General features: G+C 41.1%; 52 protein-coding genes and 1 pseudogene (2 of these 53 running past the window's edge). 24 read left to right on the top strand and 29 right to left on the bottom strand.

Features of this window, described 5'->3' with window-relative positions:
* The 8 genes from ACSSWA_RS09715 to ACSSWA_RS09680 form a co-directional block, all read right to left on the bottom strand.
* Window positions 1-478, bottom strand: partial view of a TolB family protein gene (locus ACSSWA_RS09715; RefSeq protein WP_437356371.1) — the start only. It extends 563 nt beyond the left edge of the window; the window shows 478 of its 1,041 coding nt (coding positions 1-478); it begins with the start codon at window positions 476-478; its stop codon lies off the left edge, out of view.
* Window positions 479-533: 55 nt separating this feature from the next.
* A complete protein-coding gene (locus ACSSWA_RS09710) occupies window positions 534-1,676 on the bottom strand; it encodes an ABC transporter permease (RefSeq protein WP_437356370.1) in 1,143 nt (380 codons plus the stop codon).
* Complete coding sequence (locus ACSSWA_RS09705) at window positions 1,673-2,815, bottom strand: ABC transporter permease (protein ID WP_437356369.1); 1,143 nt, start codon at window positions 2,813-2,815, stop codon at window positions 1,673-1,675. Before ACSSWA_RS09705 ends, ACSSWA_RS09710 begins: the two co-directional genes overlap by 4 nt.
* Window positions 2,799-3,743, bottom strand: a complete 945-nt coding sequence (locus ACSSWA_RS09700; protein WP_437356368.1) for an ATP-binding cassette domain-containing protein — start codon at window positions 3,741-3,743, stop codon at window positions 2,799-2,801. Before ACSSWA_RS09700 ends, ACSSWA_RS09705 begins: the two co-directional genes overlap by 17 nt.
* Window positions 3,740-4,660 (bottom strand): ABC transporter ATP-binding protein, encoded by a 921-nt coding sequence (locus tag ACSSWA_RS09695; protein WP_437356367.1) that lies wholly within the window; start codon window positions 4,658-4,660, stop codon window positions 3,740-3,742. Before ACSSWA_RS09695 ends, ACSSWA_RS09700 begins: the two co-directional genes overlap by 4 nt.
* Complete coding sequence (locus ACSSWA_RS09690) at window positions 4,661-5,623, bottom strand: HlyD family secretion protein (protein ID WP_437356366.1); 963 nt, start codon at window positions 5,621-5,623, stop codon at window positions 4,661-4,663.
* A complete protein-coding gene (locus tag ACSSWA_RS09685; RefSeq protein WP_437356365.1) occupies window positions 5,571-6,239 on the bottom strand; it encodes a TetR/AcrR family transcriptional regulator in 669 nt (222 codons plus the stop codon). The genes ACSSWA_RS09690 and ACSSWA_RS09685 overlap by 53 nt, the downstream gene beginning before the upstream one ends.
* A gap of 120 nt (window positions 6,240-6,359) precedes the next feature.
* Window positions 6,360-7,502: an aminopeptidase C gene (locus ACSSWA_RS09680; RefSeq protein ID WP_437356364.1), complete on the bottom strand. Its 1,143-nt coding sequence runs from the start codon at window positions 7,500-7,502 to the stop codon at window positions 6,360-6,362.
* 260 nt (window positions 7,503-7,762) lie between these two features.
* On the opposite strand from ACSSWA_RS09680, the gene ACSSWA_RS09675 reads away from it, so the two are divergent.
* A complete protein-coding gene (locus tag ACSSWA_RS09675; protein WP_437356363.1) occupies window positions 7,763-7,897 on the top strand; it encodes a hypothetical protein in 135 nt (44 codons plus the stop codon).
* A 316-nt stretch (window positions 7,898-8,213) separates the two neighbouring features.
* Here the strand turns inward: ACSSWA_RS09675 and ACSSWA_RS09670 are convergent, their stop codons facing one another.
* The gene (locus tag ACSSWA_RS09670) at window positions 8,214-9,233 is read right to left on the bottom strand and encodes a hypothetical protein (protein WP_437356362.1); all 1,020 of its coding nucleotides are present in this window, start codon (window positions 9,231-9,233) and stop codon (window positions 8,214-8,216) included.
* 626 nt (window positions 9,234-9,859) lie between these two features.
* Here ACSSWA_RS09670 and ACSSWA_RS09665 point away from each other — a divergent pair.
* The 6 genes from ACSSWA_RS09665 to ACSSWA_RS09640 all read left to right on the top strand — a co-directional run bounded on the left by ACSSWA_RS09665 (window position 9,860) and on the right by ACSSWA_RS09640 (window position 14,890).
* Complete coding sequence (locus ACSSWA_RS09665; protein WP_437356361.1) at window positions 9,860-10,915, top strand: alpha/beta hydrolase family protein; 1,056 nt, start codon at window positions 9,860-9,862, stop codon at window positions 10,913-10,915.
* Window positions 10,916-11,069: 154 nt separating this feature from the next.
* Window positions 11,070-11,819: an AAA family ATPase gene (locus tag ACSSWA_RS09660; protein ID WP_437356360.1), complete on the top strand. Its 750-nt coding sequence runs from the start codon at window positions 11,070-11,072 to the stop codon at window positions 11,817-11,819.
* Between the two features lie 65 nt (window positions 11,820-11,884).
* Complete coding sequence (locus tag ACSSWA_RS09655; protein ID WP_437356359.1) at window positions 11,885-12,349, top strand: YbhB/YbcL family Raf kinase inhibitor-like protein; 465 nt, start codon at window positions 11,885-11,887, stop codon at window positions 12,347-12,349.
* A gap of 90 nt (window positions 12,350-12,439) precedes the next feature.
* Window positions 12,440-13,930: a serine hydrolase gene (locus ACSSWA_RS09650; protein ID WP_437356358.1), complete on the top strand. Its 1,491-nt coding sequence runs from the start codon at window positions 12,440-12,442 to the stop codon at window positions 13,928-13,930.
* 42 nt (window positions 13,931-13,972) lie between these two features.
* Complete coding sequence (locus ACSSWA_RS09645) at window positions 13,973-14,632, top strand: fumarylacetoacetate hydrolase family protein (protein ID WP_437356357.1); 660 nt, start codon at window positions 13,973-13,975, stop codon at window positions 14,630-14,632.
* 12 nt (window positions 14,633-14,644) lie between these two features.
* The gene (locus ACSSWA_RS09640; protein WP_437356356.1) at window positions 14,645-14,890 is read left to right on the top strand and encodes an FmdB family zinc ribbon protein; all 246 of its coding nucleotides are present in this window, start codon (window positions 14,645-14,647) and stop codon (window positions 14,888-14,890) included.
* A 41-nt stretch (window positions 14,891-14,931) separates the two neighbouring features.
* Here ACSSWA_RS09640 and ACSSWA_RS09635 read toward each other — a convergent pair whose 3' ends face one another.
* The 8 genes from ACSSWA_RS09635 to ACSSWA_RS09600 form a co-directional block, all read right to left on the bottom strand.
* Complete coding sequence (locus tag ACSSWA_RS09635) at window positions 14,932-15,696, bottom strand: cytidylyltransferase domain-containing protein (protein WP_437356355.1); 765 nt, start codon at window positions 15,694-15,696, stop codon at window positions 14,932-14,934.
* Between the two features lie 233 nt (window positions 15,697-15,929).
* Window positions 15,930-16,151 (bottom strand): nucleotidyltransferase domain-containing protein, encoded by a 222-nt coding sequence (locus ACSSWA_RS09630; RefSeq protein ID WP_437356354.1) that lies wholly within the window; start codon window positions 16,149-16,151, stop codon window positions 15,930-15,932.
* Window positions 16,152-16,211: 60 nt separating this feature from the next.
* Window positions 16,212-17,246: a pseudaminic acid synthase gene (gene pseI, locus ACSSWA_RS09625; RefSeq protein WP_437356353.1), complete on the bottom strand. Its 1,035-nt coding sequence runs from the start codon at window positions 17,244-17,246 to the stop codon at window positions 16,212-16,214.
* Between the two features lie 4 nt (window positions 17,247-17,250).
* Complete coding sequence (locus tag ACSSWA_RS09620; protein WP_437356352.1) at window positions 17,251-18,714, bottom strand: GNAT family N-acetyltransferase; 1,464 nt, start codon at window positions 18,712-18,714, stop codon at window positions 17,251-17,253.
* Window positions 18,711-19,892: a UDP-4-amino-4,6-dideoxy-N-acetyl-beta-L-altrosamine transaminase gene (gene pseC, locus ACSSWA_RS09615; RefSeq protein ID WP_437356351.1), complete on the bottom strand. Its 1,182-nt coding sequence runs from the start codon at window positions 19,890-19,892 to the stop codon at window positions 18,711-18,713. The genes ACSSWA_RS09620 and pseC overlap by 4 nt, the downstream gene beginning before the upstream one ends.
* A gap of 11 nt (window positions 19,893-19,903) precedes the next feature.
* Complete coding sequence (gene pseB / locus ACSSWA_RS09610; RefSeq protein ID WP_437356350.1) at window positions 19,904-20,935, bottom strand: UDP-N-acetylglucosamine 4,6-dehydratase (inverting); 1,032 nt, start codon at window positions 20,933-20,935, stop codon at window positions 19,904-19,906.
* Between the two features lie 49 nt (window positions 20,936-20,984).
* A complete protein-coding gene (locus tag ACSSWA_RS09605; protein WP_437356349.1) occupies window positions 20,985-21,452 on the bottom strand; it encodes a hypothetical protein in 468 nt (155 codons plus the stop codon).
* Window positions 21,449-22,675 carry a T9SS type A sorting domain-containing protein gene (locus ACSSWA_RS09600; protein WP_437356348.1) on the bottom strand — a complete coding sequence of 409 codons (1,227 nt, stop codon included), beginning with the start codon at window positions 22,673-22,675 and terminating at the stop codon, window positions 21,449-21,451. Before ACSSWA_RS09600 ends, ACSSWA_RS09605 begins: the two co-directional genes overlap by 4 nt.
* A 53-nt stretch (window positions 22,676-22,728) precedes the next feature.
* Between ACSSWA_RS09600 and ACSSWA_RS09595 the strand changes: the two genes are divergently transcribed.
* The 13 genes and pseudogenes from ACSSWA_RS09595 (at window position 22,729) to ACSSWA_RS09535 (ending at window position 37,486) form a co-directional block, all read left to right on the top strand.
* A complete protein-coding gene (locus tag ACSSWA_RS09595; RefSeq protein WP_437356347.1) occupies window positions 22,729-23,310 on the top strand; it encodes an SCO family protein in 582 nt (193 codons plus the stop codon).
* 15 nt (window positions 23,311-23,325) lie between these two features.
* Complete coding sequence (locus ACSSWA_RS09590) at window positions 23,326-23,745, top strand: copper chaperone PCu(A)C (protein ID WP_437356346.1); 420 nt, start codon at window positions 23,326-23,328, stop codon at window positions 23,743-23,745.
* Window positions 23,746-23,888: 143 nt separating this feature from the next.
* Window positions 23,889-24,944 carry an NAD-dependent epimerase/dehydratase family protein gene (locus ACSSWA_RS09585; protein WP_437356345.1) on the top strand — a complete coding sequence of 352 codons (1,056 nt, stop codon included), beginning with the start codon at window positions 23,889-23,891 and terminating at the stop codon, window positions 24,942-24,944.
* 9 nt (window positions 24,945-24,953) lie between these two features.
* Window positions 24,954-26,237 (top strand): glycosyltransferase, encoded by a 1,284-nt coding sequence (locus ACSSWA_RS09580; RefSeq protein ID WP_437356344.1) that lies wholly within the window; start codon window positions 24,954-24,956, stop codon window positions 26,235-26,237.
* Between the two features lie 28 nt (window positions 26,238-26,265).
* On the top strand, window positions 26,266-28,779 hold the full coding sequence (locus ACSSWA_RS09575; RefSeq protein WP_437356343.1) for a YfhO family protein: 2,514 nt from the start codon (window positions 26,266-26,268) through the stop codon (window positions 28,777-28,779).
* A gap of 1 nt (window position 28,780) precedes the next feature.
* Window positions 28,781-30,253 carry an oligosaccharide flippase family protein gene (locus tag ACSSWA_RS09570; protein ID WP_437356342.1) on the top strand — a complete coding sequence of 491 codons (1,473 nt, stop codon included), beginning with the start codon at window positions 28,781-28,783 and terminating at the stop codon, window positions 30,251-30,253.
* Window positions 30,250-31,170 carry a glycosyltransferase gene (locus ACSSWA_RS09565; RefSeq protein ID WP_437356341.1) on the top strand — a complete coding sequence of 307 codons (921 nt, stop codon included), beginning with the start codon at window positions 30,250-30,252 and terminating at the stop codon, window positions 31,168-31,170. The genes ACSSWA_RS09570 and ACSSWA_RS09565 overlap by 4 nt, the downstream gene beginning before the upstream one ends.
* Window positions 31,167-32,033: a 6-hydroxymethylpterin diphosphokinase MptE-like protein gene (locus ACSSWA_RS09560; protein WP_437356340.1), complete on the top strand. Its 867-nt coding sequence runs from the start codon at window positions 31,167-31,169 to the stop codon at window positions 32,031-32,033. Before ACSSWA_RS09565 ends, ACSSWA_RS09560 begins: the two co-directional genes overlap by 4 nt.
* A 53-nt stretch (window positions 32,034-32,086) precedes the next feature.
* Entirely contained in the window at window positions 32,087-34,270 is a 2,184-nt protein-coding gene (locus tag ACSSWA_RS09555) for an InlB B-repeat-containing protein (protein WP_437356339.1), read from the top strand.
* Window positions 34,271-34,314: 44 nt separating this feature from the next.
* Complete coding sequence (locus ACSSWA_RS09550; RefSeq protein ID WP_422880839.1) at window positions 34,315-35,022, top strand: class I SAM-dependent methyltransferase; 708 nt, start codon at window positions 34,315-34,317, stop codon at window positions 35,020-35,022.
* Between the two features lie 3 nt (window positions 35,023-35,025).
* Window positions 35,026-36,399 (top strand): annotated as a pseudogene (gene rlmD, locus ACSSWA_RS09545) (23S rRNA (uracil(1939)-C(5))-methyltransferase RlmD); the annotation flags it as partial.
* Between the two features lie 86 nt (window positions 36,400-36,485).
* Complete coding sequence (locus tag ACSSWA_RS09540) at window positions 36,486-36,866, top strand: VOC family protein (protein ID WP_437356338.1); 381 nt, start codon at window positions 36,486-36,488, stop codon at window positions 36,864-36,866.
* A gap of 62 nt (window positions 36,867-36,928) precedes the next feature.
* A complete protein-coding gene (locus ACSSWA_RS09535; RefSeq protein ID WP_437356337.1) occupies window positions 36,929-37,486 on the top strand; it encodes a hypothetical protein in 558 nt (185 codons plus the stop codon).
* Here ACSSWA_RS09535 and ACSSWA_RS09530 read toward each other — a convergent pair.
* Genes ACSSWA_RS09530 through rpmH form a run of 5 tightly spaced genes read right to left on the bottom strand, consistent with a single transcriptional unit; the run spans window position 37,480 to window position 42,883 of the window.
* The gene (locus ACSSWA_RS09530; protein WP_437356336.1) at window positions 37,480-40,164 is read right to left on the bottom strand and encodes a BamA/TamA family outer membrane protein; all 2,685 of its coding nucleotides are present in this window, start codon (window positions 40,162-40,164) and stop codon (window positions 37,480-37,482) included. The genes ACSSWA_RS09535 and ACSSWA_RS09530 overlap by 7 nt on opposite strands.
* A gap of 18 nt (window positions 40,165-40,182) precedes the next feature.
* Window positions 40,183-42,063: a membrane protein insertase YidC gene (gene yidC, locus ACSSWA_RS09525; RefSeq protein WP_437356335.1), complete on the bottom strand. Its 1,881-nt coding sequence runs from the start codon at window positions 42,061-42,063 to the stop codon at window positions 40,183-40,185.
* A gap of 16 nt (window positions 42,064-42,079) precedes the next feature.
* Entirely contained in the window at window positions 42,080-42,289 is a 210-nt protein-coding gene (gene yidD, locus ACSSWA_RS09520) for a membrane protein insertion efficiency factor YidD (protein ID WP_437356334.1), read from the bottom strand.
* Complete coding sequence (rnpA, locus tag ACSSWA_RS09515; protein WP_437356333.1) at window positions 42,286-42,693, bottom strand: ribonuclease P protein component; 408 nt, start codon at window positions 42,691-42,693, stop codon at window positions 42,286-42,288. Before rnpA ends, yidD begins: the two co-directional genes overlap by 4 nt.
* 43 nt (window positions 42,694-42,736) lie before the next feature.
* Window positions 42,737-42,883 carry a 50S ribosomal protein L34 gene (gene rpmH, locus ACSSWA_RS09510; protein WP_014855813.1) on the bottom strand — a complete coding sequence of 49 codons (147 nt, stop codon included), beginning with the start codon at window positions 42,881-42,883 and terminating at the stop codon, window positions 42,737-42,739.
* Between the two features lie 395 nt (window positions 42,884-43,278).
* On the opposite strand from rpmH, the gene ACSSWA_RS09505 reads away from it, so the two are divergent.
* Together ACSSWA_RS09505 and ACSSWA_RS09500 are read left to right on the top strand one after the other, a co-directional pair.
* Window positions 43,279-45,912, top strand: a complete 2,634-nt coding sequence (locus ACSSWA_RS09505; protein ID WP_437356332.1) for a DUF5916 domain-containing protein — start codon at window positions 43,279-43,281, stop codon at window positions 45,910-45,912.
* Window positions 45,912-47,126 carry a lipase family protein gene (locus tag ACSSWA_RS09500; protein ID WP_437356331.1) on the top strand — a complete coding sequence of 405 codons (1,215 nt, stop codon included), beginning with the start codon at window positions 45,912-45,914 and terminating at the stop codon, window positions 47,124-47,126. The genes ACSSWA_RS09505 and ACSSWA_RS09500 overlap by 1 nt, the downstream gene beginning before the upstream one ends.
* On the opposite strand, the gene thrC is transcribed toward ACSSWA_RS09500, so the two are convergent.
* From thrC to ACSSWA_RS09465, 7 genes are all read right to left on the bottom strand, one after another.
* Window positions 47,123-48,430, bottom strand: a complete 1,308-nt coding sequence (gene thrC, locus ACSSWA_RS09495) for a threonine synthase (RefSeq protein ID WP_437356330.1) — start codon at window positions 48,428-48,430, stop codon at window positions 47,123-47,125. The two genes, ACSSWA_RS09500 and thrC, sit on opposite strands and share 4 nt — an antisense overlap.
* Window positions 48,427-49,362 (bottom strand): homoserine kinase, encoded by a 936-nt coding sequence (locus ACSSWA_RS09490; protein ID WP_437356329.1) that lies wholly within the window; start codon window positions 49,360-49,362, stop codon window positions 48,427-48,429. Before ACSSWA_RS09490 ends, thrC begins: the two co-directional genes overlap by 4 nt.
* Window positions 49,352-50,401: an aspartate-semialdehyde dehydrogenase gene (gene asd / locus ACSSWA_RS09485; protein ID WP_437356328.1), complete on the bottom strand. Its 1,050-nt coding sequence runs from the start codon at window positions 50,399-50,401 to the stop codon at window positions 49,352-49,354. Before asd ends, ACSSWA_RS09490 begins: the two co-directional genes overlap by 11 nt.
* Window positions 50,402-50,405: 4 nt before the next feature.
* Window positions 50,406-51,803: an aspartate kinase gene (locus tag ACSSWA_RS09480; RefSeq protein WP_437356327.1), complete on the bottom strand. Its 1,398-nt coding sequence runs from the start codon at window positions 51,801-51,803 to the stop codon at window positions 50,406-50,408.
* Between the two features lie 254 nt (window positions 51,804-52,057).
* A complete protein-coding gene (locus tag ACSSWA_RS09475) occupies window positions 52,058-54,061 on the bottom strand; it encodes a thioredoxin domain-containing protein (protein ID WP_437356406.1) in 2,004 nt (667 codons plus the stop codon).
* A 79-nt stretch (window positions 54,062-54,140) separates the two neighbouring features.
* Complete coding sequence (locus tag ACSSWA_RS09470; RefSeq protein ID WP_014855805.1) at window positions 54,141-54,572, bottom strand: FKBP-type peptidyl-prolyl cis-trans isomerase; 432 nt, start codon at window positions 54,570-54,572, stop codon at window positions 54,141-54,143.
* 212 nt (window positions 54,573-54,784) lie between these two features.
* Window positions 54,785-56,269 (bottom strand): B12-binding domain-containing radical SAM protein, encoded by a 1,485-nt coding sequence (locus ACSSWA_RS09465; RefSeq protein ID WP_437356326.1) that lies wholly within the window; start codon window positions 56,267-56,269, stop codon window positions 54,785-54,787.
* A 175-nt stretch (window positions 56,270-56,444) separates the two neighbouring features.
* On the opposite strand from ACSSWA_RS09465, the gene ACSSWA_RS09460 reads away from it, so the two are divergent.
* Together ACSSWA_RS09460 and ACSSWA_RS09455 are read left to right on the top strand one after the other, a co-directional pair.
* Window positions 56,445-57,398: a sensor histidine kinase gene (locus ACSSWA_RS09460; RefSeq protein WP_437356325.1), complete on the top strand. Its 954-nt coding sequence runs from the start codon at window positions 56,445-56,447 to the stop codon at window positions 57,396-57,398.
* 8 nt (window positions 57,399-57,406) lie between these two features.
* Window positions 57,407-57,671, top strand: the 5' portion of a protein-coding gene (locus ACSSWA_RS09455; RefSeq protein ID WP_437356324.1) for a response regulator transcription factor. The gene runs 455 nt beyond the window's last position; the window shows 265 of its 720 coding nt (coding positions 1-265); its start codon is at window positions 57,407-57,409; its stop codon lies beyond the right edge, outside the window.

Genomic DNA, 57,671 nt, shown 5'->3' with positions numbered 1-57,671 from the left:
GTTTTCCATCAGGCAAATCCAATACAACTTTGTTAGAGCCGTTACTGTTGACAATCCCGATACTTTCTCCGGTAAGAAACGCAATTTTACTCCCGTCCCTCGAATAAACGGGCTTGCGTCCTTCGCTCAATATTGTTTGGGTTTTCGCGGCAAGGTCGTATAAAATTATATTCGAGTTTGACTCGCTGACGTAAGCCGTAAATGCAATTTTAGATCCGTCCGGCGAATAAACCGGATCGAAATCCCACGTTTGATTAAACGTCAATCTCTTTTGGGAAATGCTGTCGAGTCCCGTGTTAAACAGTTCGGTTTTGTCGCCCAATTCCAGGCTCGTTTCTCCGCCGCTGTTTCTGTCGGAGACAAAAACCACTTCGTATTTTTTTATAATTTCGATTTCCGGTTCAAACGGATTTTCTTTATTGCAGGACATAACTGCAATCAGCGAAAACATCAATAACAAATAGCCTGTCTTTTTCATTTAATCTCCCATTAAACGATTGACAACTTATGTTTATAACGCAATAATGTCAAATTTATTCGAGTCTTTTACGGAATCTTTTGGATGCAAGAAAAAGTATTGTAATTCCCATTGCAGCCAGTATCAGAGTTTCCCGCCACAGTTCTGCAATGCCTATCCCTTTGAGAATAACTCCGCGTATTATGGTAATAAAATATTTAAGGGGAATGATATATGTGATATACTGAATTATCTTTGGCATATTTTCAATGGGAAAGACGAAACCCGACAGATAAATCATCGGCATCATCGCGCCGAAAACCGTTACCATCATTGCCTGTTGCTGAGTTTTTGAAATTGTAGAAATGAAAAGTCCTATGCCCAATGTGGAAAGAATGAAGAGCAACGAGGCAAACAGGAAAAAAAGGATGCTGCCCCTTATCGGAATTCCGAACCAAAAGACCATGACGGAATTTACAAGCAGAACCATAACAAAACCGAGTATTGTAAACGGCAGTATTTTTCCGAGAATCATTTGCCACGGTTTAATCGGAGTTACGATCAACTGTTCCAGCGTTCCGAATTCTTTTTCTTTTACTATGGCAAGCGAAGTCAGCAGAGTTGTAACAATCATTAACAGCAAAGCCGTAATACCCGGCACCATAAACACGCGCGTTTTTAACTCCGGATTGTACCAGATTCTGGTTTCGGCATTAACCGATTTTAACGGCGCTCTAATACCTTTCCTTTCGATTTTTTCCAGAAAGATATTTTTTGCATAATCGGCAGTAATCGCCTGAATATACCCGAAAGCTATAGAGCCTTTGTTTCCGTCAGAACCGTCAAGAAGAATCTGAACTTCAGCGCCCGAATTGTTTTCAATATCTTTTTCAAAATCTCTCGGAATAATCAATCCCATCACGGCATTACCGCTCATAATTGCATTTTCTGCATCATCGTAATTTTCAACAACACCTTTTATTGTAAAGTAACCCGAATTTACAATCTTTTCCACGTACTTACGGCTCGAAGAAGACCTGTCTCTGTCAAGCAGATAAAAATCGACATTATTCACATCAAAAGTAGCGGCATATCCGAGAATTATCGTCTGCAGAACGGGAGCCACAAGAACAATTGCAAACATTTTCGGATCCCGCTTAAGCTGTTGAAATTCCTTTTTAATAAAATGGATTACCGTAGCGAATCCTTTTCCGTTCAACCGTTTAATTCCTTCAGTTGTTTTTTATAATAAATTTTCGATGCCGCAAATACGACTATAATCGTAAAAATCGCCATGTACAAAAGTTGTTCCCAGAAAACTTCTACTCCCGCTCCTTTCAGTAAAATCGAACGAAGACAAACAATATAAAATTTCGTAGGAGTAACATTTGAAAAAACCCGAATAATATAAGGCATACTTTCAATCGGAAACACAAAACCCGACAGGAGCATCGACGGCAAAAGCGACACCAACGTGCCTACCTGAAACGCCACTTGCAGCGTATCGGCAATAACCGATACCAGAATTCCGATACCGATAGACGCTGCGAGAAAGAACAAAGTGCTAACCAGCAGCCAGAAATAACTTCCTTTAATCGCAATTCCGAAAAAGAGATATCCTGCCGTCAGTATTACGCCCGCGTTTATAAATGCAATAATGATGTACGGAATTGCTTTGCCTGTTAAAAGTTCGGGAATGTTTATCGAAGACACGTTCAATTGTTCAATTGTGCCGCGCTCTTTTTCTCTTACAATCGACAACGAAATTGTAACGACGGCGATTATTATCAATATCATGCCGATTAATCCGGGAATAAGAAACCGCGTAGAGTTCAAATCGGGATTGAACCAGAAACGGGGCTCGAGCGTAATTGGCGAGGATAATTTAATTCCTCTCGAAGAAAGAAATTCATAATTGAGCTTATTGGAATATCCCGCAGCGGCGGCGTTGACGTAATTCATAATTATTGTGGCAGTGTTGCCGTCGACTCCGTCTATAAGAAACTGAATTCCGGCGCTTTCGTTTCTGTTAATCCTTTTTGAAAAATTCCTCGGTATAACGGCAATGCATTGCGCTTTTTTTCTGTCGAGATAATCTTTAATTTCAGCGTCCGATTTAAGATGCGTAACCAGATCGAAATAATCCGTGCTCAAAAGAGAATTAACGAAAGCGCGGCTTTCAGCCGAATTATCCTTGTCCAGCACAGCCAGTTGTATATGCCGCACGTCGAAATTAATCGCATATCCGAATACGACGAGCAGGAAAACCGGGAAAAGGAAAATTACTCCCATCATTCGTACGTCGCGCAGCAATTGCCGCGTTTCTTTTATGGCTATGGCTCTAATTCTGTTGAACATATTTATTACCGCGTTCCAGCAAATGAATGAATACGTCTTCCAAAGTAGGAACAATGCGCGTTATATTGTCGACTTTAATTTCTTTTTGATTGCAGTATTTTTCTATCGCACGGGCATCACGAAATTGTTTTTCAGTAATGACGTGAATTTTCTTACCGAAGATCGAAACGTCGATTACAAACTCCCCATTCCGCAATATTTCCATCAACTCGACAGGCGCTTCGGTTTCGATTTCAAAAACATTGCCGTCGAGATAATCGGTTTTGAGTTTTTGAGGATTTCCTTCCGCAATCAACTTACCCGCATTGATAAGAATAATATCGTTGCAATATTCGGCTTCTTCCAGGTAATGAGTGGTAACGAGCACGGTAGTTCCTTCGTCGGAAAACCGGTTAATCAGATCCCAAAAATTTCTTCTCGAAATCGGATCGACGCCGCTGGTCGGTTCGTCGAGAAACAAAATTTCTGGTTTATGAATTACGGCTATTCCCAGCGCAAGGCGTTGTTTAATACCTCCGGGCAAATCTCCCGTAAGAACATTTTCTTTTCCCCTAAGATCAGAAATTTCGAGCGCCCATTTTTTCCGTTCTTCGAGACGCTTTCCTTCCAATCCGTACACACCGCCGAAGAAGTCGATATTTTCCCCGATGGTCAGATCGTTATACAACGAAAAACGCTGAGACATATAGCCGATACTTTGTTTCACTTTATCGGGCTGTTCGACTATACTGTAACCTCCTACAATAGCATCGCCCGAAGTAGGTTCGAGCAAGCCGCACAACATTCTTATGGTAGTCGACTTACCTGCTCCGTTTGCGCCGAGAAATCCGAACACTTCTCCTTTTTCGACCTTGAATGAAACGTTGTCAACTGCGGTAAAATCGCCGAATTTTTTCGTTAAATTTTCCACTACTATGCTGTAATTCATCTGTCCGTCTTCCGTTGCTTAATCAAGTTCATAAACACATTTTCTATCGAAGGCTCCGTCACTCTTTTATCCGCTACCTCAATATTTCCCGAATCCAGTATTTTCAGGATGCCGTCGGTTTCCTCGTTGTTTCTTATTAATATGTTGATTCTGTCGCCGAAGAGTTGGATGTCGTTGTCTATTTCGGAAGCCAATAAATCGTAAGCTTTTTTTACCGGTTTGCACACTATTTCCAGGCTCATCATACCTATCGATCGTTTTATATTGTCAGGAGTGTCGCAAGCTATAATTTCGCCGTTGTTAAACATTGCAACCCGGCTGCATCTTTCCGCTTCGTCGAGATAAGGAGTAGCCATAACAACGGTGATGTTTTCTTTAATCAAATCGGCGAGTATTTTCCAGAAATCTCGCCTCGAGACGGGATCAACGCCTGTTGTCGGTTCGTCGAGAAACAATATTTCGGGTTTATGAATCAAGCTGCACGCAAGAGCGAGCTTTTGTTTCATGCCTCCGGATAGTTTTTCAGCAAGTCGATTTCTGAAAGGTTTTAATCTCGTGAATTCGAGCAGTTCGTCCCTTCTTACTTTGTAATCAGTTACGTTGTGAATTTCGGCGAAGAATTCGATATTTTCGTCGACGGTGAGATCGCCGTAGAGACTGAATTTTTGCGAGAGGTAACCGATCCTGTTTTGAACCGCGCTTCTTTCTTTTGTAATATCCTTGTCGAATAACCTCACGGTTCCCCCGTTAGGATTGAGAAGTCCGCACATAATCCTGATGGCGGTGGTTTTACCTGCGCCGTCGGGACCCACAAATCCGAACATTTCACCTTTTTTTACGCTCAAAGAAATGCCACGGAGCGCTTCTATTTCTCCGTAATTACGGCGAAGGTTGTTTATTTCAATAATTCCGTTCATTCAAAGCGAGCCCAGTTGAATCGTTGCATCTGCGGGAATTCCCGTTTTAAGAACGAAATCCGGATTCGGAATTTCGATTTTTACTTCGAAGACAAGTTTTGTCCTTTCGTCTCTTGTCTGAATGTTTTTGGGAGTAAATTCCGCTTCTGGAGAAATATAGATTATCTTGCCTTCGAACGTTCTGTCGGGATAAGCGTCTACAGCCACGTCGACTTTTTGCCCGAGTTTAATTTTAGGCAAATCGGTTTCGGGTATATAAACGGACATTTTAACTCTGCTCAAATCTGATATTTTAAATAGCGCCGAGAGCATCGTTACCGTTTCGCCTTTTTCGATAAATTTTTTTACAACGAATCCGTCAATCGGCGAAACTACAAAACAGTCGTTCAAACTCTTTTTCAAAAGATTAACCGACGCCTTTGCTTTTTCAACATTAGCCTCGGCTTGTTTAATTTCTTCGGGTCTTGCAATGTTTTTGAGTTTTCTCAAATTTTCTTTGGCGGAGTTATATTGAGCGGACATAATTTGATACCGCGTTTCTGCGTCGTCGAGCTGTTTTTTATTTACGGCTCCGGTTTCGAATAAATTTTTAATTCTTTCGAAATCCGTTCTGGCGGAATTGAAATTTGCTTCCGCTTGTTTGAGAACTTCTTCGGCTTGTTTTATATCTTCTTTCCTCGCTCCGTTTAGCAACAAAGCCAATTGAGCTTCCGCCATTTTCAAAGCCGCCTCGGCTTGATTCAATTGCAGTTTATACGAAGAGGTATCTATTACGCAGAGCGTATCGCCTTTTTTGACCCGGTCGCCTTCGTCTTTAAGTAAGCCGATAATTTGCCCGCTTACCTGAGAGCTTATCAGAGCTTCGGTCGATTCGATAGTTCCCGATTCGACAATACTGTTATTTCCGTTATCATTGCAGCCATATAAAAAGACTGCCAACAGAAGAATAAAAATCTTTTTCATTTTCTTCCGACCGTTTGTTTTTGGTTATTTTATTATAAACTTCTTTTCCTTTATCCGTAAGGATGCCGTTGATGAATAAGCCGAAGGTATAATCGACCGCTTCTTTCAACGAAAAGCTGTTTTCAAGAATAAAGTCGGGATTGATAACCGATTTAACAGAACTCAAAAAGACGGCTAATATTATCTGAGGAGGAATGTCGACAATGTAACCTTCGTCAATGCCTTGCAAGAAAACTTTGTAAATATGTTTATTGATAATTTTAGTGCGCATGTCGTCGATTTCTTTCCAGATTTCGGGCTTGTAGACGCGGATGTCATTTATCCAATTCGCACTCATCCTGTTTGCAGCCATCGATTTAAGCGTGTCCATCAGCAGGACAATTTTCTCGATAGAATGGAGTTCGTCGTTCAGAATTTTTCCGATATTCTTCTTAACGTTTTTTTTCAAATTTTGCACAGCGGCTTGCAGGAGTTCGTCTTTGGAGCCGTAATATTTATAGATGGTCTTTTTGCTCATCCTCAGTTCTGCGGCAATCATATCCATGGAGACCTTGCTGAATCCTTCGCGCAAGAATTTTTCCTGCGCCGTTTTTAATATTCTTTCTCTTTCGCTCATAACGTTTTTTGTTTGCCGCACGCAATATAAGCATGGGAAACTAATAAGTCAAGAATTAGTTTCCCAAGTTTCCGCAAGTACATAATGTTCATCTTTTATAAAAACGGATAGTCTGCTTCTTTAAAAACCCAATTTATTTCTGATATCTCCGGGAACCGCGTCTTTGTGCACCATTATTGCAATCACTTTCAACTTTGCATAGGCTTCCGACATATACCAATAGCCGTCATACTTTTTATCTTTGGTTCCCCACGAATTTTTTGTATAGTAGTATTTGTTTCCGTTCTCGTCTTTAGCGAGTCCTACTATATGCATTAGATGGTCGTCGGTTGTAGTTTGATTGTCGAAAGTTTCCTGCCTCATGTCCTGAGTAACCGTTTCTTCGATTAAATTTTCCTCAGCGTTCTCTTCCTCTTCGTTGTCGGATTCCTCGGCTGGCAGAGTGGCGATACCTTTTTTCCTGTCGAAAGTTTTTTCGCTGACGTCGCCGTCCCATGCAATCGAGTATCCGTTTTCGAGCGCGTAATCCATAATGCGCATCAAATCGTCTATCGGAACGTTATAATACAAATCTTTGCTCCAATTGTCGGGTATTTCGAGATCGAACTTGCCGTAGAACGGGTGATGAGAAAACGACGTCAATTCCACATAATCATCGGGATTAAATCCGAGCGAATCGACGAAACTCAAAGGCGTATATTTTTTCCCGTTATATTCAAATTCAGCCGGCGGTTCTCCCAGATAGATATCGAGCGTAGATTCTACCAACTGCTTCCAGGCAGGAGTTATCTTGCCGCCTTTTTTCTTAACTACAGTACTCACAATCGATTTAAGCACTGCGTCCATTTCGGCGTGATTATGTTCTTTCTCGCCCTCTTTCAAACCCGAATAAACTTCTTCGGGAACCATTCCATGGCGCCGGATCACGTTCATTACGTCGTGCGCCTGTCCGCCCATTCCGAAATTTGTCAAGCCGTTATATCTGATATAATTTTCGGCTTTTAAGGGATAAGTAAATCTTACGTTCCACATTGGCGAAAGAATATGAACTCCCTTGCCCATTCTTATCAATTCGGTCTCGATAAACGAAGTTGTGGCAAACGACCAGCATGTGCCGGTTTTGGCCTGATTTTTTACCGGCGTTGTTTCCACTTTATAAATCATTTCAAAGCGTTTTTCGTCTTTGTCTTTTTTCTGAGCCGCCGCAACAAACGGAATGACGGCTGCGATAATAATTATTTGTAAAAGTTTTCTGGCGCTCATGTTGAACCCGTATTTATTAATTGATGAATTTGATTTGTTTTTAAAATAGCGAGAAATGTAATTATTAACGAGGATTTTTTTATTACTGGGTTTATAAAATTCGCGCTGAAGTTCGGACGTCTGCCTGGCGGTGGCAGGTTCTTGGTGCGGGCGTTACGGCGTTTTTAGTTTGTTGTTTTTGTACAAAGGAAAAATTACTTTAGCCGCATTTATCTTTCAAAGACAAAAGAAAACTTCCCTTCTCTTTTCACAGGGACACAATGATAAAACTATCCGGCAATTTTGAGGAATTACACGACGGCGGCATGTCGAAAAATCCGCACGACAGATTTTTGAGATTCTTCACCCGCCGATGGCGGGTTCAGAAAGACAGCGTGGAATATCATCTTCATTAATGTTGGCTGATTCGGAAAGACTGTGTCCTTTGCGCTCTTCGCGCTCTCAGCGGTTAATTAGAGTTTGCTTCGTCGTTCGCTTTGCTCACTCCTCGCAAAGACGAAGCATTATTATTTATCTTATTCTTCATTTTACCCTCCTAATATACTAAGCTATTATATTAATTTGTTTTCATCGCTATTCTTTTAAGATAGCAAGCATTCAACAAAGAGCAAAATATTGATGATCATATTTGCCTGGATACGTTGTTTTAATAATTTTAGCAAATAGATTTTTTAAAATCTTTCATAATGACTCTATTTACATAACGCCTCCCTATTTTAGTTTTCCGTGATATATCAAATTATAAGGATACTCCCGTATTAAGAAAAAAGCATCTTTATCTAATATTACAGAACCAGAAACTATTGCGCCAGTTTTATTAAAGTGTATTATATATTCATATGTACTACCATCATAATGTACCAAGCCATCAGTCATGAGAAGGAATAGATCTTTTTCAGATCTTCCCCAGAGTCGTTGTAAAAATTTGGAGTTGTTGATCTCAAGTATTGTATTAAATTTACCGTTTTTTATTTTTGCTATTCTATTTCCCAGTATGAAATAAACGTCTTTATTTATCAAACTTATGTTCGCGGTTTCGCCACGTATATTAAGACTAGTGTATAATTTTTTTATTCCACTCTTACTATATTCACAAATAATTGTACTATCGGGATGTATAGATCCTCCTATTTTTAAAACCTGAAAGTATATATTTCCATTATCCTGATTCTTATATAAATTAGCAATAAGACCTGTAATAAAGCCAGTATTCAGCATATTCCATTCACCTCTGTAATAATGAGCTATTACACTATTATTAAATAATTTCATACTATCCGGGTATGCTCCAAAAGCATAAAAGTCATTCTCGGATATCCCCCAGATATTATTAATCCCAATATCTGTTCGTCTGTCTTTCTCCAGCTGATAAAATAAAAACCATCCAGAACCGTTATATTGCCATATCTGTCCACGTATATTTCCCGTAAACACTTTGCTATTAATAAAACCCCAGAGAGCGGTTAAACCTGCATTACCATCAACTCCAAAGACACTCCATGATTTCCCGTCAAAGTGTGCAATAGATTTTGCATGCTCACCACTGCTTATTGTCCATATATTATTAGGTGAGGTACCCCATATTCTTATCATAGGAGCATACGGGTAGTTTAGTGTATCCACCTCCCATACATAGTCCCGTCTTCCCGGTTCGGGTTCGGTTATTCCTTCTCCGCAGGAATTTACAAGTAGTATTACTACAATAAGAAATGATTTTATCAGGTTTTTCATCGGATTGCCCCCGTTTTACCCTCGTATTAAACTAATTAATTTTACTTTGACAAGATAATAACAATTAGAAAAAAAAAATCAACTCTCTCATTTAAATTTTATGTTTTTTTATTCTTCGTCATTTGGTCTGCAGTTTATCCGGCATTTCGGTTCTCAAGAATTGAGATTCTTCACCCGCCGTTGGCGGGTTCAGAAAGACAGCGTGGAATATTATCTTCATTAATGCTGGCTGATTCGGATAGATTGTGTCTTTGAGCTCTTCGCGCGATCTACGGCTTAAATTGAGTTTGCTTCGTCGTTCGCTTTGCTCGCTCCTCGCAAAGACGAGGGCGTTCCCCGTTCAGGCGTGCGGACGTTATGAGTGCTGAGGTTCAAAGTTCTTCGTTAAAAAAAGCGCATTTTATACGTCAAAACTATCGGCAATTGTCTATCAAAAAAAAGAATTTCTGATCACTAATCCCTGATCCCTAACCCCCAATCCCTAATTACACAACAACCTTGAACTCCCAAACCAAGAACGTTGAACCCCAAAACTACGAACCCCAAAACGTGAGAACGAAAACCCTCCTTCATTATTTTGAATTAATTCTTTAATTTGTTACCGATAATTATTAAAAGGGGCAGTCATGAAAATCTTACTTATGATTTTAATTTCGTTTACAACATTATTCGCTCAGGACGTCAAAGAAGAGCTGAGAGCTCTTAAAAACAGCAGCGAACTTCTGGACCACCGCCTTGACGTATTAGAAAAAAAGATCGACGATGTTATATGGTTTCAACGCGTGGGCGATGTAGCGTTTATCGACAAAGTTTTCCTGACGGGACCTCCTCTTTGGAAAGAAAAAAATCCCACCGGACAGGGAGCCGGCAATCCTGTTAAATTCTGGTCTTATATTTTCATCCCCAAAGGAATTGATTATTCCAAAAAGTATCCGGTAATTGTATTTCCGCACGGGGGAGTACATGCAAACTTCAGCACTTACTACACGCATATTATCAGAGAATTGATTTATCAAAAATATATAGTAGTGGCGGCGGAATATCGCGGAAGCACAGGATACGGAAAATCCTTTTATGAAAAAATCGATTACGGCGGTCTTGAAATCGAAGACGTTAACGCCAGCAGACAATTCGTTCTCGATAACTACGACTTCGCCGACGAAAACCGCGTCGGCATTATCGGCTGGAGTCACGGCGGACTGATTGCGTTGATGAATTCATTCGAGCATCCGGAAAATTACAAAGTCTGTTTTGCCGGCGTTCCCGTAAGCGATTTGATCGCCCGGATGGGATACAAAGACGACAGCTACAGAGCTCTCTATTCGGCGGATTATCATATCGGTCAAACAGCGGACGAAAACGTTAACGAGTACAGACGCAGATCGCCCGCATGGAACGCCGATAAATTAAAAATACCGCTATTGATTCATACAAATACAAACGACGAAGACGTTAACGTTCTGGAAGTGGAACATCTTATTAAATCGTTAAAAGCCGCCGGCAAAAAATTCGAATACGAAATTTTCAAAGATATGCCCGGAGGACATTCTTTCGATCGACTCGATACAAAAGAAGCGCGGCGCATCAGAATAAAGATTTACGGCTTCCTCGATAAATATCTCGATCCGCCGGTCAAAATAAAAAGTTTAGAGGACATCAACAAAGCCGCGTATTTACCGTAAATTTTCCGTATGCCGCTTTATTGATATTTATAAAATATTCGGGATAAAGTGTGCGTTTATCCTTTGATATTTCTATTCACTTTGACCTGACTTTTTATTAGATTTTAGGCGAACTCTCCTCATCCTGATTGCCAACAAAACAAGGGGGTGGACAATGAAGGTTCTCGGGGCATACGAAAAAGCTCGCATCTATATTGAAAAGCATTACAGGGATTCTGAAGAGGCGCGAATTCATCACCGAAAATTAAATCCCGGCCCGGTAATCACAATTTCGAGGGAAACCGGAGTCGGAGCCGCCGTAATCTGCGAAAAGCTCGTGGAATATTTCAACAAAAGGGCAATCGAGGGTTACGACGATTGGGCGTATTTCGACAAAGCTTTGATCGAAAGAATAATGGAAGACCATCAGCTTCCGGATCATTTCAGAAAATATTTACACGAAGAAAAACCTCCGAAAATAGAAACGTGGTTCGGCGAGCTGCTCGGCGTTACGCCTTCGAAAATTCTTTTGCTCAGAAAAATATCCCAGACAATATTAAAATTAGCCGACTTCGGCAATGTAATTATCGTGGGCAGAGGCGCAAACATCATTACGGCCAAAAGAAAAAATGCGTTTCACATTCGACTGGTCGCTCCTTTGTCTTACAGAATTGAAAACGCCTGCCGGCTCTATAATCTCGACTACAAAAAGGCGGCTGATTTTATCCGGGAAGAAGACGACGCGCGCAAACAGTACATCTGGAAATTTTTTCACAAAAACATTGAAGATCCGCTCCTCTACCACGCGGTAATAAATACAAACTTATTGGAAGCCGACGAAATTGCGGAGATGATCGGTCAATGCATTGTGCGTAAATTCCCCAATTTCTTTTCCAAGGAAAAAATTTTATCTCTCTCGGCATAATGAAAAAATTATTAACGATATTTTTCTTAATTGTTTTCGGCAATTATTGCAATACGGAGGTGGCAATGAAATTCGAATTGATTTCGCCGGCATTCGAAAACGAAGGCATGATACCCGTCCGTTTTACCTGCGACGGAGAAAACGTTTCGCCCCCTTTGAAATGGAACAATATACCCGAAGGAGCCCGGTCGCTCGCCTTGATAAACGACGACCCCGACGCTCCGATTGGAGACTGGGTACACTGGATATTGTATAATATTCTTCCCGGCATCGATTCCCTTCCCGAAGGAGCTTCGAACAAAAAACAGATTCCTTCGAATTCCGTCGAGGGTTTGAACGACTGGGGACTAAATTCATACGGAGGTCCGTGTCCTCCCTCGGGAATTCACCGATACTATTTCAAACTCTACGCGCTCGATACGGTTTTTACCGCCGACAATAAGATGACAAAGAAAAAGCTTCTCGCATTGATGAAAGGACATATTTTAGGCGAAGCCGTACTGATGGGAAAATACAAGCGCGCCCGATAATATTAACTGTTAATTTATACTTTCCCTTTTTCTAAATAGATACGCTATTATTATATTTCATTTACAAATGAACAATTAATCGGCGCTAAAATGAAGACAAAACGCTTCCTGATAATTTTCTTTTTTCTGACCGCGCAATTATTAAACGCTCAATCGGACAAGCTTAAGCGGCTCGACGAATATATTCAAAATGCAATGAAAGACTGGAAAATGCCGGGTTTTGCGGTTTCGATTGTAAAAGACGATTCCGTAATTTTTGCAAAGGGATACGGCGTAAGGGAATTTGGCAAAGACGAGCGGGTCGACGCAAATACGCTCTTTGTAATAGCTTCGTGCTCGAAAGCTTTTACGACGGCAGCTCTTGCAATTCTGGTTGACCGGGGTAAAATAAATTGGGACGACAGGGTAATCGAATATCTTCCCGATTTTCAAATGTACGACCCGTGGGTTACAAATGAAATTACAATACGCGACCTGGTAACGCACCGGAGCGGACTTGCCACTTTCAGCGGCGATTTCCTTTGGCTCGGTTCGAACTACGACCGGAAGGAAGTAATACGCCGCGCCCGGTATCTAAAACCGGTTTCGAGCTTTCGTTCCAAATACGGATACCAAAACATTATGTTTATTACGGCTGCGGAAATTATTAAAGCCGTTACCGATACTTCGTGGGGAGACTTTATTAAAAAGCATTTTCTCGTTCCTTTGAAAATGACAAACACAAATACTTCGTACGAAGAATTGGCTGCGTCAAAAAACAAAGCAAAAGCGCATTATATAAAAGACGGCGAGATAAAGATTTATACGGACATTCAAAAGGATAATGCCGGGGGCGCGCTCGGCGTCAATTCGTCCGTAAACGATCTTGCTCAATGGATTCGCCTTCAATTAAACAGAGGGAAAATCGACAGCGTCGTTGTTTTTACAGAAAAGCAATCAAAAGAAATGTGGTCGAATCAGACTGCATTCGGCGAAATGAATTACGGTTTGGGCTGGTTTATAAGATACCGCAACGGGAAACGAATGCTCTATCACGGAGGCGGAATGCCCGGCATGATTTCAACCGTGGCTTTAATACCGGAAGAAAATTTCGGCTTTGCCATATTGAGCAATATGGAAACGGGAATGGTATCGGCTGTACGCGATTATATTGTAGATTTGTTTACGGGCGTCGAACCGCAGGATTATAATAAAATCATGTTAGAAAAATGGGACGAGCGCCTTCAAAAGTACGAAGACGAACTCAAAAGACGGGAAGAAGTCAGGGTTAAAAACACGTCGCCCTCTCTACCGTTAGAAAAATACTGCGGTAAATACGAAGATAAAATGTACGGCGAAGCGGAAGTAAGCCTCAAAGACGGCAAACTCTTTTTGCAATTTATTCCCACCCCGACATTCAGAGGCGTTCTGAATCATTATCATTACGACACTTTCTTTATCGACTGGGAAGACGAATTTTTGACGCGGGGATGGATAAAGTTCGATATGGACTTCGAAGGAAACGTTAAGCAGTTCAGCGTGGAAGTTCCCAATTCGCCCGATTTTATTTTTACGGAATTATTGTTTGAAAAGAAAAATTAATATGCTGAAACCAATTTCATCAATAATCATCTAACTGGAGCTATGAAATATTTAAAAATCAAAAACAGTAACGGCGAGATTCCGATAGGCAAGATAGTCTGCGTCGGCAGAAACTATGCCGCCCATGCATTGGAACTCGGAAACGAAGTGCCTGAATTTCCGGTTATTTTCCTGAAAACGGCTTCGAATGTGATTTATTCGGGCGATAAAGTAATCCACCCGGATTATTCCAATAACCTGCATCACGAAGTTGAGCTTGTTTTATTAATAGGGAATGCAGTCAAAAACGCCGACGACTCATCCGCCGAAGACGCTATTGCGGGATATGCCGTAGGGCTCGACATGACCTTGAGAGACCTTCAAAAAGAGTTTATGGAAAAAGGCGACCCGTGGACTCTTTCGAAGTGCTTCGATACTTCCGCGGTTCTGTCCGAATTCGTATTGAAGAAAGATTACAAACTGAAAGGCGACGAAACGATAAAACTCTCGGTCAACGGCGAATTAAGACAAAACTCTTCGATCAAAAACATGATGTTCGACCCAGTAAAAATAGTAAAATATATTTCGTCTAAAATGACTCTCGAAAAAGGCGACCTTATCTTTACAGGCACACCGGAAGGAGTGGGAAGAGTTGTACCGGGAGATAAAATTCACGCCGAGCTTGAAAATATCGGAATAATAGATACGGAAATAATCAAATAAGGAGAATCATCCATGCCCGTTTACGAATACAGATGCAACGATTGCGGTAAAAAGTATGAAATCTTTCATAAGTCGATAACCAATCCGGGCGAAGTAGAATGCCCCGATTGCAAATCCAAAAATTATAAAAAGCTGCTCTCTTCATTCAGCGCCTCGACGGAGAGCGATTCGTTCGACTCTTCGGCAGGATGTTCGGACGGCAGCTGCGGCGTACCTTCCTTCGGCGGCTGCACTACAGGAACTTGCGGACTTAATTGATATTAAAGGCTTCGCCGTTTTTTCCCGCGAAGCCTTTCGATTTATTCTCCCAAACTTTTTTGTTTTACCTTTTGATTTATTTTAATCAGCTCCGGCTTTTTCTCGAATAATTTGAGTATGTCTTCGAAATAAAAGAGCTTATTCGGCTTATACAGATTTTTGTAGATTTGTTTCATCAGTTCGTAATCGTCAGCCGTATCGACAGTCCACCTGTGAAAAGAAAAATCCCGATCGTTTTCGTAATTGACTATTTTGAAGATGCCGGGATGCTGATAAATATACGGAGTTACGTGTTCACGCTCGTATTTTTCGTTGGCGCACCTGAACGCTTCGGCAAGGGCTTCGAAAGAGAAAATTTCGGCGTCCAATCCGCGCGGGAACGTCCTTTTGATTGTATTGCTCAAGTAGTCGACTTTCTCAGTCTTATTCAGACGCAAGTATTTATCGATCATTTTGTCGATTACGACCGGATCGATAACGGGGCAGTCGGATGTGACGCGAACAATTGTATCGGCTTCATAGTCCACAGCCGCCTGGTAGTATCTTGATAGCACGTCTTCGGAACTTCCTCTGAAACAATCGATTTTATTTTCTTTGCAAAATTCTTCTGTCGCGTCGTCTTCGGGTAAGTCTGTAGTCGCAATTATTATATTCTTGATTTTCTTCGAATGCGACAAACGGTTTACCACATGCCACAAAATCGGTTTGCCTTCGAGCTCTTTGAAAATTTTACCCGGCAGCCGCGTAGAACCGGTGCGGGCCTGAACAATGGCGCATACATAATTATTGCCTGTTTTTCTTCTCATAAATTCCTTTTTTTATTTTGCAAGTTAATTTAGGATATGAACCGTATCGAAATCTTTGCATTGTATATTCACTGCAAAAATTGCCTCTTATTCAAAAACCATAATCCATTCTCTTAAGATGCAGATTACGCTCTTTGATTACGGATTCGAGTATAAATTTGTTTTTGCTCACAACCGTATACCTTCGCTTTTTGCCGCCCGATATATAAATTTTTTACTTGAAAAATTATTTATTACAATATCGATTTTCTGTTCCCCGGTTCTTTGTGAAGTTCAGCCAGCATTTTTACTTTTCTGTCTATTATATTTTGAAAGACATTTGTTTCGATATACAAATCAATATCTCTCCCCTTTTTTGAATCGTCCGTACGCGAGCCGAACAAATAGACAGAAGCATTCTCTCCGAAAAATTTTTTCGTTGCCTTTTTAATAATTTCAATATCTCTTTCACTCAAGCGCATATGATTCGATAAAATTAGTTCTCTATTAATTTAGCAAAACAATAGCCAAATCATTCATTCGAATAGCTCCCACTTCAAAGGAGTTCCTTTTTTTATATCCGTTTTAGCTTTTTTGCCGATAATTTGTTTCAAATATTTCGGATGCAAACCGTGAGAGGGACGTATCGATCGGACGTTTTCTTCCGTAAGAGGCTCGCCGGCTTTTATATCTTTTACAACAAAGAGCGAGCGCGCAAACGTTCTGCTCTTTTTTATTTTATCGTTAATTTCGATTGCGGCTTTGCCGAGCGCTTTTTCGGCGTTTCGGATGCCTTCTACCATGTTTTTGAATTCGGCGGGTTCAAGCGAGAACGCCGCGTCGGGTCCTCCCAATTTTCTGTCGAGTATGAAATGTTTTTCAACTATTCTGGCGCCGAGAGCCACGGCGGCTACGGGCGCGACGATTCCCGTAGTGTGATCCGACAATCCGACTACCGTATCGAATTTTTCTTTCATGTACGGAATCGAGTTCAGGTTCGCATCCTCGATTGGAGCGGGATAGGAAGACGTGCATTTTAAAAGTGCTATCTGATTATTGTTCATTCTTTTACAAGCGTCGATTGCCTCTCTTATGTCTTCTTCGGTTGCAATGCCTGTCGATATTATCATCGGCTTTCCTTTCGAAGCGGCGTATTCGATCAGCGGTATATCCGTTATTTCGAAAGACGCAATTTTATACGCCGGAACGTTCATGTTTTCCAGAAAGTCGACCGCAGTTTTATCGAACGGCGACGAAAAACAGACAAGTCCGAGCTCTTCCGCAATTTTTTTCAGTTCCGGCTGCCATTCCCACGGCGTATAAGCCTTTTGATAAAGTTGATACAATGTTGTTCCGTCCCAAATAGTGCCTTGCTTAATCTGAAAATATTCGTTATCGCAGTCGATGGTAATTGTGTCCGGCGTATATGTTTGGAGCTTTACCGCGTCTGCTCCGCATTCTTTGATAGCTTTAATTGAATCGATTGCCGTTTGAAAATTCTGATTGTGATTTGCGGAGAGCTCGGCAATGATAAACACTTTTTTATCCGTGTCGAAATTTTCAATTATCACTTTTTCACCTCTCAAGCGCAAACTTATTAAAAAGTTCGTTATTAATTAATTCTTCCCCCGCCGGTTTATATCCCGCCGCTTCGAATGCCCTTAATGACGCGCTGTTATCAGGCAATATGTACGCGGTTATCGAAACTACATTCGGATATTCATTGAATAATCTGCGCGAACCTTCTTTAATGATTTTTTTTGAAAGTCCCTTTCCGCGGAATTTTTCCGTAAGGCTAATGCTTACAACAGCGGCAGTGTTTTCAATTTCGAAGCGAATCTGTCCGATAAAATTATCCTCGCGGTCGAAAGCCAGCAGAAACAAATAATTATTATCGTTTACTTTTTTGTCGAACCATACAGTATGCTCGTCCCACGCTATAGGATTTTTGTTGATCGACTGCATCCTTACGGAAGGATCGTTCGACAATTCATATACAATTTTAGAATCTTCCGGTACGGCTTTTCTCAAATAAAATTTATCGGCGGCGCATTTTTTTTCTATCAGATAGGAAACAACGCGGCGGCTGCCCTGTCCGTCTACTTTTTTTCTGCCGGCGCTGCCGCATTTTTTACGCAGACCTATCGACTTGAATTTTTGCAGCTGTTCGGCAATCTTTTTCATACAATGAATTTCATTATAGAAAACCGGTTCAATCAGAAATCCCGCTTTGGACCATTCGAGAATATTATTCTTCTGATTATCTGCCACGACCACGGCAATCGACGGCGTTCCCGTTACGGCGAGTTCGTACAAAGTTTGACCCGCAGCCGTAATAACAACGTCGGCTTTCAACATCAATTCTTTAATTTGCTCCGCGCTTAAAAGGTTATAGAAACCGACGTCTTTATAATTCTCTTTCAGCTTATCTATTTCGCCGTTTTCTTTGTTTCCGAAAACTGCATGGATTGCGGCGTCCGGATAGATTTCCCTTGCAACCTTCAAAGAGGGTAAAGTCAGGTTTCTTACATCCTGCCCTCCGAAGGTAATCAGAATGTTTTTTATTTCTTTATTGTATTTACGCTGCGCCGGGTCCCAGAACGGTCTTCTTATCGGAATATATTCCGAGCCGAGAAGAAAATCGTATCCTGCTTTTTTTTGATACGGAAAATTCTCCGCGTTAATCGTTCCGTTCAATATAATCGATTCGGGATAATCGATTCGCAAATTATCGTCGACAATCAAGAGGCGTTCGCAAAAACTCGATATTTTTTCGTAAAACTCTCTGCCGGCAAGATAAGAATCGATAATTGCAAAGTCGCTGTTGATTATTTTCTTAATCAGTTGCGCGGGATGATTCAACCAGTCTATAATTTCAAAACGGGCGCCGTTCAAATACGAAACGCATCTGACGTCTCCGTTGATATAGAAATCGGGTATGATATTTCTTTCCTCGAACGCCTGATACAAAGAGAGGCATCTGGTTATATGCCCATACCCTGTATTTTGAAATCCTTCTGTAATAATTGAGATTTTCATTTCATTGAATCGAGCGCGCCGACTATTGATCCGGTAATATACTCAAGGTCTTCTTCATTTAGTCCGGGATAGATCGGAATTGATACTTCTCTTTTATAGAACAGCTCGGCTTCGGGGAAATCCCCTTCTTTAAAACCGAATCTTTTTTTGTAAAACGGTTGAAGATGAACGGGAATATAATGCACCTGCAGAAAGATATTCTTCTCTTTCATCTTATCGAAAAATTCCTTTTTCGAAATTCCGAGTTCTTCGAATTTTATCTGCAAGGGATAAAGATGATACGCATGTTTGGAATTTTCGTTAACAATAGGAGTTATGAATCTGTCGTCATTCTTAAAAAATTCGTCGTAATATGCCGCTATTTTTCTTCTTTCGTTAATAAACGAATCGAGTTTTTTTAACTGCGATATACCGAGAGCGCATTGAAAATCCGTAATCCTATAGTTGAATCCTACTTCATGCATTTCGTAATACCACGGACCGTCGTTTTTTTCCAGTATTCGGGGATCTTTGGTCGCTCCGTGCGTCCTTAATATTTTGACTCTGTCGATAAACTCCCGGTCGTTCGATAGAACGGCTCCGCCTTCTCCGGTGGTAAAATGTTTAACGGGGTGAAAACTCATATTAACAGCGTCGGCATAATTAACGGCATAATGATAATCGTTTTTATATTCCGCTCCCGGCGCGTGACAGAAATCGTTTATAAGTTGGAATCCGTATTTTTCTTTTAAGTTCTTTAAGGCTTCCCAATCGCACGGATGTCCTGCATAATCGACGGCTACGACGGCTTTAACGTGAATGTTTTTTGCGCGGTAATATTTGATTTTATCCTCGAGTTTTTCCGGATCGATAGTGTAACTGCGTTCGTCGATATCCGCAAAATCGACGTTTGCCCCCGCATAAATTGCGCAGTTGGCGCTTGCAAGAAATGTAATCGGAGTCGTGACGATCAGGTCTCCTTTCGACCACCCGAGTCCGAGAGCGATCAAGTGCAAGCCGGCGGTTCCGTTTGCGCACGCGGCGGCATATCGAGAGCCGAATTTATCCGCCAGCGCTTTTTCGAACTCGTTTATCGTCGGTCCCTGTGTGAGCCAATCGGATTTGAGAACTTCCACAACGCTTTCTATATCGTCCCGGTCTATGTTTTGTTTTCCGTATGAATATGTTTTCGATTTCATATAAATTTCCCTCAGAATACAACAACGTTTTTCTCGATTAATTCGCGCAACTCTTCAACCGTCAGAAAATGCGGATTGGCGCCGCTGTTGTAAGAAAATCCGTATTCACAGAATTTTCCCGGTTGCCCGTTGCTTTTAAGTCGGAATTCTTCGGTATCCCATAATTTGAGATTCGGATCGTTGCCCAATTGAACGGACGGAAGAATAACGAAATAGTCGTCGAATTCGATTGTGTTGAGCGCGTCCGCCTGTGTAATCATTTCTTCGTGTATTTTTTCGCCCGGACGTATGCCGACAACTTCCACTTTACATTCAGGAGCTACTGCTTTTGCCAGATCTAAGATTCTGTAAGACGGAATTTTTGGCACGAAAAGTTCGCCGCCCCACATTCTTTTAAAACTTTCGAGAACGAAGTCGACGCCCTGTTGAAGAGTAATATTAAAGCGAGTCATTCTATCGTCGGTTACGGGCAAAACGCCTTCTTTTCTTTTTTGAAGGAAGAAAGGAATTACCGACCCGCGGCTGCCCATTACGTTTCCGTAACGCACTACCGAAAATTTAATGTCGTGAGCGCCTTTGAAATTATTTGCCGCAATAAAAAGTTTGTCCGATGTAAGTTTGGTTGCGCCGTAAAGGTTGACCGGCGCCGCCGCTTTATCGGTGCTAAGCGCAATTACTTTTCTTACTCCCTTTTCGATACAAGCATTTATTACATTTTGACCGCCTATAACATTTGTTTTAACCGCTTCGAAAGGATTGTATTCGCAAGCCGGCACCTGTTTCAGAGCCGCGGCATGAACCACGTAATCGACGCCTTCCATTGCCTTCTTAAGCCTTTCTTCGTCCCGGACGTCGCCGATAAAATAACGCATCAGAACGCCTTCTTTTTTGTAAGCGGGATTGTGCTGCATTTCGAACTGCTTCAGTTCGTCTCTGCTGTAAATAATTATTTTTCTCGGTGTGTATCTTTTCAATACGGTCTCAACGAATTTCTTTCCGAAAGAACCCGTTCCGCCTGTAATTAGAATTGTTTTGCCGTCCATAGTTCTCCTGTAATTTATCTAAACAAATTTATGCCGATTTATCTCGAATTCAAAATTCGTATCCGAACGAAAATCCTCCGAACGGAATCATTTTACCGTTATAAACAAACGGCGTAAAACTAATTCCCAAAAATAATCCGTTGCGCGTGACTAACGTATAATTTATTCGCGCTGTAAACATAAGTCCCGAACCTTTCAGTTGTTCGCCGTTTGTTATTTTATAATTCGAATAAACATGCCAGTTTAGAATTCCGGCTCCGACGGAAAAATAATTTTCGCCCGAGTAAATTCTGTAATTAACAAGTACCGGAAACGCGCTTGCGTCAGAAACAAACATAAAGCCGGCTCTCAGACTTATATTTTGATATACAGTTCTTTCATAATTAACCGAATATCCGCCCGCATTGCCAAAGAGTTCCGCATAAATTGAATTATGCGATTTTTGAGCTAGATTAACGCCGCTAAACAAAAGCGCAAGCAGAACGACAGCATACAAAACAATTAAACGATTATTCATCTCGTCAATATCATTTTTTTCGCCACGGAATAATTATTATAGGTGAGTCTGTAAAAATAAATTCCGGAAGGAAGATTAAAGCCGTCGGAATCGAAATTGAATTTATATGAGCCGGGAGCGTAATATCCTTCGGCAAGCTTTGTTATTTCCCTGCCCAGTATATCGAATACGATTAGTTTTACGTATCCGCCCGATTCGAGATTGAATTTAATAATTGTGGTCGGATTGAAAGGATTCGGATAGTTTTGATATAATTCGAAACCTCGCGGAATTTCCGTTCCGTCTGAAACGCTCTGCAGCTGATCGAATCTGAAAAGGGCATAAACAGGCAAATGGTCGCTGGCTGAAACAAGAGAGTCCGCCAGCTCGTTTCCGAAGTTATTTGGACCGGAATTTATCGGCATTCCGAAATGATTGCCGTCGTTTCCAACGATTGTATACGAGCCGTCTACATACTCTATTCCTCCGGGGTCTTTAACCGCCTGCGAAATAAGGATCATATCGAACCGGTTTGTCAACTCGGTTGCTGAATAGCTGTGCGTATGCTTGAACAACGGATTGCCGTTCCATTCTCCGATTGCATCGATCGGGTCGATAAAATAACCCGGGAAAGACCGGTCTGTCAATTTAACGAAAGCCGCTTCGGAACCGTTGAGCGTATTGAAGTCGCCCAAAACAATATAATCCTTGTCTTCGGGATATTGGGAAGTAACATTCCGCAATACGTTTGCCTGAAGAAAACGTTTGTTTAAATTTTCGATGTTGTCGCCGTACCTTTCGTTTGCTTTAAGATGAACGGAAAAAATAATAAGCGTGTCGCCGGTCTTTTTGTTTATTACCGGAAATTCGTTTATCGGTCTGGTTACTGCGTCGTGAATTATATTTCCCAGCGATTCGACTTTGTCTTCTTTATAAAAAAGAGCGCTGTTCATTTCCTTCGAAGCGATAAATTCCGCAGCTTTATATTTATACTCAAGCACGTATTCCATAAACTGATTAACCGAAGCTTTATCGACAACTTCCTGGCAAACCAGTACGTCGGGATCGACTGCGTTGATAACGTATTTCAACGCGGGATTGTCCCAGTCAAGCCTGCCGGGATTGTCCGCGGTAGGGTTATAAGGCGTATATTGATGAATATTATAAGTCATAATTTTTAACGTGTCCTGGGCGTTTAATAAACCGGCGACAATAAACAGAGCAATCGTAAAGAAACGTTTCATTTAAAATCCCAATTAATTATTATTGCTTTTGGATATTTCAAAATAACTAAAAAATGAAATTAATTAAAATAATTCCATTGTTCGCGATATTAATCGCATGCGGCGGCAATTTGCCGGAATTGATCGACCTTTCCCGGCACGAATTTCATCTTGTCAATCAGGACGGCAGGGAAGTGATTTTCCCGGAGAATATCAAGGGAAAGATAACAGTTGCCGGTTATATCTTTACTAACTGTCCGGATATCTGTCCGCTTACAACAAACAACATGCGTCTCTTAAAAGAAAGGTTGGAGCGGGAAGGAATAAGCGAAGTGAATTTCGTATCGATCAGCTTCGACCCTGCGAACGATACTCCCGAAGTTCTGAAAAAATACGCCGAAATAAGAAATCTCGACGCCGGCGGATGGGAATTTCTTACGGGAAGCCAAAGCGAAATCGATTCGTTAATGAAAACCGTTGAAGTCCTTGCCGTACCCGGCGATTCGACGACATTAGCCAACGGAAAAAAGATTTATTATTACGTTCACACAGACAGAATCCAGCTAATCGACAGGGACGGAATAGTGAGAAAAAATTATCCCGGCAGTAAACTTAATCTGGAAGAAATTTATGCAGATATCAAAAAATTAATGTAAGCGGAGTAACGCGTTATGAAAAAACTTCTATTATTGACAATCTTTCTGCCGGTTTTATTATACGGGCAGCAAACTAAAATAAAAGTAGAAAACGCATGGGCGCGCCCGGCGGCTATGGGGCACAATTCGGCTCTTTATATGACAATAACGAATACGGGCGATTCGGAAGACACTCTTTACGCCGCAAAATCTTCTGCTGCTCAAATAGTGGAAATTCACGAAACCTATAAAGCCGGCGACGATATGATGGGCATGAGAGAAGTTGAATTCGTAAAAATATCACCCGGGTCGAGCGTTAGCTTCAAACCGGGCGGACATCATATAATGTTAATCGGCTCGACCAAAGATTTAAAAGCGGGGGATTCAATCAAGGTTGAATTATTCTTCAGAAAAAACGGGAAAATAATTACGGAAGCAAAAGTAAAAACATTCTGATTGGATAAGTCTCTTTACAGAGCAAAATTGCTTTCCGAAGATGAGGTTTGTTTTTCTTTTCAGACTCGCCGAAAAATACTTCGGAGTGAAGGATAAACGTTAAAAATTCTTATTTTTACGGTAAAAGAAAAAGGAATAGTATTATGAAATTTCACCTGGTAACCGGAGCTTGCGGATTTGTGGGCAGAAATACCGTCAAGCAATTGCTCAAAAGAACACAAGATAATGTAATTATGGTCGACGATCTTTCGGTCGGAACGCATCCCTCCTCGTGGCTCGAAGACCCAACTTCAAAAAAATTAAAGGATATTGAAATTTTCGGCAAAGACGAGCGTCTCTTCTTTTTCCAAACGGACATAAGAAAATTTTTAAATAAACTTCAAGAAGACAACGGCTGGTTGAAAAGAGATTACGGATTAAACATAGATCGATTCGGAGACGTATTCCATTTTGCGGCAATAGTAGGCGGACGCGCAAAAATAGAAGGCGACCCGATGGCAGTAGCGCTCGACTTGTCGATCGACGCGGAATTTTTCAACTGGATTGCCAAGTCGAAACCCGAAAGAGTTCTCTATCCGAGCTCCTCCGCCGCTTATCCGATTAATCTGCAGGCGGAAGGAAACGCGGTTGCTTTAAAGGAATCCTACATTGATATAAACGGTTACACGCTCGGCAAGCCGGATATGACATACGGCTGGACAAAATTAACCGGCGAATATCTTGCAAAAATTGCGGCGGAACACTACGGAATTTCGATTGTTTGCATACGTCCTTTTTCAGGCTACGGAGAAGACCAGGATTTGAGTTATCCCGTTCCCGCCATTGCAACCCGCGCCGCGCGCAAAGAAGACCCGTTTGAAGTCTGGGGAACCGGACAACAAGGCAGGGATTTTGTTCACATCGACGATGTGATGGATTGTATGTTTCTGGCAATGGACAAAATTCACGACGGAACGGCTATCAACATCGGCTCCGGCAAACTTACATCTTTTATCGAATTGATACGTCTTTTCACAAAATTCGCAGGTTACTCGCCCGCAATCAAACCGCTGACCGACAAACCGATGGGCGTCCACTCCCGCTACAGCGATATGACTTTTGTAAAACAATTGCTTGGGTGGGAACCCAGAATTTCTCTCGAAGAAGGGATGAAACGCGTTTATGACGTGGCTGTAGAAAGAATTAAAAACAACAAATAATCGCCAATTATGAAAAGAATCGTTATCTTCGGTCCCGGACCGCAATTCAAAGGCGGCATTGCTAATTATACGACATCGCTTGCAAAATCTTTGAGTAAGTTGGGAGCGGAAGTTTATATAGTATCCTGGACGCAGCAGTACCCGTCAATAATACCCCGCGATTTTATCGACCGTTCGAGCAAGAAAAACTTTCTTGAAGGCACGCCAGTTAAAATCGAGTATGTTACCAACTACAACAATCCTTTTTCGTGGAATAAAACCGTTAAACTTATAAAAAGCATTAATCCGGATATTGTAGTATTCCAATGGGCTATTTCTGTGCAGGGATTGCCGATGGGCTATATTGCCCAAAAATTAAGAACCGGTTGCGATTGCGAAATTATATTCGATCTCCACGTTGTAGCGCAGAAAGAAAGCAGCATACTCGATAAACTGTTTCTTAAATACGCCCTTAAGAAACCTCACACTTTTATAGTGCACTCGCTCAAAACATTTCAGGAATTGCAGGAAATTTTTCCGAAACAAAAATTTATTCTGGTCGACAGGCAGCCCAGAGCCAAGCACACGGAATTAGCCGGGAAAGGGATTCAACAGGTAATACGTCTTTATCACCCGATATACGATATGTTTACGCCCGATATCAACATCGACCGCGAAAAAATAAAAGCGGAGCTCGGACTGAAGAAATATGTTTTCCTTTTTTTCGGCTTTATACGAAAATACAAAGGCTTGCACAATGTAATTCCCGCATTTGCAAAGTTAGCTGCAGAGCGGAACGACGTATCGCTGTTGATTGTGGGCGAGTCCTTCTGGCAGACTTTGGACGAAAAGAAACTATCTACTAAATTAAAAAAGAAAATTTTCGGATTTATCAAAAAACTCGTTACAAAAGAAAAAGACGACGAAAGCAGTTACAGACCGCTTGAATTGATCGACAAACTCGGCATTCGCGACAGCGTTGTCGTAATCAACAGATACGTGCCAAACGAAGAAGTCCATAAATATTTTCAGGTGGCCGATTGCAACGTCCTCTTTTATGAAGTCGCCACTCCATCCGGAGTAGAATCAATGGCGTATAACTTCAATCTGCCTTCGATAGCCACTGCGGTAGGCCATTTTCCCGAGACAATCAAACACGGTTACAACGGATATCTTGCCGAACCGAACGACATCGATTCAATGTATAAAGTAATGAAAGATTTTATTGAAAACCCGATTCCGCGCGGCAGAATCGAGGAGCAGGCAAAGAAAATGAGCTGGGGAAATTATGCAAAAGCAATTCTAAATCAATAAAGTATTAAAAAATTAATACGGTGAATAAATGAGCAAGCAAAAGAAGGGTGCAAACCAACCAAAAGAATACGGCTTTACTATCGAAAATCTGATTCCCGAAAAATACAGAACGGCGTTATTACTTGGGATAATTATCCTTCTTTTATTCGTATTTTTTTCGCCGGTCATGTTCGGCGATAAGACAACTACTTCAGGCGATTTGGTTCAAATCAAAAGTATGCGGCAATATGCTTTGAAAGAGCGCGAAGGCGTATCTCTATGGAATCCGTATATATTTTGCGGAATGCCTGCGGTAGTGACCTCGATGTCGCCTCGTTATTACGATTTAACGGCAATGCTCTATTCGTACGCTTCCAGAATTTATTCGGCGGCGTTCAAGAATTACAACGCCATTTATACTTTCAATCTGTTATTGCTTGCTTTCACGGCATTTTTCTTTATGAGAAATTTTGGAGCGTCGCGCGGCATTGCTTTCATAACGGCAGTATCGGCGGCATTCAGCACGGGTATTATAGTGCTATTTTTTATAGGGCACACTACAAAACTGATGAGCCTTTCTATCTTTCCATTCATTATGATGATGCTATTTAAATTCCAAAAAGAAATTAAAATTCTGGACGTCTTATTGTTTATTGTCGGTTTACATATACTGGTTTTCGGAGCTCACGTTCAGATTGTTTTTTATTTCGGGCTGGCGGGGCTCGTTTATTTCATTTATTATTTTGCCCACGCAATTGCGACAAAAAATAATGTTTTGAGAAATCAACTGTTTAAATCGATCTTAGTATCGATTGCCGCGGCGGCAATAGCCCTATTAATGTCGTATGACACTTACGGACAGTTATTCGAATATAAGCCGTATTCCACGCGAGGCACGGAGAGTATTGTAGAAAAAGAGAACAAAAGCGCGCAAAGCGAATCCGATTTTTATCAATACGCAACAAACTGGTCTTTTTCTCCCGGCGAAGTATTAACTTTCGTTGTGCCTTCTTATTACGGATTCGGACGCTCGACTTATAAAGGTCCCCTTACAAACAATCAAGCCGTTGAAGTTAACACGTATTTCGGTCAAATGCCTTTTGTGGATACGGCTATGTATATGGGAGTAATCGTTTTTGCGCTCGGAATAATGACGATATTTTTGCGCTGGAAAGACCCTGCAGTGCGTTATTTTACAATCGTTGTACTATTCTTTTTGCTGATTTCCTTCGGACGAACATTTCCCGTAGTGTACAATTTTATGTACTATTATTTCCCTTTCTTCGATAATTTCAGAACCCCGTCAATGATACTTCACGTAATTCAAATTATCTTTCCCGTGATGGCCGGACTGGGTTTAATGAAATTGGCGGAGTTGAGGAAAGAAAAAAACACAGCGCGCCTGAAACAATTCAAAAACACGGCTCTCGTTTTTTCGGGACTTTTTGTTTTTTCTATTATTTTCGGCGGCGTTATATCGGATTGGTTTGTTTCGAGAGTGAACGGTTATGCGGCGGCTCTGAGCAATCAACAACAAGCGCAAATGTTCAACGCCCTCTCGGGGTATATGGCGGATATGTTCCGAGGAGATCTGCAAATAGCCATGGCTCTTCTTAGTCTTACATTCGGATTGATTTATGCTTATCTGAATAAAAATATTGCAAAAGAGGTATTATTAAGCGCTGTTGCATTCCTGATAATATTCGACCTCTTCAGGATCGGCAACCGCGGTGCTCACTACGAAGATTCCAAGAGAATTGAAGAAATGTTCCGCCAACCCGAATATGTAACCGCAATTAAAAGCAGGAACGATAAAGAACCGTTCAGAATATTAAATCTGAAACAGGACGGATCGTTGGGGTCTATTTCCAACAACGGAAATTTTAACGTTTATTTTCTGCTGGAAGATTTCTTCGGATATTCTGCGGTAAAACCGAGGGCATATCAGGATATAATCGACGTGGTCTCGCCGGCAAACGTTACCCTCTGGCGAATGGCAAATGTAAAGTATATCGTAATGGACAGACCGTATAATCCGATGGGATTGTCGCCGATTTATCAATCGCAAAATACTTTTGTTTATGAAAACCAAATGGCGCTTCCCAGACTCTACTTTGTTGACACCGTGGAGATTAAAAAACCGATCGAGATACTGAAAGCCGTCGCCAACGACGAATTCGATCCGAGAGAAAAGGCTTTTATTGAAAGCGGTAATTTGGAAGTCGACGGAACCGACACAACGACTTCGTTGACCATTACTTCTTACAGCGACGAAAAAATAACGGCAAAAACCGCAACGTCGGGCGATAACTTCCTTGTATTTTGCACGACTTACTTGCCGGGATGGAAAGCTTTTGTAGACGGCAATAAGACGGAAATACTCAAGACAAATCACGCTTTTATGGGAATAGTAGTGCCCGAAGGTACGCATGAAATCGAATTCATTTATGAACCCGACGCTTTTATTATAGGCAAGAATCTTTCGCTCATACTTAATATACTTCTCTTTGCATCGATTGCCGTTACAATCATTTTCACAAAGAAAAAGAAGAACAAGCAATAAAATGATTGAGCGGCTCAAAAGTACGCTAAGAGATACTTTTGTCTACAGCTTGAGCAATATGGCGCCCAAACTAATCGGCGTCGTACTCCTTCCGGTTTATACGGCTTACCTGACGCAGCAGGATTTCGGTAAATGGGACTTGCTCGATATCACGACAAACATACTCGCGGAAATCTTTCTGCTCGGGCAAGCCGCATCGATCATATTTTTGAACAACAGTTCGGAGTACAAAGCCAGGAAAAAAGACGCTCTTTTTACAATCACTCTATTCGTTGTTTTCGTATGCTCTCTCCTGATTATGGCGGGCGAACTTTTTATAAATACGTACAACGATTTGGAAGCCTCCCTATTAATCAAACCTGTATACATAAGACTTATAGTATGGATAGTTTTTTTTCGCACTCTCAATAATCTTTTTTTGTCGAAATTTCGGGCAGAAGAAAGGGCGTTTTTCTATACCGCCGTAAGCGTAACAAAATTGATATTGATCGCAGCCGGCATCATATATGCGCTGACGGTATTGAACAAAGGACTGGAAGGAATATTTACAGCCACATTGATAGGCGAAGCCGCTACGGCTCTGTTCCTGCTTATAAAATTATTGAACCAGATGTCGCACCGTTTCGACAGCGAACTTTTGAGAGTATCGTTCAAATTCGGATTCCCTTTGGTATTTGGCACAATCGGCATTATGCTTCTGAACCTGAGCGACCGCTACATCATAACTTATTTACTCGGTCCGGAATCGAACGCAATTTACGGTTTGGGATACCGCATAGCCGGCGTGCTCAATATGTTTTTGATAATGCCTTTTAGTTTGAGTCTGATGCCCGTGGCTTACAAATACTACGGCCAAAAGGACGACAAAAGATTTTTCAGCAAATTAATGACGTATTCCGCTTTCATGTTTCTTTGGGGAAGCGTTGCAATTTCGCTCTTCAGCAGAGAAATCGTTGGTATATTCGCAGAAAAACCGGAATATTTTTCCGCTTATATGGTTGTGCCGGTTATTTTGATTTCATATTCTCTCAGCGGCATGCGTATTACCGCATCGCTTGGAATGATGCTCACTAAAAACACAAAACATATTGCAACCATTACATTGAGCGCTGCATTTCTGAATATTGCGCTCAATTTTATTTTTATTCCTAAATACGGCATTATTGCAGCCGCATTCAACACTTTGATTGCCTTTGTGATTTTTTATCTGGCGACGTTAATCGTATCCGACAAGCATTTTAAAATACCGTACGAGCGCAAAAAAATTTTACTGTTGATTTTTTGGGGAATAATCTTGTCGGCTCCGGTTTATATAATGCCTCAGGGCACAATTTATTTATTTGTAAAATTAATTTTGACAGGGGCTTTTCCGTTTATACTTTTGCCATTCGGCTTTTACGAGGAACGGGAGTTGGAATATATTAAGAGTCCCAAGAAATTGATAAATCTTATAATCAATCTGGTAAAAAAATGAAAAGAGTAAATTTGGACACACAACAAATTTCAGTTATTATTTGCACCTATAACCGAGAAAAGTACTTACCAATAGCTTTAAATTCATTAAAAGAACAATCCTTAGATAAAAACAAGTTCGAAATAATAATAGTTAATAATAATTCGACAGATAATACAGAAACCGTATGTAATGAATTTATTAAACAAAACCCAGAATTAAACATTAAATATTTCTTAGAAACGCAAAGAGGTTTATCTGCAGCTAGAAATAGAGGTATAAAAGAATCATCTGGAACAATAGTTATTTTTATAGATGATGATGCAGAGCTGACAAAAAATTATCTTCAAGAAGCTATTAATTTTTTTAACGAGTTCCCTGAAGTGGATGCAATGGGGGGAAAGATTATTCCTAAATATGAAGATAACAAAGAGCCAGAATGGATGTCACTCTTTTTATGGGGCTTAGTTACTAAATCCGACTGGGGCGATAAAATAAGAAAATACCCTTATAGTAAATACCCTCCAGGTTGCAGCATGGCCTTCAGAAAGAGTGTATTTAACGAAACAGGATTATTTGACACCGAACTCTATTCTAGATGTGATGATAAATATATATTTTTGCAGCTAGATAAAAACAAAAAAAAATATTTATACAATCCAAAGTTTATCCTATATCACCATATTGATAAAAGCAGATTAAATCCGGAATCTCTCAAAAGGATTGCTCTTTTAGTTGGGTCAAGTGAAAGAGTACGATTACGGAATGCAAAAAAAATAAGAAAAATTCTAAAAATACTTGAATATATAATTAAATTATTCATCGGAATTATAGTCGGTATTTATTTTATTCTAACAAAAAAAAGTAAAAAAGGAATATATTTAATAAAAAACAGATGGTTTACACTACAGGGGTATTTTAATAAGGATTTAAGATGAAACTTGATAAAATTAGTGCCTTTTTTGAATTAACAATTCAGACTTTTTTTTCACTCGCTAAAGTAATTCTTCTGTCTAAAATTAATACAAAAATAACGAGAATTAAAATTCCGAAAAAAGAATGCATAATACTAGCCAATGGTCCTTCCTTAAATAAAGACTTAGAAATTTATAAGAGTAAACTTAATAATTATAGTTTATTTTGCGTTAATTTCTTTGCATTATCAGAACTATATCATTCAATAAAACCGGATTTCTATATTTTAGCGGCTCCCGAATTCTGGATGAAAAAGACAACTGATTTTATGAATCAGCAGAGGAACCGATTAACGAAAGCATTACTAGAAAAGACGGAATGGGAAATGATTCTTTTTTTACCTTACAGGGCTGCAAAATCACAACTTTGCATGGAAGTCAAAAAAAATAAAAATATAAAAATTGTTTTCTTTAACGACACGCCTGTTGAAGGTTTTAGTAAACTTATTTTTATATTATTTAAATACAACCTTGGCATACCGCGCCCTCATAATGTATTAATCCCGACAATTTGTTTAGCAATTAATTTAGGTTTCAAGAAAATACTTATAGCCGGAGCTGACCACTCGTGGCATGAAGAAATAAAAATTGATGATTCAAATTTTGTTACTATTAACCACGAACATTTCTATGATAAAAACGAGGTTCGTATGCCCATGTATAAACTAGATGGTAAAACTTATCACATTCACGATATATTCAGAAAATTATATTACGCATTTAAAGGATATTTTATTTTAGAAAAATACTCTATATATAGAAAATCTTCTATAGTTAACATTAGTACTAAAAGTTATATTGATGCATTTCAAAGAAAAAAATTGTAAATTATCGTAATCATACGGTTCAATATTTCAAGCACAAACAAAGCGAGGGCGTTATGTGTAGAAAAAATATTATACGGTTGTTAGTATTAGTGTTATTTTATTCTTCATCAATTATAACTGCACAGTATACATGGGTTCCAAAAGAGAGCAATACAAAAAAATTGCTTTATCTACCTTATTTTATAAGTAAAGATACCGGAATTATAGTGGGACAGTGGGGAACCGTTCTAACAACTACTGACGGCGGGAATACCTGGAATCACCAAAAAAGTAATTCTCCTCATTCCCTTACGTCTGTTCGTCTTTTTGATAATTTGAACGGTATTGCAGTTGGCGCTAGCGGCACCATATTAAAAACCTTTGACGGCGGAAAAACTTGGATTAACCAACAAAGCGGCTTTTATGACTACTTTTTAACAACGCTCTCCTTTTACGACTCACGCATAGGAATGGCAGCAGGGCAGAATGGCTTAATTATAAAAACTTTGAATGGCGGTAAAAACTGGGAATTAATTAATACACCGATATACGAATGGTTTTACGGCATTTATATGGTCAGTGAAAATATTGTCACTGCCGTGAGTTTAGGCGGTAATATTATTAGATCAGAAAATGGAGGGTACAACTGGTTAATTCAAAATAGCGGAGTCAAAGAAGATTTATTCGGTGTTTTCTTTACTTCACCTCAGGACGGGATTGTTATTGGTGATAACGGCACTATTTTAGTTACTAGCGACGGCGGCCATACGTGGATTAAGACAGAAAGCGGAACAAGTTCATGTCTTAGAGGTATCTATTTCCTTGATAAATACAATGGAATTGTAACAGGAGAGAATGGTGTTATCCTTAAAACAACCGACGGCGGCTTTACATGGGAACAAATTAGCAGCGGCACTAATTCGGGTTTAATAGGTATCTATATGCTATCATCTGATTATGGATTTATAGTAGGTAGAGATGGTACCATATTAAAACTGGAACGCGCAGATAAATATAAAATAACCGTTGTATCATACCCGACAGGCGGAGGCAACGTAACCGGCAGTGGTGAGTATACATATGGACAACAAATAGAAATTAGCACAACTCCAAATGAATATTATGATTTTTTATATTGGTCAGAAAACGGCACCGTTGTTTCTTATGAAAAAAAATACTCATTCGTTGTAACTTCAAATAGATATCTTGTAGCTAATTATTATACGCCTTATCCGGTATATTCTCTTGATCTTCAAAGCGAACCACCAGACGGGGGAACTGTAGAAGGAGGCGGAACTTATAGAGAAGGACAGCAAGTAACCATCTATGCAATACCTAGCGAATTCTATAATTTTCAGTACTGGTCAGAAAATGGGCAGATTTTTTCATCAGAACTAACGACGGATGTTACTGTCGATCGTAATAGAAAGATTACTGCTCACTTCAAACCAATACAAAAGCTATTTAATGTATCTGCCGTTTCAAGTCCATTAGAAGGTGGAATTATAGAAGGAGTCGGCAAATACCCTTTGAATTATTATGCAGATCTTAAAGCTAAAGCGAATCCCGGTTTTGAATTTATGTATTGGAGCGATGGCGTTAATGTCCTTTCGTATGATTCTGTTCTCACTTTTCAAGTATTAGCAGACACAAATTTAATTGCTTATTTCTATTCCCAAAATAAACCGACTCTAAAAATTAGCCCCGATATTGCTATGTTTGTTAGCCATTTTGAAGGAGAAGCATCTATAACAGTAAAGAATATATCCGGTGGCACCATGAATTGGAGCGCCATTACGCATGACGACTGGCTTCATATAATTAATTCTCAAGGTATTGACGACGATAATATTCACTTTATTTATGATTTTAATCCATATTTATATGACCGGAGTGGATACATAACAGTCTACGCACCAAATACAATTAACAGTCCTCAAATACTTCAGATTATACAGTCACGCTTCACAAATATTAATGATAATGCTGCTCCTATTACATATTCTTTATCACAAAACTTCCCCAATCCCTTTAACGCTTCTACAATTATTAAATATTCTATACCTAAATCCGAATTTGTTACTATTAAAATCTACGATTTAATAGGACGAGAAATAACCACGTTGGTAAACGAGAATAAACAGCGTGGAAATTACGAAGTTCACTTCGACGCATCCGATTTAGCCAGCGGAGTATATTTATACAGTCTGAGAGCGGGTAAATTCACGGAAACCAAGAGACTTATATTAATAAAATAAATATCGGCCGTATTTTTGTTGATTGAGTTTCTTATTTTTGCAGCATGAAAAAGAACGCAATACTTTTGCCCGGATTGGATTATCAGGTCGAAAGCTTATTCAAACATCTGAACTCGAATCCGCAAAAAATTCTTGTTGCCGGCAGCGGAGCCTTCTATGCGGCTTCGAGAATTGCCGCTCATTTCAACACACCGGCAGATATGATCGTGGAAGATTACCAGTCGCTGCTGGAAGCCCGGCTGGTCAGCGAAAACAATCCCTCTGTAAATATCAAAATGATGAGTTTTGAAAATACGGATTACGGCGACTCCGAATTCGATTTGATTTACGCTCAGGCGTCGGTTTCAACGCCCGACAGAAACAGAATTATCAAGGAATTTAAAAGGATATTAAAACCCGGCGGATATTTATACGCGGGCGAAATTGTTCATCTCTCGGACAAATATCCCGCTTTTATAAAGGACATATATGAAAATTCTTACTTAAATCCCTTGCGAATCGACGAGATGAGAAAATATTATTCCGAAAGAAGATTCAAAATTATTTACGAAGAAGACCTGTCGCATACTCTTAAAGATTATTACAAGGAAATCGACAAGCGTCTGGACGAAAGTAGAACCGAACTGGAACCTTCCGAAAAAAGTTATTATAAAAAAATCATTAACCGGATAAAACATGAATCCCACGCCTATCTAAATCTGGGCGGAAACAAACATATCGGTTATTATCTTTTCTTATTACAAAAGGATTAGAAATTGAAAAAAGGCGACATTTTAGAGCTCGAAATTTCTTCATACGCATTCGAAGGCAAAGGAGTTTCCAAAATCATAAAAGAAGTCAATCCCGTCAATCCGGATAATTCGAAGCGTTATGTGATTTTTGTAAAGAACGGATATCCCGGGGACGTTGTTAAAGCGCGTTTGAAAAAAATAAAAAAAACATACGCGGAAGCGGAAGCCGTATCGATTTTAAAAAAATCCCCTTACAGAACTGACCCGAGTTGTAAATATTTCGGCGTTTGCGGCGGATGCAAACAGCAGGACCTCGACTATAATATGCAGCTCAAATACAAAAACGACCAGGTTAACGAAATTTTTCATCATATAGCGGGGTTGTCCGATTACGAAACACTTCACATTGTTCCTTCCGAAAAAATCTTCTTTTACAGAAACAAGATGGAATTTTCTTTTGCCAACAAACGATGGCTGTCGGAAGACGAGATCAATTCAATGCAGGAAATAAAAGACAAGAATTTTGCTCTCGGTCTGCATATTCCGGGAATGTACGACAAAGTGCTCGATATTGACGAATGTTTTCTTCAATCCGAAATCAGCAATAATATTTTGAATTTCACACGCTCTTTCTTCAAAGAAAGAAACGCAACAATCTATTCTACGGAAACACATACCGGTTACCTGCGCAACCTGGTAATAAAACAGTCCTTTCACAAAAACGATCTTATGGTAAACCTGGTAACTTCGGAAGAAAACCCGGAATTAATGAAAGAATACGGCGATTTAATTCAATCGAGTTTTCCCGCCGTTACAACATTGATAAACAACATCAACAAAAAGAAATCGCAGGTGGCAGTCGGCGACTATGAAAACGTTCTCTTCGGCAGCGGCTTTATTTACGATACTATCGGCGAAAAAGTTTTCCGAATAAGCGCCAATTCATTTTTCCAGACCAATACATTGCAAGCCGAAAAACTTTACAACGTCGCGCTCGAATTTGCAAATCCGAAAGGGAACGAAATTGTTTACGACCTTTATTCGGGCGCGGGTACAATTCCGATTTTTATTTCCGAAAATGCCGGGTTTATTTACGGATTCGAAAACGTAGAGCCGGCAATTGAAGACGCGCGCATCAATATCGAATTAAATAAGACGGGGAACTTCAAGCCGTATCTGGCGGATCTGAACAAATCCTTTTTGCCTTTAATAGAAGAGAACAAAATTCCATTGCCGGATATTTTGATTGCCGACCCGCCGCGAAGCGGCATGCATCCCAAAACCGTCAACGATATTTTAAGCCTTCGTCCCCGCAGTATTGTTTATATCAGTTGTAATCCCGCCACGCAGGCAAGAGATATAAAACTCCTTTGCGAAGGCGGATATAAGTTAATAAAGATCAGACCCGTTGACATGTTTCCGCATACATATCACATTGAAAACGTAGCTTTGCTTGAATACACAAATTAGAATAGGAGCTAAACATGATAAACAAAACAATAGGCGTTATCGCCTGGCACGACTTAACCGTAAACGACGCAAAAAGCTTAAAGAGTTTCTACGAGAAAGTTGTCGGATGGAAATCTCAACCCGTAAGCATGGGAGACTACGACGACTATAACATGATTATTCCCTCGGAAGGAAACCCCGCCGCAGGTATTTGTCACAAAAAAGGCGAAAATGCAAATCTCCCTTCGCTGTGGATGGTTTATATAAACGTAGAAAACCTGGACGCCGGCATTGAAGCCTGCAAGAGCAACGGCGGCAAAGTATTGTCAGGCCCAAAAGTAATTCCAGGTATGGGAAAATACTGCGTTATAGAAGACCCGGCGGGCGCCTGCTGCGCTCTGTTCGAACACGAATGAATTGAAACTTTTCAGCGGTTCGAAAAATAAAAATCTGGTCAGGTCAAAATTTTCCGAGAAAAATGAAAAACGATTTGATAAAAAAACTCGAATCAACTTTCAGATATTCAAGTTCACCCGACGAACTATTCGACGCCTTTACGGAAGCGGTTAGAAACGGAATCGACGATCTGGAAGTTTTTAAAGTTCTGCTTGGCAATCCTACATTGAGCCTCGACGAAATCAAAATGTATACGGAAAAACTTATTCGCGATTTTAATCATAAAAAATACGACCTTTCGCTATGGACAGCGAAAATACTTGAAAACAACTCCGATGAATACGATTATCTTGAAAGCGCAATCGAATACTACAAAAAAGCGATGGAAGCAAATCCTGCGTCGCACGAACCGTTAACGGATCTTCTCGGTCTTTACAATTTCGACCTCGACCTGCCGACGAATTCAAGGATAATTGAGATTGTAAAATCGAACGTTAAAAACGTGGAACTGAAGAGCAAGGTATACCGTTCGCTGGCTAATCTTTATAAGCGCTTAAAAGATTTTCAGAACGAAGCCCGTTTTACTGCGCTTGCGGAAAAAGCCGCCGAGCAGGAAAGGAAATCGAAAGAGTCTCAATAATAATAACCGATTGTAAAATAGAAGAACGGCTCGCCTTTTACGAGCGTGTTTTTCGGAAGTCTGTCTTTAAAAAAGAAGCTCCTTCCGACCGAGAAGTCAGCCGGACCGACAGGCGTATCGAACGAAAGGGTGGCTCCTATTCCGTGTTTCAGGTCTTTATATCTGACGGCTTCCCGTTCTTCCCATGCCGAACCGATATCGTAACGGAGTTTCAGATACGTATCAAAAAATATTTTCACGGGCAGTTTATATCTGTATTCCGCCGATACGCTCAAAATTTGCCTTCCTCTGTATTCGTCGTTACGAAATCCGAAAAACATATTCTGCCCGCCTAAAGAAAATTGCTGCGTCAGCGGCAATGTGTTGTCTGCCACGCCTATTGTAGTCCTGAAAGTAATCGTATGCGAAGACAACGGGCTGAAGACATTTTTGTAATCGAAAAATAATTTTGTGTAACTGACGTCGCCGCCCAGCGCCGCTTGCGCCGTTTCGTAATAAGTTCTAAGATAAACGCCTCTGGTGGGAAACGGATAATCGTTTTGCGTGTCGACGGCAATCGAAAATCTGAAAGCGGAAATTATAGCGCTCCCTGTCAGTTTCTCCGCGTTCGATTTATTTTTAATCCGGTCTTTCTGAAAACGAGCTTCCGCCATTACGTTGCCGATCCTTTTTACCTGCGCGCCGATACCGAATGTTCCGCCGTAAAATATTTGTCTGTATTCGCCCGATTTAATCCTCCTGAATTGATTAAACGCGGCGGTCGAATCGTCTTTATAAAAATTGACGTCGTTAAATTCATAAAACGCTCTTACTTTGTACGTCATATAAGTGTCAAAAACGCGGTTAGCTTTATGCTCGAGAATAAACGACCGGTTTCTTATTCCGCCGGCAATAATTGCTCCTATTTCCGTTCCAGTTCCGTTGAAATTTTCGTCTCGTATATCGACGGAAAACTGTGTAAAGTTTTCGTTGTCTACCCGAATTCCGAAACGAACGACGCTCGAAGGACGCTCTATCATTTTAAGCGAAAGAATATTTTTTCCGCTCTTTCGATCTACCGTCAATTCGATTTGTTCGAACAAATCCGTGCTTCTAAGATTCATCAAACCTTTTTCGGCGTCTTCCAATTTAAACGGTTCGCCTTTTTTGACCGGAAATTCACGAAGTATGATTTCTCTCTTCGCTCTGTATTTACCGGTTAATTTAACTTCGTCAATTACGCCTTCTTCGATAATGAATTTAAGCGTTCCGGTTTGTTCGTCGAAATCGACCTTATTTATTTCGGCAATCGGAAAACCGGAACGGCGGTATAAACTCATAATTTCCAGAGCAATGCCAAACAAATGTCCGGGACTGGCGGGCTTTCCTATCTGTTTCCTTGCGATCTGCATCAATCGATATCTCGAAACCGCGGAATCTCCTTCGAATTCGATTTTCATAACGGAGGGATATTCGTCCTTGATTAAATTCAGGTATGTCGTATCGTTGAAAAATTCGAGTTCGAAAGCGGCGTCTTTAAGTCCCAAATCTTTTTTTATCTTGTATAAAATTAAACTGAGATCGACGTTGTCAATACTGACTAAAACCGTTCTGTTGTCGAAATATTCGTCAATTCTGTCTGCGGGATTTATTTTTACATTACGATAGACTTTGTCGTTTTTTAATTTTCTTCTCAAATATTTTAGATAAAGATTTCTAATTTCCGTTTCTTTTTCCTTTGCGGCGGCATAACCTTTTTCTATCAACTCATCGATATTCCTGAAATCGGTATTTCGTATTCCCGCAAGGTCGGGCTGGATAATAATGTCGGCGCTTTCGAGCTGTTCTTTGTTCAGCATGTGCATCGGAATGCTGATCAACTGGTCGGCAAGCGCCCACGGATAATTGAGTTCGCTTTCCGAGTAAAGAGGGCTAACGGCATTTCCGGCAATTACAATGTCGGCTCCGAGACGACGCGTTTCTTTAACCGGAATATTAGCTACGATTCCTCCGTCGACAAGAGTCAGAGAATCGTACTGAACGGGGGGCAAAAGAAACGAAACGCTGGAACTGGCTTGCATGGCAAGTCCCAATGAACCTCTGCCAATAATTACTTCCCTGCCGTTAACGAGATCGGTGCATACGGCTCTGTATTTATAGATCAATTTATCGAAATCATTTGCTTTAACGGGAGCGTTCAATGCCAGTAAATTCAAAAACGCAGAACCTTTCAAGCCAGAATTGAGCGAGCGAGGTATAATCGGCTTTAAACCCTCGAGTCTTAAAGACAAAACCGCTTTGTCCTGCGTAATCTTCTGGTCGACGAACAATTCGTTTCTGTTGGAGCTTTCCGAAGTGAACAGTCCGTTCCAATCGGCGCTCGAAGCAATTGAATCGAGATAATCGACCGAGTATCCCGAGGAATAGAGTCCGCCGATAATGCTGCCCATACTCGTGCCCACAATCATATCGATAGGCAGATCAATTTCTTCGAGGAATTTCAAAATACCGATTTGAGTCAATGCCCTGGCGCCGCCTCCGCTAAGCGCCAATCCGACGCGCGGTCTGCCGGCGGGAATTTGTTCTTCCAGTCCGAAAGGAAGACTTCTGCTTTCGAGCTGCAGGCGCAGCGTGTCGCTCCGCTGCGCCATGCTTAAAGTCAAACAAGAAAAGAAGAATGTAATTAAAAGACGTTTCACATTTCGACTCGTAGTCGATTATTTTTTTCTTTTTTTGGATTTCGGTTGAATCTGTTTCTGAGCCTGCGCCTGCTTTTCGGCGGCTTCGAGCATGCGCGCCATAAATCCCTGCTTCTTTTTCGGATTGGCTACGGGCACAAGTTCCATATCGTCTTTTTTATGATTGATATAATACTGTTGTCCGATCGAGAGTAAGTTAAACATGAAATAGTAAAGATTAAGTCCCGAAGGAAATCCCATAAACATTAACGTAAACATCACGGGCATTATATAAACCAGCGCCTTTTGCGAAGGATCTTTTACGCTCTGTTTCTGCTGAATAAACATTGTAATACCCAACAGAAGCGCCAATCCGCTGACGACGTCAATATTAAAAATCGGAACTTTAAAGGGCAATTTAAAGATTACGTCGGGCGCGGAGAGATTGTCGATCCAGAGAATGAACGGCTGCTGTCTTATGTCGATTGCCACATTAAACAAACTCCAGAGAGCAATCAGAATAGGCATCTGAAGCAGCATCGGGAAACATCCGCCCATCGGATTTATGCCGTACGTCGAATAAAGTTTCATCGTTTCCTTTTGCACTCTCTGCGGGTCGTCTTTATATTTTTCTTTCAGCTCGTTAATCTTCGGCTGCAAAAGCTGCATCTTTTTCATCGATTTCATACTCTGCTTAGTAAGAGGATGCAGCGCGAACTTCACAATTATCGAAAGCAATATTATCACGAATCCGTAATTCGGAATGAACTGATGAAGGAATTTCATCAAAGGCAGGAGGAAATATTCCGAAATCGGTCTAATTATAAAAGTCAATCCCAGAAAACTGCCAAAATCGACAAGCGCCTCAAAACTTCTTCCGTATGTTTTCAACGTATTGTACTCGACTGGACCGACGTAAAGCTTGAACGAATCTTTTTGATAATTTTGATTCTTGAAAGGGACTTTGAGGCTAACGCTATAATATTCCCTTACGTCTTCGCCTTTGACTACATGTGTGCCTTCGACGTAAGCGCCGCCGTCGTCGTTAGGATTATTCGGAGAAATAATAACGGAGAAGTATTTGCTTTTTACTCCAGCCCAATCGACTTTGCCGTTAATATCTTTCGACACTTTTTCATCCGGGCTTGAAGCGTCGATAATAACCTGCTCGCCTCCCGCATAAACAGCCGCATTTGAATAATGCGCTTCGTCTACCGAATTTTTTTCCGTGAAATTTATTCCGTTCGTCCAGGCGACGTCGTATCTGAAACTGCTAATTACATCCTGGAAATTCGAGAATTCGATATCGATATCGGCGGCATAATCGTCGCCGAAAAATTTGAATGTTTTTACTATTTCTTTTCCGTCGGTCCCTTCGAATTTATATTTAAGCGTCAACGAATCGTTTTCTTCGACTTTATAAAAATAATTGCCGGCGTCCGACGAAAAATCGAGGCTTGAAGTATTTACAAGTTTTCCGTCTTTAGTAACAAAAATCAAATTGAAATCGCCGCCGTTATCCGGATTAATCAACTGGACGTGTCTGTTATAAAAATCGTTCTCGTCGAATTTTTCGTGATACCAGGTTTCATAATTCTTAAGATAATATTTTCTGATCTTTGCGCCTTTGCTGGTCAGTTCGATTCTTGCAAGTTTCGTATCGATTGTAATTATTTTTTCTGGAAGCTGCGTCGTTCCGAAAGGAAGACTTTCTTCTTCGGTCGTTTCTGTCTTTGTTTCCGGCTTTTCCTCATTTTCAACCGGGAGAGTATCCCTTACAGTCGTTGATGTATCCTGAGCTACTAGCGTGGAATCTGCCGCTTCCGGTAATGCGGGAGGGGGAGTAGGCGAATTAAGATAGAGCCATACTACTAAGATAACTCCTATAAGTATGAATGCAATTGTTGATTGTCTGTCCATAAAATTACCTTTAAAATTAATCGAGAGGATCGTAACCGCCTTTATTGAACGGATTACATCTTAATATTCTCCAGATAGATTTAATGCCCCCTTTGAATACACCGTATTTAGTAAACGCCTGCACCGAGTATTCCGAGCATGTTGGATAAAAGCGGCACGACGGCGGAAACATTGGGGAAATTGCTTTCTGATAAAATTTAATTAAGTAGATAAACAGATACTTCATTTTGATTCGAGCCTGTCTTTAACTTTTTTCATCAAATCGACTACTTCCGGCATAACTTCGCTCAATTTGACTTTTTTATTTCTGGTTTGATTCATCGTATGAGATGCGAATACAAGCAGCAATTTGAGATTATTCTCTTTGCACAATTCCGTCAATATCGATTTATTAAGACGATACGACTCGCGCATCAGCCTTTTGATTCTGTTTCTCCAAACAGCTTTGCCGCTTTTTCGAGCTACCGCATAAGCGGTTTTAACTCCGGAGTCTTCCGCCTGAGTTTCGGCATAAAAAATTACTTTCAACTTTTTAGAAGGAGAGATTAATACGTTTCCTTTATTGTAAACTAACTCGAAATCTTTTTTTCGTTTGATTCTTTCTGCGGCAGAAAGACCATATTGCTTCAAAATAAACCTCTTGGAAGTCCCGAAAATATTGGGGACGGTAAAATTATCTCTCGTCGCTTACTGTCAGTCTCTTTCTTCCTTTTGCTCTTCTTCTGGCTAATACTTTACGTCCGTTCTTAGTGGACATTCTTTCGCGGAATCCGTGTTTGTTCTTTCTTTTTCTGTTGCTCGGTTGAAATGTTCTTTTCATAATTCACCTAATTTAATCGTTCGAAATGTGCAAAAGTAAACATTTTAGACGTAATTAACAAACCGAAGCGGGTTTGTGTACGGACATAAAAAAGGGCGGCAATCTCAGCGAACTGCCCAGCCGATAAACAGTCCGCCGAAAAAACCGCCGCCTTATTATCACTTCAACAAACAGAGTGCCAGCCAATCAAGGCTTGTTTTCTTCGTTTTCACTCGCTTTTTGTCAAAATAACTGGCTTATTATGAGCCTCTTTACCAAAACGAGACATTTTGTACGATATTGTAATCATTATTTATTTAATATTAATGCTAAAAAACAGATTACTTTTGATTATTTTTGCAACCGAAACGAATTAAAAGAGTCTAAAGGAACCAAACCGAAATACGGGAGAAAAAATGTTTTCTTTGTTGCTGATTTTATTTATGCAAATCTTCGGAAACAATACAGAGGCAGCCGGCAGCTCGCCCGCAATCAGAGCGTTAAAGCTTGAGAACTCAGAAATTCAATTGGACGGCAGAATAACAGAATCCGCCTGGAATTATTTGCCTGTAGACAATTTTACTCAGCGGGACCCGAACGAAGGGATGCCTGCTTCGGAACGCACCGAAGTTTGGATCGCCTACGACGACGAGTATTTATACGTAGCCGCTAAATTGTACGACAGCCGCCCGGAACTAATCGACGCGAGTCTGACGCGTAAAGACAATTACATCCTTTCGGACTGGTTCGGATTTTATGTGGATCCGTACAACGATAAAAAAAGCGGTTTCTTTTTTGCCGTTAACGCCGGAGGCTCTGTTATCGACGGCATTCTTTTCAACGACAGCTGGGACGACGATACTTGGGACGGTGTTTGGGAAGCTAAAACAAGCATAGAAGATTTCGGATGGTCTGTGGAAATGAAAATTCCATTTTCTCAATTACGCTTCAAAGAAGAAAACAAAATGAAATGGGGCGTGAATTTTGCTCGCGAAATCAAAAGGAAAAACGAACGCTCTTATCTCGTTATGGTGCCGAAAAACGAGAGCGGCTTTGTTTCCCATTTTGCAACTCTCGAAGGCATTAACGGAATTAAACCGAAACAAAGGATTGAAGTTCTCCCTTATCTGCTGCAAAAAACTCAATTCTTAGTTCACGACGCAAGCGATCCTTTTTATAAATCGAATCAGTTTAAAACTTCCGCGGGAGCCGACGTTAAACTTGGCATCGGCTCTAACCTCAACATGAATTTAAGCATAAACCCCGATTTCGGGCAGGTTGAAGTAGACCCCGCAGTTATTAATTTATCGGCTTTTGAATCCTACTTTAGCGAAAAAAGACCTTTTTTTGTCGAGGGAGCCGACTTGTTCTATTTCGGGATAGGCGGCTCTAACAGCAATTGGAATTTTAATTTCGGCTGGCCGGAACTTTTCTATTCTCGACGAATCGGCAAATCGCCCACCGGCGACCTGCCGGACGATTACGATTATGCCGACTACCCGGGCGAATCAAGAATACTTGGCGCGGCAAAAATATCGGGCAAGTTGGATCCGGCAACTTCTATCGGGGCTGTTTCCGCCCTGACCGAAAGAACTTATGCGAGAATTTATTCCGGCGATAATATTTCGGAAATAGAAGTCGAGCCTCTTACGCATTACGGAGTTCTGAGAATTAAGAGAGAATTCAACGAAGGCAACCAGTCGCTCGGTTTGATGGTTACATCGGTAAATCGAGACCTACACGACAATAATCTGAAGGATCAGCTCTCCAAACAAGCCTATACGGTGGGACTCGACGGGTGGAGCTTTCTCGACAGCGACAAACAATACGTTTTATCGGGCGCGTTTGCCGGTTCTTATGTCGACGGCTCTAAAGAGTATATGATAAATCTCCAGGAAAGACCGCACCGCTATTTTCAACGTCCCGACGCTTCTTTTGCGCGTCTTGATTCGAATCGGACTTCGCTGGCGGGATATTTTGGCCGGGTCATGTTAAACAAACAACACGGCAATTTTTATTTCAACACGGCGTTTGGATCCGCTTCTCCCGGATTCGAATTTAACGATCTCGGGTTTCAATGGCTGGCAGACAGATTAAACGGGCACGTCGTTTTGGGTTATCGCTGGTACGAACCGGCAAAAATTTTCAGGGAAAAATTTATTTACGCAGCTCATGCTCGATCGTTCGATTACGACGGAAACCTCCTGGCGAATTTTTTATGGTTCAGAAGCGGGGGCACTTTTCATAATTATTACAATGTTCGAATCGGCGGGCATTATTCTTTCGAAAAGTACACCAAAAATCTTACGCGGGGAGGACCGCTGGCAATCGACCCTGCAAATTATTCGATAAGATTTTCTTTCGGCACCGACAACAGAAAGGAAGTGGCTTTCGATTTTGACTATGATTATTCGGCAGACCGAGCGGGCAGCAATTCGAACGAAATTCAGCTCGAAGTCGACTGGAAACCGACTCCTCAAATCAATTTTATCTTCGAACCCGAATACAGATTCGGTTACGAAGCGCGACAATGGATCGACGCATTCGACGACCCGACAGCCGCGGCAACTTACAACAAACGTTACGTTTTCGGAAAAATTAAGCAAAACACTCTCTCTGCAAACATACGACTAAACTGGACTTTTACTCCGACACTGAGCCTTCAGCTTTATCTGCAGCCGTTTTTTGCCGTCGGTAAATACAGCGAATTCAAAGAACTTGCTCAACCGGGAACCGACGATTTTATAATTTATACGCATGTCAGATATGACAATGAAGAGGGGATTTATTATATTGACCCCGACGGAAGCGGAAACGCGGAAGAAATCTCTTTTGAAAACCCCGATTTCAATTATAAATCTCTAAGGGGCAACGCTGTACTCAGATGGGAGTTCGTACCCGGCTCCGTATTTTACTTCGTGTGGTCTCATAACCAAACCAATTACGATTATGCGGGCAATTTCGATTTCTCGAGAGACATTAAAAGTTTATGGCAGTCAACTGGAGACGATATCTTTTTGATTAAATTTTCATATTGGATAAATATTTAGTGAAAGGCAATCTCAAATATTTTTTGCTGATAATCCTGCTGTTCGGGTGCGAAAGAAGCAGCGACGTTATCGCCCCTTTGCAATCCGAAGTTGGTAAATTAATCGACTACGAAAAGATTGCCGCGTACGATTCCGAGCTGTTAAAGACTCTTGCATCCGAATACGACGACGCAAGCATATCTAAAATCACCTCGGGAAAAATAATTTACGGCGTCGAAGTTTATAAATTAATTTATAATACCGTCGGCTACGACAACAAAATAGAATTGGCGTCCGGCGTTGTTTTTATTCCGCTCGGAGTTAATAATTTATCGACAATAAGCGTACAACACGGAACGCAGGCTAACCGCAACAGAGTCGGTTCGGTGAATCCCTTGTTTGCTTTCGAAGGACTAATTGCCGCCGCGCTCGGCTATTACGCTTGCGAACCCGACTATCTCGGTCTCGGATTTTCCGGGATTGTACATCCTTATCATCATTATCAAACTTCCGCAAATACGGTTATCGATTTTTTACGCGCGGCAAGAGAATTCGCAAAAATTCGAAACGTACAACTCGACGACAAATTATTTTTAGCCGGCTATTCCGAGGGAGGCTATGTAACGATGGCGGCGCAACGAGAAATCGAGCTTCATTACAAAAACGAATTCAATCTTACAGCCTCCGCTCCTATGGCAGGCGCATACGACCTCGAGCTTACAGCCGGTAAAATTCTGGAAAACGATCGCTATCCGCAGCCGGCTTTTTTGGCTTATCTGATTTATGCTTATTCAAAAATTTATAAATGGAACGACTTGAATTATTTCTTCAACGAGCCTTACGCCTCCGCAATACCCGGACTCTTCGACGGTTCGAAAAATACAGGAAAAATTAACGAATCTCTGCCGACCGACCTTAATGCGTTGTTGACGCCTGAATTCCTAGCTTCGATACGAAACAAAACCGAGAAAAGGCTCCTGCCGAAATTAAAAGAAAACAGTTTGATTAATTGGACGCCTTCAACGCCCACAAGACTTTATCACGGCGGCAAAGACGACTTTGTGCCCGTTGAAAATTCGTATATGGCTTACGATTATTTCTCTATGCGGGGCGCAAACGTTGATTTGATTATTATACCCAACGGAACTCATTACACAAGCGCAATACCCGCAATTATCGACTTAATACCCTGGTTCGATAGTTTTAGCCAAGCGCGATTTTACGTACAAAATTAAACCGCGCCGAGAAGAAATTCTTTGAGGTCGTTGTAATCCGAACCTAGTTGAACGCTTTTCTTTTGTTTATTCATACAAGCTGCAAGTCTCTCAGGAATTTCCACTTCGATGCCAAGTTCTTCTTCGATAACATCTTTGAATTTTGCAGGGTGCGCAGTTTCCAAAATCACTTTGTTAAATTTAGCGGCGGCGCTAAGTGTTTCGTAATCCCTTACCGACATATACCCAACCGCTCCGTGCGGATCGATGACGTAACCGTATTTTTCGTAAACTTCTCTGATGCCCTTTCGCGTTTTTGCGTCGTCGTACGAATTGGAATGAATGTCGCGCTGAATATCGGAAAGTATGTCGTCGTATAATTCGCGTATACGCGCTAGATTGCTCGGATTCCCGACGTCCATTGCGTTCGAAAGAGTTTGAACCGAAGGATGAGGTTTAAATATTCCGCTGTTGACAAAATCGGAAAAGACATGATTGCTGTTGACCGCGCCGATGAATTTTGTAATCGGGAGCCCCATCTTTTTTGCAATCAATCCCGCCGTAAGATTGCCCAGATTGCCCGACGGCACAGAGAATACCGAGTGAATCGATTTATTCCGTATTTGTTTATAAGCTTCGAAGTAATAAAACGATTGGGGCAGCAGTCTTGCGATATTAATCGAATTTGCGGAAGTCAGATTCAATTTGGAAGTAAGTTCCCCGTCGACAAATGCGCTTTTCACCAATCTCTGGCAGTCGTCGAATGTTCCGTCGATTTCGAGTGCGGTTATGTTTTTGTCGAGCGTAGTCAACTGCTTTTCCTGAATTAAACTTACCTTTCCCTTTGGATAAAGAATAAAAACATTAATGCCGGGCGTTTCATAGAACCCGTACGCTACCGCGCTGCCGGTATCCCCGGATGTGGCCACAAGAATATTCAAACTGCTTTCTTTTTTCTTTACAAAATACCCCATGGTTTTAGCCATAAACCGCGCGCCGAAGTCCTTAAAGGCAAGCGTAGGCCCGTGAAAGAGTTCGAGTATCATTAAATCTTCTTTCAGGCTTACAAGCGGCGCGGGGAAATTGATTGCGTTTCGAATAATATCTGCAAGGTCGCTCTCTCCTATTTCATTGCCCGCAAACTTTTCGGCTACCCTGAAAGCGATTTCCTGAAATTCGTAGCTCTCAATCGAGTCGATAAGTTCCTGCTCAAGGACGGGAATTTCGACCGGCATAAAAAGACCGCCGTCTTTTGCCAGCCCTTCCATTACCGCCGTTTCGAAATCGACAATGTTATTTTTATCGTTCGTACTGTAGAATTTCATTTTAGAACCACCGGGCCTTTTTGATTAATTTTAGAAACATATGTTTTGCCTTCGAAACCTGCGGATTTAACGGCTTTCAGCATTGCTCGCGCAATTGCCCTGGCGTCCGATTCGCTTCTCGAAAATGCAAACATCGACGGACCCGAGCCTGTAATGTTGCAGTTAATCGCTCCTTTTTCGAGAGCGGCGTTTCTCACGTCGTCGTAACACGGTATCAATGCGGCTCGTTTCGGTTCGGCAAAGTAATCGACAATCGACCTGCCGATCAAATCGTAGTCGGCGGTAATCAAACCGGCTATTAAAGCGGAAGCATTGCCCGCCTGCGCAATTGCCTTTTTCATACTGACGTTCTTGCTGATAAGTTTTCGGGCTTCGCTGGTTTTTATTTCAATATTCGGATAAACGATTGAGCAGTGAAGATCTTCGGGATAATCGATTTTTATTATATCGATCGGGTTATAACTCCGGATCAATACGAAACCGCCGTAAAGACAGGGAGCAACGTTGTCGGCATGAATGCTTCTGCTTGCGATAAATTCGCCTTTAAGAGCGTGTTCCAGCAGTTCATAACGGGACAATCTCAATTCGAGAAGTTCATTGAGAGCAAAGACGCCCGCTACGGCGCTCGCGGCGCTCGAGCCCAATCCGCTGCCGATCCCCATTTTCTTGTGTATCGACACATCCATGCCGGCATTGATTCTGTACTTCTTCAATAAAGAGAGCATTGCGCCCGTGGTTGTATTCTTTTCCGCTTCATAAGGAAGGTTGCCGTTGTCGCCCGAAATTTTCACGATGCGAATTTCTTTCCTGTCGGTCAATTTAACCGTAACTTCGTCTCCGGGATTATGAAGAGCAAATCCCATCATATCGAATCCGGGACCGACATTTGAAACCGACGCGGGAGCGAATACTTTAATCGATTTAGAGCTCATCGAAATACCCTTTGGCTTTCATTAATTCGGCAATCAATATCGTGCCTCCCGCGGCGCCTCTGATAGTATTATGCGAAAGCGCCACAAATTTATAATCGAAAAGGGAACACTCCCTTAGTCTGCCTACCGAAATCGACATTCCTCCGCCAAGATTGCGATGAATTCTCGGCTGCGGATAATTTGCCTGCTCTAAATAGACTATCGGTTTTTCGGGCGCCGACGGCAGATTCAATTCCTGAGGCGCCGCTCTGAAATTGTTCCAGGCTTCGATTATATCTTCCGGCTCGACTTTGGTTTTCAGTTTAACCTGAATATTTTCCGTATGACCGTCCAGAACGGCGACTCTGTTGCATTGCGCGCTTATTTTAATATCGGCGTATTCAATCGAATCGTCTTTCAAATTACCGAATATTTTCAGAGGTTCGGTTTCCATTTTTTCTTCTTCTCCGCTTATATACGGCACTACATTATCCAGAATGTCCAGACTCGGCAGTCCGGGATATCCGGCTCCGGATACAGCCTGCAAAGTAGTCACATTAACAGCTTCTAATCCGAAATTATCCAGCAGAGGTTTGAGCGCAAGCGCCATTCCGATTGTGGAGCAATTCGGATTGGTTACAATAGCTCCTTTATGTTTTTGAGCTTTTATAAGTTCTATGTGTTCGTAATTAATTTCAGGTATAATTAACGGAACGTCTTTGTCAAAACGGTGATTACGCGCGTTTGAAATCACAATGGATCCGTCTTCGGCGTACATTTTTTCGATATCGCCCGCAACAGAGGAATCGAGTCCCGAAAAAAGCACTCGCGCCGTCAAACCCGGTTCGCATTTTTTAACGATCATATTTTCTAATTTCGGAGGAATCGGAGAAGTCATTATCCAGTTGACCGCGTCTTTGTATTTTTTTCCTGCGGATCTGTCCGATGCGCATAGTTCTACAACTTCAAACCAGGGATGATTGGCAAGCAATTCGATAAATCTTTGTCCGACGCTGCCGGTCGCTCCCAATACAGCCACCGGTATTTTACTTTCATTCATCTTTTCACCGTTTTCTTGTTATTAATAAACTTTTATGAAGCACATTCAGGGCTTTCGTAATATCTTTTCTGTCGACTATAAGCGATATATTCAATTCCGACGAACCCTGAGCTATCGCAATAATATTAATATTGTTTCTGCCGAGCGCCTGAAATACCCTTCCCGCAATGCCGGGTGTGCGTCTCATGTTTTCTCCGACCACCGCTATAACCGACAGATTTTCTTCCAGCGAAACCCGGCTTATTTTACCTTCCATAATTTCGAGTTTGAATTCCTCTTCGATAGCTTTGACCGAAATTTTTCCCATCGCAGGAGGAATTGCAATACAAACGGAGTGCTCCGACGAAGCCTGGGAAATCAAAATTATATTCACATTATAACGAGCCAGAGCCGTAAACAATCTTCCGGCTATTCCCGTTACTCCGACCATGCCGCCGCCGGAAATGCCAAGCAATGTAATGTTGTCGATTGAAGAAATTCCTTTTACGGTCATGTCGGAAGTCTGTTCACGTTTGACGATTCTTGTGCCCGGGAATTCCGGATTGAATGTGTTCTTAATTACAATTTCAATATTCTTTTTCAGCGCGGGCAGAAGCGTGGGCGGATAAATAACTTTCGCTCCGAAATGCGAAAGTTCCATTGCTTCTTCGTAAGTAACGCTGGGCAGGGGAAATGCATTTTTTACTTTGCGCGGGTCGGCAGTTAAAATGCCGTCGACGTCCGTCCAGATTTCAATTTTCTTTGCATTCAGAGCCGCTCCGAAAATCGAAGCCGTATAATCCGAACCGCCGCGACCGAGCGTTGTAATTTCGTTGTCGGATGTCGATGCGATAAAACCCGTAATAATCTGCAATTTTTTGCGCTTCGAAAAATATCTTTTGATCTTATTATAAGTTACCTTTTCGTTTACCTTTGCATTGCCGAAACTGTCGTCGGTTTTGATCAATTTACTGGCGTCCAGATATTCGCAGTCAATTCCCCTTTTTTGCATCGTATAAGAAATTATAGCGCACGATAATTTTTCTCCGAAACTTTGAATAAAATCGAGAGTTTTGGGAGAGACTTCTCGAACTAGATAAGCGCCGTGCAGAATTTCTTTCAGTTCTTCAAACAAGCTTACGAGCAGTTTTTCAATGCCGGGCAAGTCTTCGTTCCTGTTCAGATCTGCGGCTACTTTCAGATGCCGTTCGACGAGGGAATCGAAATCGTCTTTGTAAGAAATATCTCTGCCGTCGGCTTTGCGCGCAATTTCAATCAACTTGTCCGTAACGCCCTGAAAAGCCGAAAAGACGACTGCAAATTTTTTTCCGTTATTCAGATAATACTTCGAAAGAATATCGATTACGCCGTTAATTCTTTCCGAACTACCTACACTTGAGCCGCCGAATTTTAATATTGTCATACTCATATACCTGCTTAAAATTAATTAATGAAAAAGCTGGGATTGAGCGCTGAATATCAGCACGTCGTGACATGCGTTTGCGTGGATGTCGTTCTTGTATGCAGTTCTCTGTTTTTGCCGCGCGGGGTAGTCGGCAAATAATTATGAGGGGTTAATATTTTGGAACCGCTCGATTGCAATTGTAAAATCTCAAAATTTTGGATTTTATTATAAGAATCGTTCGGGACAGTTTCAACAGATTTTCTTAAAAAACCTTAATTTTTTTGGTTCAATGCCGAGAATACATCTTCTTGGTTTTCCGTGGGCAGGCTGCAGGTAAAATCTTTGCAAAGATAATAGATGGTCTTATCCGAATCGAGTTTATAGTTTTCAATCCAGGGCGCTCCTTCGATCAATCTATCAACGTTATTTCGATCAACATGAATATAAAGCAGGTTCGCATTACTTCTTAAACGCGATATGAATTCGCCCCGGGGTTTATTTCCGCTTATCAGCAAGAGAGACGCATCTTTTGAATACATTTTTATAACGCCGCGCAAAAAATACGTATATCCGATCGCGCTCTTATTTAACTTGGATGCGAAAGCTTTGATTGTATTTTCAGCCGTCTGCCTGTACGAATTATTTCCCGTAATAAAATATAATTCGATCAGATTCGTCAATTGAATCGAATTGCCCGAGGGAACGGCTCCGTCGTATGCGTCTTTTACTTTTATCGAATCCCCGCCGGGACTATTGAAATAATATCCTCCTTCCGATTTATCTTCGAGTTTTTCGGAAAGCAGCTCGTTTAATTCCAACGCCTTCAACAAATACTCTTCATTCAATGTGGTTTTATAAAGCTCAAGCGACGCTTTGATTAAATACGCATAATCGTCGAGAAAGCCTGGAATTTTATTTTCGGGATAATGGTACAATTCGCCGTTGACAAACGCATGCTGCAGCAGATATCGGTAAGCTTTTTCGGATGCTGCGGTCATCTCGTTATCTTCAAGAAGACAACCGGCATAAGCCAGCGACGAAATAATCATCGAATTCCAGTCGGTTAATATTTTTTCGTCGCGCATCGGATGAATTCGTTTATTCCTGGCTTCGAGCAAAATTTTTCGTATCGTGTCAAATTTGTTTCGTCCGTATTTATTGTACAGTTTATCGGGTCTTTCTCTCAGATATAAAATATTCTTACCGGTGGGATTCCCGGTCGATTCCTCGCGGTGATTGCCTTCGTCTGAAAAGTTAAATATCTGTTTTGCAATTTCGTAATCGTCACCGACAAGCGTTTTAATTTCATCCGAAGTCCAGAGATAAAATTTACCTTCTTCCCCTTCGCTGTCGGCGTCGAGCGCGGAATAAAACGCTCCCTCAGGAGAAGTCATTTCGTTTTTTATAAATTCATAAATTTCATTAATCGTATCTGCATAAAGGGAGTCGCCGGTTTTTGCAAAAGCGTAAGCATAAGCTTCGATTAAAGCAGCCTGGTCGTAAATCATTTTTTCGAAATGAGGCAGAAACCATTTTTTGTCCGTTGAATAGCGATGAAAACCGAATCCGATTTGATCGTATATTCCGCCCTTTCTCATTTCCGTCAAAGTCTTTTCTGCCATGTCGTCGGCTTTGGGATTATTGAGGTCGAGAAGGAACAGAAGATTGTGAGGCGCGGGAAATTTGGGAGCGGTACCGAATCCGCCGTATTCCGCGTCGAAATTCAACTTTAAGGTTTCGAATGCTTTGCCGGCAACCGAAACGTCAAAATCTTCTCCGGCAAAAGAACCGAAGTGTTTATTTATCGCCGATACAATTTCGTCTGACGTTCGCAGCAAAGCGCTCCTGTCTTTATTCCACAAGTCGATTATGCGATTCAGCAAATCGACAAAACCGATTCTTCCGTAATAGGAATACTTCGGAAAATAAGTTCCTGCATAGAACGGCTTTCGGTCGGGAGTTAGAAAAATCGAAAGAGGCCAGCCGCCTCTGCCCGTTATCAACTGGCACGATGCCATATAAACGGAGTCTATATCGGGGCGTTCTTCCCTGTCAACTTTTATCGAGACGAAATTTTTATTCAGGAGTTCGGCTACTTCTTCGTCTTCGAACGATTCGTGAGCCATAACATGACACCAGTGACATGTAGAATATCCGATAGAGAGAAAAACGGGTTTGTCTTCCCGTTGCGCGATGCGGAAAGCTTCGTCGCCCCAGGGATGCCAATCGACGGGATTATTGGAGTGTTGTTTTAAATAAGGCGATTTCTCGTTTATTAACCGATTAATCTTATAATTCCTTTCGGTAAAAGAAACTCCGCGCCATGGCGGCGCGGAGTTAATTCAAATGATTTTATTATTCTTCGATTGATACCAGTTCGATATGAAAGTTAAGATCCTGCCCCGCCAATTCATGATTTGCGTCTACCATAATTCCGTCTTCGAGCACTTCGACAATCGTAAGTGGAATAACTTGATTGTCGGCTGTTTGCATATGAAGCTTCATACCGACTTCCGGATTCAAATTGGGAGGAAGGTTCGAATTATTTACTTTTATAATCAAATCTTCCCTTCTTTGTCCATAAGCTTCGTCGGCGGGAATATTAATATCGACGGATTGTCCCGGTTCGAGACCAACAACCGCATTTTCGAATTTACCGAGAAGAGCTCCCTCGCCAATCGTAAATTCAAGGGGTTCGTTGCCGTGCGACGAATCGAATTGAGTGCCGTCGTTTAATGTTCCGGTATAATGGACTTTTACTTTGTCACCTGTTTTTGCTATTGACATATTTTTACCTCCAACCGCATTCCTGAATGCGGGTTATTTTGTTTGTTGATTGATTTATATCAGGTTTAATTAACTTTTTTAAATAACATCAAAAAACTACGAATAGTTTAAGAGAAGAACCAATGTTGCAAATTCGATGTGAAAAACTTCAGGTGTGAAATGCAACTTACTTTACAAATATATAAAATATTATTTATAAAAAAACCAAATTATTAATTTGTTATGCCCCCGGCTATTTTTCTGAAATGATATCCGTACACCGCAAAAGTCATGGCGATCGGAAATTTTTTAGGATATTTCCTTACAGTATAGAAAAAGATTTCCCAGAAATACCGTTTTCCTTTGTCGCGCAGTCCCAATTTCCACAAAATCATAAAAAACGCTTTCAACTCGCTTATGCCGATTTTCATCTTCATCCAGCCCGGCGTCGTATAAGCGTCGATGAAAGTTTTTATGCGGCTATAATATTCTTTCGGCGAATAAATTCTTTTTATTATCCGATTGTAACCTTTCATCAATTCTTTGTAATTCATTTTCGGTACAATGTTCGTAAAACCGTCCATATTGTTGCCGCTGAACGTGTCGATTAAACGCTTTTCATTTTTTAATCGGTTGTATAATCTCGTGCCCGTGGGCGCATTGAGCAATCCCACCATTGCCGAAACTATTCCGCTCTTTTGAATAAAGTCGACATACTGTTTGTAAAATCCGGGTTTGTCGCTGTCGAATCCGACAATAAAGCCCCCCGATACGATCATCCCTCTGTTCATTAATTTTTTAACGGACATTTCGAGGTTTCTTTTTAAGTTTTGTTTTTTGCCGCATTCGCTCAAACTGTCCGGGTCCGTTGTTTCGATTCCAACAAATACGCTGTTAACACCGGCTTTAACCATAAGGTCGATAAGTTCGTCGTCGTCGGCAAGATTAATCGACACTTCGGTAATAAAATTAAAAGGATAATTCTTTTCTTCCTGCCATTTAATTATTGCCGGCAGCGTTTCTGATTTCAATATTCTTTTGTTTCCGATAAAATTGTCGTCCACAATCGAGACTCCGCCGCGCCACCCGAGCTCGTATAATCTATCGAGTTCGGCAATGAATTGACGAGAATCTTTCGTTCGCGGTCTTCTTCCGTTTAAGACCGTAATGCTGCAGAATTCGCAATCATACGGACAGCCGCGCGAATACTGGACGCTCATCGACGCATATTTATTCATGTCGAGCAATTCCCACATCGGCGCAGGAGTTGCGTTAAGTTCCGGATATTCATTCGTCGAATAAACTCTTTCCGCCTTTCCCGCAGTTAAATCTTCTAAAAACCGAGGCAGCGTTAGTTCGGCTTCGTTTAGAACAAAGTGGTCGACGCCGGGAAAATCGTTATATTGAAATGTAAAAAGCGGACCGCCTCCAACAACAGGTCTGTCGAGATTATTGCACTTTCTTATAATTTCTCTTATCGACGACGAGTGAATATTCATTCCGCTCAGGAAAATATAGTCCGCCCATAAAATATCATCGTCCCCGAGCTTGCTTACGTTCAAATCTATCAACTTCTTTTCCCATTCTGCCGGAAGCATGGAAGCCACGGTTATTAAACCGAGCGGCGGCTCGGCTGACTTTTTCGATACGAATTTTAAAGCGTCCTTGAAACTCCAGAAAGTAGCCGGCGTTTCCGGATAAATCATTAAGATTTTCATTTCCTTCATCATCTTTTATTTGACTCATATAATTATCAGGATTTCCGGATTTACTTTCTGTAAAAGAAATGTAAAAATTAAGAGACCCGGTTTTTCCGTAGCCAATGTAGTTTTATTATGTGTTGTATAATTCGACTATTTCAACGATATTTATCCGCAAATTGAACGGCGGAAGATGAAAAGGACAAATTCGCTTCTCTACATAATCATAGCTTTTGTAATAGCTCAGATTGCATGGCTCGGGCTGCTGGCTCTGTGGATCTATTGGTACGTGACAAATTATATAATATTCGAGCAGGTAGCCAGCAAACTTTCGCCTTTAATCGACATTCAAACCCCAAACGTTTTTGTTTTTGCGGGAGGCATAATTCTAATAGTCGGAATAGCCGTGGTTATGTTTATTTTTTTCAGGAACTTAACTGTTCAGTACAAGCTTGCTAATTTATACGACAATTTTATTGCGGCGGTTACTCACGAATTGAAATCGCCGCTCTCTTCTTTAAAACTATTCCTGGAAACAATGACGTACAAAAACGTGAGCGAAGAAAAACGAAAAGACTTTCTTACGTTAATGACGAAAGACGTCAACCGGCTCGACAATTTGATAAATACAATACTCGAAATCTCAAGGCTCGAACAAAAAAAGATAGTGCACGACAGACGTGAATACAAAGCCTGCGAACTGTTCGAAGAACTGATAAAAGAATCGGTCGTAAATTTATCGGTTCCCGAAGGAGTGGTAAATTACGAATGCTCGTCAGTTTCATTCTGCTCGGCGGACAAAAAAGCTTTGCAGATTGCTGTCAACAATTTGATCGGCAACGCATTGAAGTACTCCGCCTCGGCGCCTTCAATTAAAGTTTCGGTTAAGGACAACGGGAAAAAAATAATAGTCGACATTAGCGACAACGGCATCGGAATTCCCCAACAATATCAAAAAAAAATATTCAATAAATTTTTCAGGGTCAATTCGGACTATATGCCGAACGTCAAAGGCACCGGGCTGGGTTTATACTGGACAAAGGAAATCATAAAACAGCACAAAGGCTCCATAAGCGTACGGAGCGAAGGCTTGAATAAAGGCTCGACTTTTAGAATCGTAATTCCGGCTATTAAAAACAAAGGATAAATCAAACAATGGCGTCATCCGAAGAATTGAAAGGCAAACGGATTTTGTTAATCGAAGACGAAGAATCCCTGGCAATCGGTCTGGAATACAATTTATGCGAGGAAGGATATGTTGTAGACTGGGCTAAAAACGGCAGGGAAGGAATCGAAAAAATTAACGCGGGCAATTACGATCTTATAATTATCGATTTAATGCTTCCTTATCACGACGGTTTTGAAATCACAAAACTGATACGCAGCAAAGACGATCAGATGCCGGTGTTAATTCTTACAG

Source organism: Melioribacter sp. Ez-97, from assembly GCF_051488665.1.
Taxonomy (GTDB): Bacteria; Bacteroidota; Ignavibacteria; order Ignavibacteriales; family Melioribacteraceae; genus Melioribacter.
Note: the sequence above shows the minus strand (reverse complement) of the source record. Positions and strands in the feature narration are given on the sequence as shown.

Bases quoted from the DNA above. Each gene is read 5' to 3' on its own strand.
- ACSSWA_RS09480 (WP_437356327.1), bottom strand. From the start codon at position 51,803: ATGACAATATTAAAATTCGGCGGCTCAAGTGTAGGTAGTTCGGAAAGA.
- ACSSWA_RS09465 (WP_437356326.1), bottom strand. From the start codon at position 56,269: ATGAAAATCTTAATGATTTATCCGGAAACGCCGGCTACTTTCTGGAGT.
- ACSSWA_RS09645 (WP_437356357.1), top strand. From the start codon at position 13,973: ATGAAATATTTAAAAATCAAAAACAGTAACGGCGAGATTCCGATAGGC.
- ACSSWA_RS09635 (WP_437356355.1), bottom strand. From the start codon at position 15,696: ATGAGAAGAAAAACAGGCAATAATTATGTATGCGCCATTGTTCAGGCC.
- ACSSWA_RS09695 (WP_437356367.1), bottom strand. From the start codon at position 4,660: ATGAACGGAATTATTGAAATAAACAACCTTCGCCGTAATTACGGAGAA.
- ACSSWA_RS09460 (WP_437356325.1), top strand. From the start codon at position 56,445: ATGAAAAGGACAAATTCGCTTCTCTACATAATCATAGCTTTTGTAATA.
- ACSSWA_RS09470 (WP_014855805.1), bottom strand. From the start codon at position 54,572: ATGTCAATAGCAAAAACAGGTGACAAAGTAAAAGTCCATTATACCGGA.
- ACSSWA_RS09535 (WP_437356337.1), top strand. From the start codon at position 36,929: ATGAAAAACGATTTGATAAAAAAACTCGAATCAACTTTCAGATATTCA.
- ACSSWA_RS09640 (WP_437356356.1), top strand. From the start codon at position 14,645: ATGCCCGTTTACGAATACAGATGCAACGATTGCGGTAAAAAGTATGAA.
- ACSSWA_RS09540 (WP_437356338.1), top strand. From the start codon at position 36,486: ATGATAAACAAAACAATAGGCGTTATCGCCTGGCACGACTTAACCGTA.
- ACSSWA_RS09700 (WP_437356368.1), bottom strand. From the start codon at position 3,743: ATGAATTACAGCATAGTAGTGGAAAATTTAACGAAAAAATTCGGCGAT.
- ACSSWA_RS09580 (WP_437356344.1), top strand. From the start codon at position 24,954: ATGAAAAGAATCGTTATCTTCGGTCCCGGACCGCAATTCAAAGGCGGC.
- rpmH (WP_014855813.1), bottom strand. From the start codon at position 42,883: ATGAAAAGAACATTTCAACCGAGCAACAGAAAAAGAAAGAACAAACAC.
- pseB (WP_437356350.1), bottom strand. From the start codon at position 20,935: ATGGACGGCAAAACAATTCTAATTACAGGCGGAACGGGTTCTTTCGGA.
- ACSSWA_RS09585 (WP_437356345.1), top strand. From the start codon at position 23,889: ATGAAATTTCACCTGGTAACCGGAGCTTGCGGATTTGTGGGCAGAAAT.
- pseC (WP_437356351.1), bottom strand. From the start codon at position 19,892: ATGAAATCGAAAACATATTCATACGGAAAACAAAACATAGACCGGGAC.
- ACSSWA_RS09655 (WP_437356359.1), top strand. From the start codon at position 11,885: ATGAAATTCGAATTGATTTCGCCGGCATTCGAAAACGAAGGCATGATA.
- ACSSWA_RS09680 (WP_437356364.1), bottom strand. From the start codon at position 7,502: ATGAGCGCCAGAAAACTTTTACAAATAATTATTATCGCAGCCGTCATT.
- ACSSWA_RS09705 (WP_437356369.1), bottom strand. From the start codon at position 2,815: ATGTTCAACAGAATTAGAGCCATAGCCATAAAAGAAACGCGGCAATTG.
- yidC (WP_437356335.1), bottom strand. From the start codon at position 42,063: ATGGACAGACAATCAACAATTGCATTCATACTTATAGGAGTTATCTTA.
- yidD (WP_437356334.1), bottom strand. From the start codon at position 42,289: ATGAAGTATCTGTTTATCTACTTAATTAAATTTTATCAGAAAGCAATT.
- ACSSWA_RS09570 (WP_437356342.1), top strand. From the start codon at position 28,781: ATGATTGAGCGGCTCAAAAGTACGCTAAGAGATACTTTTGTCTACAGC.
- ACSSWA_RS09660 (WP_437356360.1), top strand. From the start codon at position 11,070: ATGAAGGTTCTCGGGGCATACGAAAAAGCTCGCATCTATATTGAAAAG.
- ACSSWA_RS09670 (WP_437356362.1), bottom strand. From the start codon at position 9,233: ATGAAAAACCTGATAAAATCATTTCTTATTGTAGTAATACTACTTGTA.
- ACSSWA_RS09575 (WP_437356343.1), top strand. From the start codon at position 26,266: ATGAGCAAGCAAAAGAAGGGTGCAAACCAACCAAAAGAATACGGCTTT.
- ACSSWA_RS09490 (WP_437356329.1), bottom strand. From the start codon at position 49,362: ATGAGCTCTAAATCGATTAAAGTATTCGCTCCCGCGTCGGTTTCAAAT.
- ACSSWA_RS09505 (WP_437356332.1), top strand. From the start codon at position 43,279: ATGTTTTCTTTGTTGCTGATTTTATTTATGCAAATCTTCGGAAACAAT.
- asd (WP_437356328.1), bottom strand. From the start codon at position 50,401: ATGAATGAAAGTAAAATACCGGTGGCTGTATTGGGAGCGACCGGCAGC.
- ACSSWA_RS09560 (WP_437356340.1), top strand. From the start codon at position 31,167: ATGAAACTTGATAAAATTAGTGCCTTTTTTGAATTAACAATTCAGACT.
- ACSSWA_RS09600 (WP_437356348.1), bottom strand. From the start codon at position 22,675: ATGAAACGTTTCTTTACGATTGCTCTGTTTATTGTCGCCGGTTTATTA.
- ACSSWA_RS09605 (WP_437356349.1), bottom strand. From the start codon at position 21,452: ATGAATAATCGTTTAATTGTTTTGTATGCTGTCGTTCTGCTTGCGCTT.
- ACSSWA_RS09650 (WP_437356358.1), top strand. From the start codon at position 12,440: ATGAAGACAAAACGCTTCCTGATAATTTTCTTTTTTCTGACCGCGCAA.
- ACSSWA_RS09690 (WP_437356366.1), bottom strand. From the start codon at position 5,623: ATGAAAAAGATTTTTATTCTTCTGTTGGCAGTCTTTTTATATGGCTGC.
- ACSSWA_RS09590 (WP_437356346.1), top strand. From the start codon at position 23,326: ATGAAAAAACTTCTATTATTGACAATCTTTCTGCCGGTTTTATTATAC.
- ACSSWA_RS09665 (WP_437356361.1), top strand. From the start codon at position 9,860: ATGAAAATCTTACTTATGATTTTAATTTCGTTTACAACATTATTCGCT.
- ACSSWA_RS09550 (WP_422880839.1), top strand. From the start codon at position 34,315: ATGAAAAAGAACGCAATACTTTTGCCCGGATTGGATTATCAGGTCGAA.
- thrC (WP_437356330.1), bottom strand. From the start codon at position 48,430: ATGAAATTCTACAGTACGAACGATAAAAATAACATTGTCGATTTCGAA.
- ACSSWA_RS09620 (WP_437356352.1), bottom strand. From the start codon at position 18,714: ATGAAAATCTCAATTATTACAGAAGGATTTCAAAATACAGGGTATGGG.
- ACSSWA_RS09685 (WP_437356365.1), bottom strand. From the start codon at position 6,239: ATGAGCGAAAGAGAAAGAATATTAAAAACGGCGCAGGAAAAATTCTTG.
- ACSSWA_RS09565 (WP_437356341.1), top strand. From the start codon at position 30,250: ATGAAAAGAGTAAATTTGGACACACAACAAATTTCAGTTATTATTTGC.
- ACSSWA_RS09675 (WP_437356363.1), top strand. From the start codon at position 7,763: ATGATAAAACTATCCGGCAATTTTGAGGAATTACACGACGGCGGCATG.
- ACSSWA_RS09595 (WP_437356347.1), top strand. From the start codon at position 22,729: ATGAAATTAATTAAAATAATTCCATTGTTCGCGATATTAATCGCATGC.
- ACSSWA_RS09555 (WP_437356339.1), top strand. From the start codon at position 32,087: ATGTGTAGAAAAAATATTATACGGTTGTTAGTATTAGTGTTATTTTAT.